General features: G+C 59.6%; 51 protein-coding genes and 1 tRNA gene (2 of these 52 running past the window's edge). 35 read left to right on the top strand and 17 right to left on the bottom strand.

Annotated features, from left to right (window positions below):
* The 3 genes from ACA047_RS23545 to ACA047_RS23535 form a co-directional block, all read left to right on the top strand.
* Window positions 1–1,960 carry the 3' portion of a Tc toxin subunit A gene (locus ACA047_RS23545; protein ID WP_497353452.1) on the top strand. It extends 1,613 nt beyond the left edge of the window, so only the last 1,960 of its 3,573 coding nucleotides appear in the window; its start codon lies beyond the left edge, outside the window; the stop codon is at window positions 1,958–1,960.
* 68 nt (window positions 1,961–2,028) lie between these two features.
* Window positions 2,029–6,102 (top strand): Tc toxin subunit A-related protein, encoded by a 4,074-nt coding sequence (locus ACA047_RS23540; RefSeq protein ID WP_497353450.1) that lies wholly within the window; start codon window positions 2,029–2,031, stop codon window positions 6,100–6,102.
* Window positions 6,103–6,106: 4 nt separating this feature from the next.
* Complete coding sequence (locus ACA047_RS23535; protein ID WP_497353448.1) at window positions 6,107–10,207, top strand: hypothetical protein; 4,101 nt, start codon at window positions 6,107–6,109, stop codon at window positions 10,205–10,207.
* Between the two features lie 11 nt (window positions 10,208–10,218).
* On the opposite strand, the gene ACA047_RS23530 is transcribed toward ACA047_RS23535, so the two are convergent.
* The 6 genes from ACA047_RS23530 to ACA047_RS23505 form a co-directional block, all read right to left on the bottom strand.
* Window positions 10,219–11,550 (bottom strand): DUF58 domain-containing protein, encoded by a 1,332-nt coding sequence (locus ACA047_RS23530; RefSeq protein ID WP_497353446.1) that lies wholly within the window; start codon window positions 11,548–11,550, stop codon window positions 10,219–10,221.
* A 112-nt stretch (window positions 11,551–11,662) separates the two neighbouring features.
* Complete coding sequence (locus ACA047_RS23525) at window positions 11,663–12,667, bottom strand: AAA family ATPase (RefSeq protein ID WP_497353444.1); 1,005 nt, start codon at window positions 12,665–12,667, stop codon at window positions 11,663–11,665.
* On the bottom strand, window positions 12,664–13,827 hold the full coding sequence (locus tag ACA047_RS23520; RefSeq protein ID WP_497353442.1) for a DUF4350 domain-containing protein: 1,164 nt from the start codon (window positions 13,825–13,827) through the stop codon (window positions 12,664–12,666). Before ACA047_RS23520 ends, ACA047_RS23525 begins: the two co-directional genes overlap by 4 nt.
* Window positions 13,824–15,362 carry a DUF4129 domain-containing protein gene (locus ACA047_RS23515; protein ID WP_497353440.1) on the bottom strand — a complete coding sequence of 513 codons (1,539 nt, stop codon included), beginning with the start codon at window positions 15,360–15,362 and terminating at the stop codon, window positions 13,824–13,826. Before ACA047_RS23515 ends, ACA047_RS23520 begins: the two co-directional genes overlap by 4 nt.
* Window positions 15,349–16,323 (bottom strand): stage II sporulation protein M, encoded by a 975-nt coding sequence (locus ACA047_RS23510; protein WP_497353438.1) that lies wholly within the window; start codon window positions 16,321–16,323, stop codon window positions 15,349–15,351. The genes ACA047_RS23515 and ACA047_RS23510 overlap by 14 nt, the downstream gene beginning before the upstream one ends.
* Window positions 16,320–17,045, bottom strand: a complete 726-nt coding sequence (locus ACA047_RS23505; RefSeq protein WP_497353436.1) for an RDD family protein — start codon at window positions 17,043–17,045, stop codon at window positions 16,320–16,322. Before ACA047_RS23505 ends, ACA047_RS23510 begins: the two co-directional genes overlap by 4 nt.
* A 189-nt stretch (window positions 17,046–17,234) precedes the next feature.
* On the opposite strand from ACA047_RS23505, the gene sbcB reads away from it, so the two are divergent.
* Entirely contained in the window at window positions 17,235–18,671 is a 1,437-nt protein-coding gene (gene sbcB, locus ACA047_RS23500; RefSeq protein WP_497353434.1) for an exodeoxyribonuclease I, read from the top strand.
* A gap of 81 nt (window positions 18,672–18,752) precedes the next feature.
* Here sbcB and mvaT read toward each other — a convergent pair whose 3' ends face one another.
* On the bottom strand, window positions 18,753–19,130 hold the full coding sequence (gene mvaT, locus ACA047_RS23495) for a histone-like nucleoid-structuring protein MvaT (RefSeq protein WP_497353432.1): 378 nt from the start codon (window positions 19,128–19,130) through the stop codon (window positions 18,753–18,755).
* A gap of 298 nt (window positions 19,131–19,428) precedes the next feature.
* Between mvaT and purU the strand changes: the two genes are divergently transcribed.
* Window positions 19,429–20,277, top strand: a complete 849-nt coding sequence (gene purU, locus ACA047_RS23490; RefSeq protein WP_497353430.1) for a formyltetrahydrofolate deformylase — start codon at window positions 19,429–19,431, stop codon at window positions 20,275–20,277.
* Between the two features lie 59 nt (window positions 20,278–20,336).
* Complete coding sequence (locus ACA047_RS23485; RefSeq protein WP_497353428.1) at window positions 20,337–20,528, top strand: hypothetical protein; 192 nt, start codon at window positions 20,337–20,339, stop codon at window positions 20,526–20,528.
* Window positions 20,529–20,532: 4 nt separating this feature from the next.
* Here the strand turns inward: ACA047_RS23485 and gpgF are convergent, their stop codons facing one another.
* The 3 genes from gpgF to gpgS are packed head-to-tail and all read right to left on the bottom strand — an operon-like array spanning window position 20,533 to window position 23,421.
* Complete coding sequence (gene gpgF, locus ACA047_RS23480) at window positions 20,533–21,528, bottom strand: glucosaminyl phosphatidylglycerol flippase (protein WP_497353426.1); 996 nt, start codon at window positions 21,526–21,528, stop codon at window positions 20,533–20,535.
* A complete protein-coding gene (gene gpgD, locus ACA047_RS23475; protein ID WP_497353424.1) occupies window positions 21,525–22,292 on the bottom strand; it encodes an N-acetylglucosaminyl phosphatidylglycerol deacetylase in 768 nt (255 codons plus the stop codon). The genes gpgF and gpgD overlap by 4 nt, the downstream gene beginning before the upstream one ends.
* A 16-nt stretch (window positions 22,293–22,308) precedes the next feature.
* Complete coding sequence (gene gpgS / locus ACA047_RS23470; protein ID WP_497353422.1) at window positions 22,309–23,421, bottom strand: N-acetylglucosaminyl phosphatidylglycerol synthase; 1,113 nt, start codon at window positions 23,419–23,421, stop codon at window positions 22,309–22,311.
* Between the two features lie 240 nt (window positions 23,422–23,661).
* Here gpgS and ACA047_RS23465 point away from each other — a divergent pair, with 240 nt between their 5' ends.
* A complete protein-coding gene (locus ACA047_RS23465; protein WP_497353420.1) occupies window positions 23,662–25,149 on the top strand; it encodes a helicase HerA-like domain-containing protein in 1,488 nt (495 codons plus the stop codon).
* Between the two features lie 134 nt (window positions 25,150–25,283).
* On the opposite strand, the gene ACA047_RS23460 is transcribed toward ACA047_RS23465, so the two are convergent.
* Complete coding sequence (locus ACA047_RS23460; protein WP_497353418.1) at window positions 25,284–25,739, bottom strand: DUF721 domain-containing protein; 456 nt, start codon at window positions 25,737–25,739, stop codon at window positions 25,284–25,286.
* Between the two features lie 307 nt (window positions 25,740–26,046).
* Between ACA047_RS23460 and secA the strand changes: the two genes are divergently transcribed.
* The 4 genes from secA (at window position 26,047) to ACA047_RS23440 (ending at window position 31,861) form a co-directional block, all read left to right on the top strand.
* Window positions 26,047–28,782, top strand: coding sequence for a preprotein translocase subunit SecA (secA, locus tag ACA047_RS23455; RefSeq protein ID WP_497353416.1), 2,736 nt, complete (start codon window positions 26,047–26,049; stop codon window positions 28,780–28,782).
* A 123-nt stretch (window positions 28,783–28,905) separates the two neighbouring features.
* Window positions 28,906–30,123 carry a bifunctional glutamate N-acetyltransferase/amino-acid acetyltransferase ArgJ gene (gene argJ / locus ACA047_RS23450; RefSeq protein ID WP_497353414.1) on the top strand — a complete coding sequence of 406 codons (1,218 nt, stop codon included), beginning with the start codon at window positions 28,906–28,908 and terminating at the stop codon, window positions 30,121–30,123.
* 164 nt (window positions 30,124–30,287) lie between these two features.
* A complete protein-coding gene (locus ACA047_RS23445; RefSeq protein ID WP_497353412.1) occupies window positions 30,288–30,920 on the top strand; it encodes a glutathione S-transferase family protein in 633 nt (210 codons plus the stop codon).
* On the top strand, window positions 30,917–31,861 hold the full coding sequence (locus ACA047_RS23440) for a Nudix family hydrolase (RefSeq protein WP_497353410.1): 945 nt from the start codon (window positions 30,917–30,919) through the stop codon (window positions 31,859–31,861). The genes ACA047_RS23445 and ACA047_RS23440 overlap by 4 nt, the downstream gene beginning before the upstream one ends.
* Before the next feature lie 134 nt (window positions 31,862–31,995).
* Here ACA047_RS23440 and ACA047_RS23435 read toward each other — a convergent pair whose 3' ends face one another.
* The 3 genes from ACA047_RS23435 to ACA047_RS23425 are packed head-to-tail and all read right to left on the bottom strand — an operon-like array spanning window position 31,996 to window position 35,580.
* On the bottom strand, window positions 31,996–32,577 hold the full coding sequence (locus tag ACA047_RS23435) for a cob(I)yrinic acid a,c-diamide adenosyltransferase (protein ID WP_497353408.1): 582 nt from the start codon (window positions 32,575–32,577) through the stop codon (window positions 31,996–31,998).
* Window positions 32,578–32,579: 2 nt separating this feature from the next.
* Window positions 32,580–34,616: a sensor histidine kinase gene (locus ACA047_RS23430; RefSeq protein WP_497353406.1), complete on the bottom strand. Its 2,037-nt coding sequence runs from the start codon at window positions 34,614–34,616 to the stop codon at window positions 32,580–32,582.
* A 46-nt stretch (window positions 34,617–34,662) separates the two neighbouring features.
* Window positions 34,663–35,580, bottom strand: a complete 918-nt coding sequence (locus tag ACA047_RS23425) for a putative 2-dehydropantoate 2-reductase (protein WP_497353404.1) — start codon at window positions 35,578–35,580, stop codon at window positions 34,663–34,665.
* A gap of 141 nt (window positions 35,581–35,721) precedes the next feature.
* Here ACA047_RS23425 and ACA047_RS23420 point away from each other — a divergent pair, with 141 nt between their 5' ends.
* A complete protein-coding gene (locus tag ACA047_RS23420) occupies window positions 35,722–36,207 on the top strand; it encodes a YajQ family cyclic di-GMP-binding protein (protein WP_497353402.1) in 486 nt (161 codons plus the stop codon).
* Between the two features lie 49 nt (window positions 36,208–36,256).
* Entirely contained in the window at window positions 36,257–37,099 is an 843-nt protein-coding gene (locus ACA047_RS23415) for a mechanosensitive ion channel family protein (RefSeq protein WP_497353400.1), read from the top strand.
* A 164-nt stretch (window positions 37,100–37,263) separates the two neighbouring features.
* Here the strand turns inward: ACA047_RS23415 and ACA047_RS23410 are convergent, their stop codons facing one another.
* Entirely contained in the window at window positions 37,264–38,532 is a 1,269-nt protein-coding gene (locus ACA047_RS23410) for an OprD family porin (protein WP_497353397.1), read from the bottom strand.
* Between the two features lie 887 nt (window positions 38,533–39,419).
* On the opposite strand from ACA047_RS23410, the gene ACA047_RS23405 reads away from it, so the two are divergent.
* Both ACA047_RS23405 and ACA047_RS23400 read left to right on the top strand, forming a co-directional pair.
* The gene (locus ACA047_RS23405; protein WP_497353395.1) at window positions 39,420–39,854 is read left to right on the top strand and encodes an HIT family protein; all 435 of its coding nucleotides are present in this window, start codon (window positions 39,420–39,422) and stop codon (window positions 39,852–39,854) included.
* Window positions 39,851–40,057, top strand: coding sequence for a SlyX family protein (locus tag ACA047_RS23400; protein ID WP_497353393.1), 207 nt, complete (start codon window positions 39,851–39,853; stop codon window positions 40,055–40,057). The genes ACA047_RS23405 and ACA047_RS23400 overlap by 4 nt, the downstream gene beginning before the upstream one ends.
* Before the next feature lie 70 nt (window positions 40,058–40,127).
* Here ACA047_RS23400 and ACA047_RS23395 read toward each other — a convergent pair whose 3' ends face one another.
* Window positions 40,128–40,733, bottom strand: a complete 606-nt coding sequence (locus tag ACA047_RS23395; protein WP_497353391.1) for a cold-shock protein — start codon at window positions 40,731–40,733, stop codon at window positions 40,128–40,130.
* 397 nt (window positions 40,734–41,130) lie between these two features.
* On the opposite strand from ACA047_RS23395, the gene ACA047_RS23390 reads away from it, so the two are divergent.
* The 18 genes from ACA047_RS23390 to ACA047_RS23305 all read left to right on the top strand — a co-directional run bounded on the left by ACA047_RS23390 (window position 41,131) and on the right by ACA047_RS23305 (window position 54,963).
* Window positions 41,131–41,604, top strand: coding sequence for a Dps family protein (locus ACA047_RS23390; RefSeq protein WP_497353389.1), 474 nt, complete (start codon window positions 41,131–41,133; stop codon window positions 41,602–41,604).
* A 277-nt stretch (window positions 41,605–41,881) separates the two neighbouring features.
* A complete protein-coding gene (locus ACA047_RS23385) occupies window positions 41,882–42,226 on the top strand; it encodes a ribbon-helix-helix domain-containing protein (RefSeq protein WP_497353387.1) in 345 nt (114 codons plus the stop codon).
* A 148-nt stretch (window positions 42,227–42,374) separates the two neighbouring features.
* Window positions 42,375–42,596 carry an FmdB family zinc ribbon protein gene (locus tag ACA047_RS23380; protein WP_497353385.1) on the top strand — a complete coding sequence of 74 codons (222 nt, stop codon included), beginning with the start codon at window positions 42,375–42,377 and terminating at the stop codon, window positions 42,594–42,596.
* Window positions 42,597–42,671: 75 nt separating this feature from the next.
* The gene (aspS, locus tag ACA047_RS23375) at window positions 42,672–44,447 is read left to right on the top strand and encodes an aspartate--tRNA ligase (protein ID WP_497353383.1); all 1,776 of its coding nucleotides are present in this window, start codon (window positions 42,672–42,674) and stop codon (window positions 44,445–44,447) included.
* Between the two features lie 121 nt (window positions 44,448–44,568).
* Entirely contained in the window at window positions 44,569–45,315 is a 747-nt protein-coding gene (locus ACA047_RS23370; protein ID WP_497353381.1) for a YebC/PmpR family DNA-binding transcriptional regulator, read from the top strand.
* A gap of 171 nt (window positions 45,316–45,486) precedes the next feature.
* The gene (gene ruvC / locus ACA047_RS23365; protein WP_025215229.1) at window positions 45,487–46,011 is read left to right on the top strand and encodes a crossover junction endodeoxyribonuclease RuvC; all 525 of its coding nucleotides are present in this window, start codon (window positions 45,487–45,489) and stop codon (window positions 46,009–46,011) included.
* 114 nt (window positions 46,012–46,125) lie between these two features.
* Window positions 46,126–46,734, top strand: coding sequence for a Holliday junction branch migration protein RuvA (ruvA, locus tag ACA047_RS23360; protein WP_497353379.1), 609 nt, complete (start codon window positions 46,126–46,128; stop codon window positions 46,732–46,734).
* On the top strand, window positions 46,735–47,796 hold the full coding sequence (ruvB, locus tag ACA047_RS23355) for a Holliday junction branch migration DNA helicase RuvB (protein ID WP_497353377.1): 1,062 nt from the start codon (window positions 46,735–46,737) through the stop codon (window positions 47,794–47,796).
* 127 nt (window positions 47,797–47,923) lie between these two features.
* Window positions 47,924–48,391 carry a tol-pal system-associated acyl-CoA thioesterase gene (gene ybgC, locus ACA047_RS23350; protein WP_497353375.1) on the top strand — a complete coding sequence of 156 codons (468 nt, stop codon included), beginning with the start codon at window positions 47,924–47,926 and terminating at the stop codon, window positions 48,389–48,391.
* Window positions 48,381–49,076, top strand: coding sequence for a protein TolQ (gene tolQ, locus ACA047_RS23345; protein WP_497353373.1), 696 nt, complete (start codon window positions 48,381–48,383; stop codon window positions 49,074–49,076). The genes ybgC and tolQ overlap by 11 nt, the downstream gene beginning before the upstream one ends.
* Before the next feature lie 23 nt (window positions 49,077–49,099).
* On the top strand, window positions 49,100–49,552 hold the full coding sequence (gene tolR, locus ACA047_RS23340; RefSeq protein ID WP_161798348.1) for a protein TolR: 453 nt from the start codon (window positions 49,100–49,102) through the stop codon (window positions 49,550–49,552).
* Complete coding sequence (tolA, locus tag ACA047_RS23335; protein ID WP_497353371.1) at window positions 49,552–50,631, top strand: cell envelope integrity protein TolA; 1,080 nt, start codon at window positions 49,552–49,554, stop codon at window positions 50,629–50,631. The genes tolR and tolA overlap by 1 nt, the downstream gene beginning before the upstream one ends.
* Entirely contained in the window at window positions 50,628–51,929 is a 1,302-nt protein-coding gene (gene tolB / locus ACA047_RS23330) for a Tol-Pal system beta propeller repeat protein TolB (RefSeq protein WP_497353369.1), read from the top strand. The genes tolA and tolB overlap by 4 nt, the downstream gene beginning before the upstream one ends.
* 52 nt (window positions 51,930–51,981) lie before the next feature.
* Window positions 51,982–52,479 carry a peptidoglycan-associated lipoprotein Pal gene (gene pal, locus ACA047_RS23325; RefSeq protein ID WP_003178634.1) on the top strand — a complete coding sequence of 166 codons (498 nt, stop codon included), beginning with the start codon at window positions 51,982–51,984 and terminating at the stop codon, window positions 52,477–52,479.
* A gap of 6 nt (window positions 52,480–52,485) precedes the next feature.
* Window positions 52,486–53,316 (top strand): tol-pal system protein YbgF, encoded by an 831-nt coding sequence (gene ybgF / locus ACA047_RS23320; protein WP_497353367.1) that lies wholly within the window; start codon window positions 52,486–52,488, stop codon window positions 53,314–53,316.
* Between the two features lie 166 nt (window positions 53,317–53,482).
* A complete protein-coding gene (gene queE, locus ACA047_RS23315) occupies window positions 53,483–54,130 on the top strand; it encodes a 7-carboxy-7-deazaguanine synthase QueE (protein ID WP_497353365.1) in 648 nt (215 codons plus the stop codon).
* Between the two features lie 19 nt (window positions 54,131–54,149).
* Window positions 54,150–54,824, top strand: a complete 675-nt coding sequence (gene queC, locus ACA047_RS23310; protein WP_497360508.1) for a 7-cyano-7-deazaguanine synthase QueC — start codon at window positions 54,150–54,152, stop codon at window positions 54,822–54,824.
* A 63-nt stretch (window positions 54,825–54,887) separates the two neighbouring features.
* Window positions 54,888–54,963: transfer RNA gene (locus ACA047_RS23305), tRNA-Lys, on the top strand.
* Between the two features lie 116 nt (window positions 54,964–55,079).
* On the opposite strand, the gene ACA047_RS23300 is transcribed toward ACA047_RS23305, so the two are convergent.
* A complete protein-coding gene (locus ACA047_RS23300) occupies window positions 55,080–56,015 on the bottom strand; it encodes a LysR family transcriptional regulator (RefSeq protein WP_497360506.1) in 936 nt (311 codons plus the stop codon).
* 170 nt (window positions 56,016–56,185) lie between these two features.
* Here ACA047_RS23300 and ACA047_RS23295 point away from each other — a divergent pair, with 170 nt between their 5' ends.
* Together ACA047_RS23295 and ACA047_RS23290 are read left to right on the top strand one after the other, a co-directional pair.
* Window positions 56,186–56,803: a thermostable hemolysin gene (locus tag ACA047_RS23295; RefSeq protein ID WP_497353363.1), complete on the top strand. Its 618-nt coding sequence runs from the start codon at window positions 56,186–56,188 to the stop codon at window positions 56,801–56,803.
* Window positions 56,800–57,671: the 5' portion of an AMP-binding protein gene (locus ACA047_RS23290; protein WP_497353361.1), read on the top strand. 694 nt of this gene lie beyond the right edge of the window; 872 of the gene's 1,566 nt are visible here — the first part of the coding sequence; its start codon is at window positions 56,800–56,802; the stop codon falls past the right edge of the window. The genes ACA047_RS23295 and ACA047_RS23290 overlap by 4 nt, the downstream gene beginning before the upstream one ends.

Here is a 57,671-nt window from a genome sequence, read left to right as displayed (position 1 = left end):
CGGTTTTACCACGACGCTCAAACGCAGTATCGCGGTGGTTTCAAGTTTTTACCGCATGGCCAGGCTGCCGCAGATACTGGGCATCGCACCGAATCTGGCGGTGCAAATACTTAATCTGTTGAGCAGTGACGCCTGGGTTGCTGCGTTAGTGGATAAGCCGCGTATCAATGCGGACACCAAGTCGGAGGCACCGGATGCCTTGTCGGAAATTCAGCGCCTGGAGGGGTGGGTTCGCTGGTGTACCAATAGCGGCCTGGACGCGACCTGGGCTTTGGAACACGCCAGTCCCGTTCCCGCGCCGTCTGAGCCCACGCAGGCGCAAACGCAACTTTTCGAACAGATTCACACGCAAATCGTGCCGGCCTTGTTTACCGAGACGGCGCTGCAGATGGCGGGTGTGTTGCAACTGTCCAACGACCGGCAGTGGACGAACCAGTTGCTTGAACTGGCCGATCAGGATGGGCTGGTGATTCATTGGGCCGAATCGCCCGAACAATCTTACGAGCAGCATGCCCGGTTAGTGGTTGAGCGCGTGGTATTGCAGGCAATCGGTCGGGACGATCCACAAACCGTCGAGACGATTGTGGCGGTACTGCTGAGCAGTCGCTCCGGTCAGTACAGTGTGGTTCGTGAAAGCCTGGCGGTGTATGGCGGATTGGCCGCCGATTTGGCGCACCCGGTACTGAGCTGGTTAGGTGCTACGGTATATGACGTGCTGCTACACGCGTTGGGGCGTGCAGCGGCGGATAGCCCGGCCGCCGGCCGCCGGCGAGAAGAGGAGCCGGGCGATCCTTTCCTGGGCATGCTCGGTGGTTTTACCCGCCGCAGTGAGGTGGTCAAGGAACTCAAGTTGAGCGTGGAGTTTCTGGTCCTTTACCTGAGCATCGGGGATGGCGTCGGGGAGGCTCCAGCCACTGGGCTCTTCCCGCCAACGGCGCTTTACTACTTGACGGTCTATAACCGTGCCGTCGCCCTCAGCCAGAAAGCCGAGTCGCAGTTACTGGGTTATCTGCAACGGGTCAATGGGCTGCCCGATGACCTGTCGGGTGATGGGTTGACGCTGGTGAAGGAGCACACCGCAAAATTGCTCGCCGAACTCTTTGACTGGAGTGCCGAGGAGGTGCGCTATTGCGCCGACCATGTCAATGCCGGGCAAGGTTACATCCGTAGCCTTGAGCACCTTGATTTGTTCACTCGTGTGCGTGAGCTCACCCTCCAGAGCCAATTGAATGCGCCTGTCATGCTGGCGCTCGGCGAGTTGAAGCCGCAGGCGGAGTTCCCTGTTTACGAAGCCGTCGCTGACCGAATCTCGGCTCTTCTGGCAGACCAAGGCCGGACTTCGCCCCTGTACGGCATCGGCGCCGCGGTTGATCAAGTTGTGGTCGGGATTGAGGTTGATGACGACAAGTTGATCGCCAACAGTGATGAGTCGGTGGAACTGATCGTTACGGTCGCGCGCGCGGGTGTGGCGCAGAAAAACGTCAACATTTACTGGTCATCGACGCTGTGCCGTGTTGAACCACAGAGGTCCACGACCGATACGGACGGTAAGGCCACTGTCAGGGTGCACGCCGGTACCTCGGTGGGGCGTGACGTGATCAGTTATCGACTGGATGTTCGCGAGGTACAGCCTGGGGTGATCATCACTTTGCTCAATGACCCCTCTACATTCGCGTTCTCTAAACTGGACAACGAGATTTACGTCCAGTCGGAAAGAATCGGCAATGACGTCACTTTGCGGATTCAACTACTCGATGAGTATGGCAACCCGGCCGTCCATGAGCGGGTGTACTGGGCGCTCTCGCCAGTTTTCGATCCGGTGCCCGCCACGAGCCTGACCAATGCCCAAGGGGTGGCAGAAATCACATTCACCAGTCCAGAAGCGGTGACGATCGCAGAGCCAGCAGTCTGGAAGGGTGAGGCAAGTCTTTTGTTTCGCACCATTAAATTCACCGACTGAAAACGACGCTTCACCGAGCGCCACGGTATTGGGTGGGCGCGCGCACCCCGGCAGGCAGGAGATAGGCAATGGCTACGCAAAACATCACCCGGGCGACAGCCCTGCGCCGCGACGCTTTGGTTGAATGTGCACTGGGTATCAAGGAAGTTGATGAGCACACGGAAGGGTTTCCGGAGCTCACAACAGCGGACGATCTATTGGAATGGCTGCGTACCGACCTCCAGGACAACCATCAGGTCAAGACGTCCTGGGTCGCCGAGGCGGTCAGCTGTTTTCAACAATACATACACGCGGTTTATCAAAAACTCGAACCTGGCTACACCGACCGGGAGTTCGACAGCAAGGATCTGGAAGACTGGGACATCGCCAGCCAATACCCGTTATGGGCCGCCAGCCAGTTGCTCAAGAGCATGCCCGAGGACTACATCACCCCGTATGCGCGTATCCGCAAGACCAGCCTGTTCAAGGCCCTTGAAAACAACCTCAACCAGACCCGGCTGACCGTCGATTCAGTGCAGCTGGGGGTTCAGCAGTACCTGCGCGCCTTTGAAGAGGTGTGCAATCTTGACGTCAAAAATGGCTACGTAGACGGACCTGATACAAGCAGTGCCGATTATTACCTGGTCGGACAGGAGCGGATCGCGCCCTATCGCTATTTCTGGCGCAAGGTCGATGTCCAGTTGGCCGCTGAGACTAAGATCATCAACCCGGCAGCCTGGAGTGAGTGGAAACCCGTCGATATTCCCACCGACGTGCAAGTGCTCGACAGCCGTCTGGTTTTTTGGGGCGGGCGCTTGTGCCTGGTTTGGGCTGAATGGCGCCAGGCGTTGTTCGATGGTGATGGTGGGCTGCAAAAGCCCTATGAGATCGAGTTGAAGGTGGCCTTTATCACGCTGAGTGGGCAATGGTCGCCGCCGATACGGTTGAATCTGTCGCAGTTCGACAAGGACGTAAGTGTTGGCTGCCGGCTGATAGCGGTGATGCTGCGTGATGACGTCGACCGGCTTTACCCTAAGGGGCGGTTGGGGGTGCACTTGACTAATGGCAATGCTGACGAGGCCCAACCCAACCCGGTGGAAATCTACGAAACCCGCGACGCGCTGTTTCGCAAAGTGGCCGATGAAAAGTTGATCTTGGATCACTTGGCGATGGTCTGGTTCGCGGACCCTGTGACCCTTCAGCAACGGGTTGTACCGGCAGAATTTTCCGAGTACGCCGAAGAGGTTACGACGTCAGGCCCTCTGGCTGAAAAATATACGCTCAAAGCCTATGTCACACAGGGCGCAGGCAAGCAGGTGCTGCATGTGCAAGCGCACTGTGGTCTGCTGATTCCCGGGCAGATTGATGGAGAAGAAACATTCAAGTTAGAGCTAACGAATTCTACAGTCGGCGACCCCGAAACCGTCGAGACGTTATCCAATAACGGAGGTTGGTCATTCCCGTGGGTGGAATTCACCCGCGACACCTTCGCCAATTGGGAAGGAACGTTCACCTTGGTCGGCCCGGTTTCCGGCGAAAAAACCTTCATATTGACAATGAAGGGCATTCCCGTTGATCCCAGCCTTCCAGTACTACACAAAACCAACGCGCTCGGCGCTCAGTTTCTGCACCTCAATAATAAACAACTGCAACTCCAGTACGTGCGCGTGAACACCCTGATCGGCGCGGAACTGGTTACGCGCGCCAACGTATCGATCGATGCGGTGCTCGATTGGGACACCCAGTTTCCCGATGAGCCGCCGCTGCCTGTCGGGGAGGAGCCAAACGGCCCGTTCGACGGGGCCAACGGGATTTTTTTCTGGGAGCTGTTTTTCCACTTGCCTCATCTGGTGGCGACGCGACTCAAGGATGAGGACCGTTTTGTCGAAGCCCAGCAGTGGCTCCATTTCATCTTCGATCCTCAGGCTCCCGCCGATAAAAGCCCTCGCGCGGCGGCCCCCAAACCGAGTTATTGGCGCTGCCGGCCGCTAAACAACGCCGAGGGGGATGTGGGTTACGAAGCCAGCAGCCCGACCGATCCGGATGCGATTGCCTACTCATCGCCCGGGCACTACCAGAAGCTGATTTTCCTCGACTATGTCGCCAACCTCGTTGCGTGGGGTGACTGGCTGTACCGGCAACTGACACGAGACAGCCTGGTCGCGGCCAAGCTCCAATATTTGCGCGCCAAGAGCCTCATGGGCGAGACACCGGATACGCGCACGCTCAATCGCTGGGAACCCGCCACGCTGAAGGCGCTGGTTGACGAGCTGGAGGACAGCGCTGCCCTCAAGGTGTTTGAAAAAAGGATTGAGGTGAACCCTGGACGGTTGCCGGTCAAGACCCGGTTTTTTGAAGATTTCGGTGTCCTCGGCACGAATAGGTTCCGGTTGCCGGTCAGCCAGCGGGTGTTGCAGTTATATGAGTTACCGGCACAACGGCTGTACAACCTGCGTAATAACCTGACGATCGACGGTAAGCCTATGTCGATCGAATTGTTCAGCACGATCAACCCTGCTGACCTGCTGAATAATCTGGCTGCCGGTGGCGCAGGGCCCGTTCGGCCCATGGGCGGGCCTTTGCGTGTGGCGGCGTTTCGTTGGCGCGTGTTGTTCGATGCGGCGCTGCGGGCGACGCAGTATTTGCAAGAGTGCGGCAACCAGGTGATGCGCTTGTTGGAACAACAGGACCGGGGTGAGCAGGAGCTGTTGCAGCAGCGTCACCTGACCGAGTTGAGCGCCTTCACTAAAGCCATGCAGGAAGAAAACCTGGCTCAGTCGCGGGCCAGCCTGGCGGCCCTGCGCAACAGTCGCGAGATGTCCGAGCAACGCCGTTCGCACTACGCGACGCTGCATGCGCAAAACATTTCCGCTGGCGAGTACAACGTTATGCAGGCCTTCGACAGCGCCAAAACGCTGTCGGCGCTCAGCACCGGATTCCAGATGGCGGGCGCTGTCATTGACGCTTTCCCCAACATATTCGGCCTGGCAAACGGCGGACATGCGCTTGGCAATATTCCCCGAGCCGTTGGCTTTGGATTCCAGATCGGGGCAGACCTGGAGCGCAGCAATGCCGAGAAGGATGCCACCTCGGAAAGTTATCGGCGGCGGCGTGAGGACTGGGGCTTGGCGCGCGATCAGGCGGCGGCGGAGCTGGTGATGATCGATGATTATATCCAAGCCCAGGAGCATGCGGTCGCCGCTGCCGAGGTTGGCCTGGCGCAGATCATCACCGCCAACGCCCAGACCCAGGCGCTTTATGATTTTCTGCTCACCCGCGCCACGCGCGTCGAGCTGTATCGCTGGTACCTGGGCCAATGCAAGACCTTGCACTATCAAGCCTACGATCAAGTCGTCAGTTTGTGCCTCAGTGCCCAGAGCGCGTTGCAGGTAGAAACGGCCGAGTTCGATCTTTCGCACATACGCACCGATGCCTGGCTGGATAATTATTACGGCTTGACCGCCGGGGATGCGCTGCGGCTGGATCTGCTGCGCATGGAAGCCGATTATCTGCTGCGCTATGAGCGACGCCTTGAGATGGTCAAGACCGTGTCGCTGCGACAGTTGTTCGACGACAGCACCGACCCGCAGGAGGGCTACGGCAGCTGGGCCGAGGCACGGGAGAACCTGATTGACAACGGCACATTGAATTTCAGGCTGTCCCAGCTGTTGTTCGACCGTGATTACCACAACCATTATTGCCGCCAGATCAGCGCCGTGGAGGTCACCCTGCCGACCCTGCTGGGCCCCTATGAGAACGTTTGTGCAACGCTGACGCAAATCGGCAGCGCCACGGCAATCAAGGCTTCGCTTCAGTCGCTGGACTATCTCTATGACAGCGACGCCACCCTTGCACCGGCCGATGTGCTGCTCAATGTCAGCAGTGGTGAGCAGAGGGCCATTTCCATTGGGCTGGACGACCTCGGCATGGCGGCGTTGAAACTCGAAGAGGGGTTGCGCAACACGTTCGAAAACACTGGCGCCGTGTCCCGTTGGGCGCTGTCCTTTCCTTGGCCTGAGCGTGAGCGCCAGGAGCAGCAGTTGGCGGCGTTGACCGACATCATTGTGAAGGTCCGGTACACCGCCAAGGTGGGAGGGCCTGCGTTTTCCAGAGAGGTCCAGACCTATGTAAACGGCGCCGACAAAAAACGCTCAAGGGGTTGAGAAGATGAACAGAGAGCCAGTTAACATCCGGACCAATGTTGTCCTTAACGGTCATTTCGACTTGGGCTATGCCAACTGGGACGACGCCGGTGCACCGGGGGGCAATATCGCTAAAAAAACCGGCCAATGGGGTGAGGAAACCATCGACTACATGTCCCTTTATAAGGGGTCCGGGATTGCTCAGAGAGTGGTTGCGCCCGCGCAGACGTTGGAGGGGGCAGAATATAGAGTGAGCTTCCTGTACGGCAACCTCCACGCCGACGATGGCGTTTTCATCCTGCGTCGGCTTGGAACCGAGGACAAGATTGAAATACCCCTGCCTTCCTTTGGCAACGCTGTGGCAGATTCTGAAACCAGGGGGCTGAGCCTGACACCGGAAACGGCACCGATCGAATTCGAGGTTCAGCCAGGTGATATTTTTGAATTTGAAATAACAAGCCCGAGTGCAGCGACAAGCACCAGGGATGTCATCGTTGCCCAGATCGATTTTCACCTTGAGCTGGCTCCGCTGGTTCTGGAGCACATCGTCAATGACGGTGAGGCCTTCACTGCGGTAGAAGAGCCTTGTCTTTACCTGTGTTATGGGGCGACCGGTGAGGACAGCCACCAGTTGTCCTTCAAACCCGTGCCGGACAGCCCCTGGGCCGAAACCGAGGTGTTGTTATGGAGTCAGAACAATCCGCTGGAGGCGGTGGTCATTTCGCCCAAATGGGATGAAAACCAGTTGATCGAACAAACGTGGCAAGTGGATTGTCCAGACATGAGCCCAGACGACACTCGACTGTTCAACCTGTCCCTCTATAGCAAGTACCACGCCGACCCTTATCCGATTAATGTTTCGCTGGGGCACCATCGGCTGGTCGTGGAGACCGTTCTGGAACCGGCTTGCCAGCCGGTGATTGAGTATGATCAGTCGGTCAAAATGAGCGTTAAGGTAAAGTCGTATTACCTCAACCATCCGGTGCGCGACTACGAGGTATGCTGGTGGCTGAATGGCGAGCTGCTACACCGTGAAAACACCGATGGGAGTGGCGTGGCCGAGTTCGAATTTACTCCCACCACCGCAGGCCTGCACGAGATAGAAGCCCGCGTAGAGAGCCCCTTCTATGCGTCGGGCAACGCGCTACAGACGTTGAGTGTCATGGCTCACACCACAGACCCTTTGAAAACGGTGCAAGTCCAATTTCCTGGTATGGAGCCCGCATCGTGGGGCGAAAAAACCGGCTTGCCCGATCGCGGTGCGGTGTATGACTTGACGGTGTTATTTGCCGAGGACAGCCCTTTGAGCGGTCTGAATGTCTGGTTGGCGTGGGACGGTAAAGATCCAGGTGAATTGGGGGTAACGGTCGAACCGGACTTCAAACAAACCGTTATGGTCGGGGATGCACCGTTGATCTGGGCACTGGATTGCGGTGATGACAAGGACGGCGAGTTCGGTTTGCGGTTGGCATGTGCCGAGTTGTTGAAGCCAACCGTGGTCAACGCCATGTCGCTGGCTCGCCATAACCTCGAGATCGGCGATGTACGTGAAGCCAACCGGGTGCCGGTGGTGGACGAGGACGATTATGTCTGGTGCATGGTGAAGGTACAGAGCCTGGGGCGTCAGCCGGTTGCTGGCGTACTGGTCGAATGGGACACCCCTCAAGGGCCACAGCGAACTTATTCCGGCGTGAACGGCTGGGCCAGCGTGATCGATCGGCCGAAGGAACATGGGGATTACGAGATTACAGCGCGGGTCAATCCGCGTGTAGGCGGGCAAGAGCTGGAACACACCTTTGCCATCAAGACACTGGCGACCAGTTCGTGGGGAGCGGCGAGTTTCATTCTCGATGATGAGGCGGTTGATCGGGTGGGGGCGGGTGTGGTGTGTCCGATGGGGCACGAGGGTGTGCTCCATCTCGAGGTTGAGCCCGGTAGCCCTTTGATCGGTGAGGAGGTTTTTCTGAGATGGCGCGAATCGATGAGTGCAGATTCCATTGTTATCGCCGATATGGAGATCCCCAAGCCCATTACCGACACAGGGGTGGAGTGGAACGTTCAAGCGTCAGGGACTCAAAGCGGTGTATTTGATTTGCAGGTGGTATCGACGGGTGGGGAAGAGGACCTCGACCTGGCGTTTCGGTTGCTGCCCGATGACCTGAGCGCAGAGGTCTCGTTGGTGTTCGATCAGATGCCTGAAACCTGGAACACCGGGGTTGATTTGTACCCCTGCATCGGCGCGCACCACGACCTGACCGTCCTGCCCATAAACGATCTCGGCGGTTTGCATGGGCTGTTGCTCGAAACCATCGTGACGTCGGATCTGCCGCCGGAGTGGGTCATTACCCCAGCCTTGACGGACCCTTCACCCATGACGGCCGGTGGTGTTCGCTATCGCTGTGACTTCACCGGCACGACCGAAGCCGCAGAGCGTCATTGGAGCGTCGAGCTCCTGGGCCTTGAAGCCGAGTTTGCGCAGCCACCGGCGTTTGGCCTGAAACTGGCCCACAACAAAGTGGTGATCGGCACCCCGTTCGAAGTCGCGACCGACCCGGTCTTGAGTAAAAACGAAAGCGCCCGGCTGGCCGTGCGGTATCGGTCGGTGTTCACTGGCGAGCCGGCCAACGAGGTGAGCGTGGCGTGGGGGGATGATGACGCGTCCCTGACCGGGTCGGACGGTATCGCCCAGCGCGATTTCCTGCCGACGGAAGCGGGAAGCCAGGACGTCCAGGCTTGGGTCATCAATCGCTATGACGGTACCCGGGTCGAGCACACGTTTGCCGTGAAGGCGTATGCAGAGTCTCCCTGGCTCGACCTTCATGTAAAAGGCAGTTTGGTAGCGGCACAGCGCTGGGGTGAGCAAACCTTCTTCCCTCGGCGAGACAACACGCTGGGCTTGACTCTCTCGGCGGTGGAGGGCAGTCCTTTACTCGGTCAAGAACTGACGCTGGGAGTCAGCGGCGGCGAAGAATTAAACTCGGGATTGTTATTCGGGCCGGTAGATCTGGGGGAGCGACGGTTGTTAACGGATGACGATCTGCCGGTCAATCTTCAGGCAGGGAATGAAACCAATGCAGCGTTCTATTTGCAGCTGTCGGCCTCGCGCCTGTTGGCGCGTTCACCGCTGAATGCTTTTTCGTTGGGCAACCAGGAGCCGGCGGTCGAGATGACCGCGACGAACCAAACACTTAAGGAGGTCAAGGTCGGCTGGGGCGAGACGTTGTCCTTTGAAGTGACCCTGACCAGTAGATTGTCCGGTCGACCTGCAAAAAACATACAGGTGCAATGGGAAGGCACCGACCAAGCAATAGAACTTGAGACCACTACCACTAACTTTTACGGCGTAACGCGCCTCAGTTTTATTGCGACGATTCCCGGGCCGGGCAAAGTGACTGCCAGCGTCGTAGGAGGCACCGAGGTCATGGACTTTGTTTATCACGTGCATGAGGCATGCGTGATTCAAGAGCTCAAGAGCAATTTGCTTGAGGGGGCGCCGGGAACCCAAGTCGTTGTCGACGTAACGGTGGTGAGCGCTTCTACCGGTGAGCCGGTTGAAGGGGTGCAGGTGCATTGGTTTTTCAAAGGGCTTGATTGGCAGCCGGTTGCCACCAATGCGTTGGGCAAGGCGCAGCTTAAGTTCGAGTTGCCGCCATGGATAGGCACTTTTGTATTGAGCGCATCCGTGCCGGGTGAATTTGGGAGGGAATCGGATCGGTTGGTGTTTACGATATTGGAAAGTGAAGAGACGTGGCCGGGGGAGTTTAAGTTTTGGTTAAACGGCAGCCCGATCGATGTGGCTTATCAGCCACTGGTACTTAATGATGGAGCGGACAACATTCTCGAGCTGAAAGTCAGAGAAGGTAGCCATCTGATCGGTACTGGTGTTGCTCTGGAAATGGACTATCAGAACGCAGTGAATCTGAAGTTGGTATTTAATCCCCCATTACTCGAACAGCAGTGGGTGTTGGGGGCTCCTTTAAGCTGGTCTATCCTCTCAACGACACAAGGGGCTTACGGTACTGCTGAGTGGTTTCATATTAAAAGCACGCGACTGCAACCACTGGTGAGGGTGCTTAAAGTGGGGCAATGGAGCGCTTCGACAGGTTCTCCATCGTCTCGGGAGTGAGGGCGGCAACCCTATAAATTCCCCGCCTTCTTCCACCCCAGATACAACGTCACCAGCTCGGCCCCCAACTCCCCGGGCCGAGCTTGCAATACCGCCACCCCATGGGCACTCAACCGTTCATGAAGCCCGGCCCGTGCATTCAAATAATCCACCGTCCCGCAATAAGCCAGTGCTTCAGGCAGGCTTTGCACCGGCGTCTGGCGTAGCCGGTCGAGCGCCTCTTCGCGCAGGCTCGCCACCAGCACCCGATGCTGATGGCCCAGGCGTTTGACGGCGGCCAGCAGTTCTTCATCGTCCTCATCCCGCAGGTTGGTCACCAGCACCACCAGGGCCCGGCGTTTTTGCCGGGCCAGTAGTTGGGTGACGGCGGCCTGGTAGTCAGCGGGGCGTTGGCTGCTGTCGAGGTCGTACACGGTGTTGAGCAATACGTTGAGCTGGCCCGCGCCTTTGACCGGCGTGAGGTAGCGCGGCTGTTCGCTGGCGAAGGTGCTCAGGCCCACGGCGTCGCCCTGGCGCAGCGCGGTGTAGCTGAGCAACAGGCAGGCATTGAGCGCGTGGTCGAAATGCGCCAGCTCGCCGTCCTGGCTGCGCATGCGCCGGCCGCAATCGAGCATGAAGATGATCTGCTGGTCGCGCTCGTCTTCGTACTCCCGGGCAATCGGTGTGCGGTGGCGGGCGGTGGCCTTCCAGTCGATCTGGCGAAGGCTGTCGCCTTCGCGAAATTCGCGCAGTTGATGGAATTCCTGGCCCTGGCCGCGCCGTTGGCGTTGGCGTATACCGAGTTGACTGAGCCAGTTGTCCACCGCCAGTAGCTGACCGTCGTAGAGCCTGGCGAAATCGGGGTAGACGCGGGTGTCGTCGACTGCGTCCAGCAGGCGTTTGTCGGCCCACAGGCCTAGCGGGCTCGGCAGGTTGATTTCGCAGTGCGCGAAGGTGAAGTGACCGCGCTTGAGCGGGCGCAGGCGATAACCGATCTGGCTGTGTTGGCCGGGCTGAAGTTCGACCGACAAGGGCAGGTGCTCGAAGCCCAGGCCATCGGGTACATGATCGAAGACCTCAACGCTCAACGGCTCGGCAAAATCATGGCCGATCTCCAGACGGACTTCGCCCCATCGACCGAGTGCCAGGCTCCCGGGCATCTGCCGTTGCACCCGGGGCGAGGGCAAGCGCTTGAGGCGCACGGCGTCGAGTATTGCCAGGGCCAGCAGCGCCAGCAGCAACCCCCAGTTGATCGACAGCAGCGCCGATGGAACCGCCATGCCCAACGCCCGCAACGCACCCAGCACGATACCGACGACCAGCAAAACCGCGAGCCAGAGCAACAGCAGGCGCGAGGGTTTCATCGGTGAATCCCTATGAAGAGGGTATTTTTGGTGAAACTGCATGCTGTGCCAATGGACTTCGCCACAAAAAGCGCTCTTGGCACAAAAGGTGTTTTAGGCACAGGACTTCTCATCACAACCGCGGCGCCGGCACTTGATCGAGCAATTGCCCCAGCACCTGATCCACCGAAAGCCCTTCGATGTCCAGCTCCGGTGCCAGCCTTACCCGATGGCGCAGCACGGCCAGGGCGCAGCCCTTGATGTCATCCGGGACCACGAACTCGCCCCCGCGCAACAACGCCCGTGCCCGGGCGCAACGCACCAGTGCAATCGAGGCGCGAGGCCCGGCGCCCAGGGTCAAGCCCGGCCAACTGCGGGTGGTACGGGCCAGGCGCACGGCGTAATCGAGCACCTGGTCGTCCATGGGCAGGTCGCTGGCGATGCGTTGCAGCGCTTGCACGTCCTTGGCCTGCAACACCGTGCGCAACGGCTGCACGTCGAGCATGTCGCCGCGGGTCGAGCGGCTGACCTGGCGCACCATGTTCAACTCCTGGTCGGCGTCGGGGTAGTCCATGCGCACCTTGAGCATGAAGCGGTCGAGCTCGGCTTCCGGCAGCGGGTAGGTGCCTTCCTGTTCAATCGGGTTCTGGGTCGCAAGCACCATGAACGGCTGGGCAATGGGTAACGCGCGACCTTCGAGGGTGACTTGGCGTTCCTGCATGGCCTCGAGCAGCGCGGCCTGGGTCTTGGCCGGTGCGCGGTTGATCTCGTCGGCCAGCAGCAGATGGGTAAACACCGGCCCCTTGCGCAGCTTGAATTGCTCGGTCTGCAAGTCGTACACCGCGTGCCCGGTGACGTCACTGGGCATCAGGTCGGGGGTGAACTGGATGCGGGCGAACTCGCCGCCGAAACAGCGGGCCAGGGCACGCACCAACAGGGTCTTGCCCAGCCCGGGAACCCCTTCGAGCAGCACGTGACCGCCGGCGATCAGTGCCGTGAGCACATCGTCGATCACGGCGGCCTGACCGACCACCGCCTTGTGCAATTCGGTGCGGATCGCCTGGGCCAGTTGACTGGCGCGCTGGCGCTGTTGGGCGGCATGGGCCTGGCCGGCGTCAGGTTCGTTCTGTTCAGTCATAAGGCATTCCTGAGGGTTTGCAAATGGGCGACCTGGCGACAGAACTCAGCGCTGGACATGCGCTGTTTCGGCCGGGGGCTTAGGGCCTGGCTGATGGCCCGTGTGGGCTGGCGGGTCAGACGGGCGAGTACCTGCCATTGTTCGGCGACGGCCAGTTGTTCGAAGCCGGGATGAAGATGGCGCGCCCGGCGCAACACGTCCTGTTGCAAGGCCTGCAACAGGTGCTGCTGGCTGTTGTGTCGCAGGTGGAAACCGGCGCTGGCCTGCAAGTGTTCCTCCAGCTGACGCCGCGCCTTGGGCGCCGGTTGTTGCAGCGGGCCATGACGCACCGCCGAACGCCAGAACCACAGGGCGATCAAGGCCAGCAGCGCCACCAACGCCTGGGGGAAATAGCGCAGCAGCAGGGTCAGCAGGTCATCGTGATCGGTGTTGAACAGCAGCGTGACGTTCGTGTCGGCGTTCAAATACCAGAGCAGCCAGGCGTTGTCGTACTGGTCGATGTGATCGTTCTTCCACAGCTCGGCGTCGGTTATCACCGTGATCGAGCCCAGGCCGAGGTTCAGTTGCATCATGTGGGTCGACAGTGCGCTGTTGGCCCAGGCCTGCGCCTGGTTCTGCGGGTCTTCGAGGTGGAAGTCGGTGTCGAAGCCGACATACGCGGGAGACTCTTCGTCCTCCAGATACAACTTGGTCAGCTCGGGGTAGCGATCCTTGATGAGGTCAGGGGCCGGCTCCTTGAGGTCCTTGCTGAGGAATTGGCGCAGGTGCACGCGGTCCAGCAGCAAGTCACCGCTGCTGCCGGTGTTGTTGTCCCACAAGGCCTCGGCCACAAACAACAGGCGCCCGCCGGCCCGGGTCCAGTTCATCAATTGGTCGACTTCCCGTGGCGTCATGTGGGTTCGTTCTCCCAGCAACAGCAGGCTGCGCTGATGAGGCTCAAGGGAGGGAAGAACATTCAGGCTGTTGGCGTGTTCGACATTGATGCCGTGCTGGCGCAGAAAATGCTCGGCTGCCAGGTAGGGGTTGGCCTGGGCTTCGGGGGAGGGGCCGTGCTCGATGGTTTCCTGATACGGCACGGCCTTCAGGTACAGGTAAACGGCCAATGCGCACACCAGCGCGGCAACCAGCGCCCCGGTCAGCAGCCCTGTGCGGCGGCTCATCGAGAGATTCCCGGACCGAATAGCCCGCGCCAGCCGTCGCACAGTTCCTGTTGCAGGTGAGTCGGTGGTGGGCGATGCCCGTAGGCGATGTTCTGCCAATGCAGGGTCAGGTTTTTGCTGAAGGCCAGCAGGCCCTCATGCTGAAGTTGTTCGACGCGCTGCAGCACCTGGCCTTCGGTGTCGGCCGGTTTCAAGGGGATATGGAAGTCATGATGCAACCGACTGAGCAGGGCCCGATACAGCAAGCCCAGGGCATCGCGAGGCTGGGTGAGCCACAACTGCTCGACGCTGGCGGCTACGTCGTCCGGCAGGCTCTCTTGGCGGATATCCAGGCCGAACATCCGGGCCGGTGTCGGTCGCTCCAGGGGGGGGCGTTTGGTCGGCCGGCGACTCACCAGGGCTTTGAGCCTTTCGCGATAGCGCCAGGCCAGCCAGGCAATCGCCCCCACCAGGCAGGACCAGAGCAATATCTGGATCAGCGCGGCAACGATGTCGAAGCGTTGGCCGCCCATCCATTGGAACAATGCCTTGAGCCAGTCCGGGGTTACGTCCGTCTCGGAGGATTCGGCGGGGTCTTCGCCGAAACGATAACGGGTGACGGTTTCAGGGTTCTTGAACGGCGGGGCTTCGAGGATCGCCTTGATGCTGTCCCGGGAGGCCTCGCTGGTGAGGGGTTGGTTGAGTAGCCTGGGGCTGTCGGGTGCAGTGCTGTCCTCGGCGGCCCATGCCTGTGGCGCCAGCGGCAGCAGCATCAGTGCCAGCAGCATCAGCGCAGGGGCTGCGCTGCTCAGGCGCTGACGCAGGCGCCGGAACACCAGCTCGATGTCCCAGGCCTCGAGGATCGTGCGCCGGTTCAGGTAGAGGCTGAAGCCGCAGGCGACATACACCGGTTCCCAGACAATCAGCAGCAGGGGATACAAGAAGTTGATCAGGTGTTCAAACCACAACCAGTCGTGCTCGGTCGCGGCGATCAGTTTTTGCCAGTCCCATTGCAGTTCGATTTGTTGCGGTACGAACAGATAAAACAGGGCCATCAGGCCGAACCACAAGGCGGTTTCCAGGTGCACGCCGATCACGGTCAGCCATTGCGCCGCGCCACGGTTGCGTTGCAGCAACACTCGCAGGCGCTGCTCCCGCGCCTCACCGGCGAGCCCCTCAAGTTGCACCACGGGCATCAGGAAGCTGCGGCTCAGGCTCAGCCGTCGCCAGGTCAGGCTGGCCAACAACTGGGGCTTGAGCAGCGCGGGCCACTGGCGCAAGGCCTGCTTCAACGTGGGTGTTTCGCCAAACAGTGCCTTGGACAAAATGTACAGCGGTAAACGGTCAAAGGCCGGTTTCAACCACCAGAACATCACCACCACCAGGGACGGCGAATCCCACAGCAGCAGGGACAGCAGCGCGTACACCGGCAGCGTGACGATGGCCCAGCTTGTCATCAGTAACCATCGATGCTGCTGGCTCATCAGCACGCCGAGGTCCATGGCTTCCCAGGTGGTGCGCGGGCGGATGGCTACGGTGGCGTCACTCAGGCGCATGGCGGACCCGTCCGGCAAACAGCAGGTAACTGGCCACCAGCAGCCATAACACTGCGCCGACCGTGTATTTGGTCGCGGGCGTCACGGCGCTGGAGGACCAGTAGGCCTCGATGAATGCGGCAATGAGCAGGAACAGCATCACGCCCCCGATCATCAGCACGCTTTTGCCCGCGGCGAGCCGCAAGGCCTCACCCCGGGTGAGGCGTCCCGGCGCGATCAATGCCCAGCCCAGTTGCAGGCCAGCGGCGCCGGCCAGGGTGATGGCGGTGAGCTCGAAGGCGCCATGGCCGATCACGAACGACCAGAACGTTCCTCCAGAACCGATCTGGGTCAGGTGCCCGGCCACCGCGCCAATGGTCAGGCCATTGAAAAACAGGAAGAACGCGCTCCCCAGGCCAAACATCAAGCCACTGGCAAACGTCTGAAAGGCAATGCCGATGTTGTGCATGATGTAATAGCCGAACATGGCCCAGTCCTCGCTGGCAGCCCGCTCGATGGAGCGCCCCAAGTGCCCGGCGGCCGGATCGTACATGCCGCGGATCTGGCTGACTTCTTCGGCGGTCAGCAAGCTGTAGACCAGCTCCGGAAACAGATAAACCAGCAGCCCGATACCGACCAGGCTGCCCAGGAACATCAGGCTGGCGACCAGCACGAACCGCCATTGCTCGCGGACCAGGCGGGGGAAACCGGCCAGAATAAACGCCGAAAGGCTGGCCGACGGCCGACTGCGGTCCCGGTAGAGTTGCTGGTGACCGCGCAGCGCCAGTTGTTGCAGTGTGTCGATCAGCAGGCTGCTGTAGCCCCGAGCCTGGGCCAGCGCCAGATGATGACAAAGCCGCCGGTACGCGGCAGGGAAGTCGTTGCTCTGGGGAACGTTGCGACTGCGCTCCAGTTGATCGAGCTGTCGGGACAGATCTTCCCATGCCCCTTGGTGACGGTTTTCAAACAGGCTTTGCTTCATGTTGGCCCCAACAGGCCGCGGGCGATGCCATTGAGTTCGGCCACGGCGTTGGGGGCCTGGACGTTCAGTGGCGCGGCCAGGATGGCAGCCAGTTCATTGACCCTCGCTTGGGAAAGTTCTGCCTGACGTTCGGCGAAACTCAGCACGGCGCGTTGCTCGTTCAGGCTCAGGGCAAAAGGTGGCCGTATCGGCTGGGCCAATGGTAAGGCAGGGCGTTTGACCGGCTGTTCGCGATACACCACCAGTGTGCCGGCCGCGAGGTCTCCCAGGCGTTTGAAGGCAGGATGTTGCAGGCAGCTGATCGCCCCGCAGGCATAGCCCAAGGGCAGCATGTCGACGAAGCGCAACAGGTTGCGGATCAATGAGGCGGACCAGCCGATGGGCCGGCCGTCGTCCTGCACCACGCGCAACCCCATCACCTGTTTGCCGGGGGAGCGCCCTTGGTTCAGCACCTCGAACAGCACCATGTACCACCAACTGACGACAAACAGCAGGATGGAACCCAGGCCGAAACCCAGCTCGCCGAAAAACGCCAGGATGAAGAAGAGAAGGCCCAGGACCAACCCCCGTATGCCCAGGTCGATGGTGAAGGCCAGTGCGCGAGGCATCAACCCCGCCGGACGCAGTGGCAGGTCGATGCCTTCGGGCGTTTCAACCTGATACCGCGTGTCCAGTGGCGGGGGCAGCGTCGCGTTCCTTTGCAGTGCCGGTGTCTCGAGCATGGGCAACCTGAGTGATGGGGCCGGTTCGAACGTTCTATCTCGGCTTCGATGCTAGCAGCCTTCGTGCGGGCAAACGATATAACTATGTATGTCATTTCATGGATCGCCTCATGATTGAATAGCAGGACCGCTGGCCGCAAGCGTGTTCCAAGGCCTAGACTTCGCCCGTCTTCAGTTCAGGAATAACCCGTGACTTCCATCTTCTGGTACGACTACGAAACCACCGGCATCAACCCGCGCTGCGACCGGCCCTTGCAGGTGGCGGGTATTCGTACCGATTTCGAGCTCAATGAAATCGACGAGCCGGTGAACCTGTATTGCCGGCCCAGCGATGACATCCTGCCCCATCCGGCAGCCTGTGCGATCACCGGCATCACCCCCACGCGCCTGGCCGAGCAAGGGTTGAGCGAAGCCGATTTCATGACCCGTGTCCACGGACAACTGGCCGCGCCCGGTACCTGTGGCGCCGGTTACAACACCCTGCGTTTCGACGATGAAATGACTCGCTACAGCCTTTATCGGAATTTTTTCGACCCGTACGCGCGGGAATGGCAGGGCGGCAATAGCCGCTGGGACCTGATCGACCTGGTACGCGCCGCCTATGCGCTACGCCCGCAAGGCATGGTCTGGCCGCAAGAGGACGGGCGCGTCACCCTCAAGCTCGAGCGCCTGACCGCCGCCAATGGCATCGACCATGGCCAGGCTCACGATGCGTTGTCAGACGTGCGCGCGACCATCGCCCTGGCCAGGCTGATTCGCCAGAAGCAGCCCCGGCTCTACGACTGGCTGTTTCAGTTGCGCAGCAAACAGAAGGTGATGGACCAGATTCGTCTGTTGCAGCCGATGGTGCATATTTCCGGGCGTTTTTCGGCGGCGCGAAACTTCATCGGCGTGGTCCTGCCGCTGGCCTGGCATCCGAAAAACCGCAACGCCCTGATTGTCTGCGACCTGCACCTGGACCCCCAGGGCTTGCTGGAGCACGATGCCGAAACCCTGCGTCAGCGCTTGTATACGCGCCGTGAAGAACTGCTCGAGGGTGAGTTGCCCGTGCCTCTCAAACTCATTCATATCAACAAGTGCCCGGTGGTCGCACCGCTGTCGGTGCTGCGGGCCGAGGACCAGCAACGGCTGCAGCTGGACATGGACGGCTACCGGCAGCGTGCGCAGCGGCTAACTGACTCACAGCAAGTTTGGCAGGATAAACTTCAGGTTATTTATGGCCGCGAGGATTTCACCGCCAGCGAGGACCCCGAGCAACAGTTATACGCAGGCTTCCTGGGTGACCGCGATCGACGTTTATGTGAACAAGTCCGTATGGCTGACCCGGCTCAATTGGCTCAAGAGCGCTGGCCTTTTGATGATGAGCGTTTGCCGGAATTATTGTTTCGATATCGCGCGCGTAACTTCCCGGATACGTTGAATCCCGAAGAACAGGGGCGTTGGAGACTTTTCTGCCAACAGCGTCTGTCCTCCCCGGAATGGGGCGCCCCTAATACCTTGAAAAGTTTTGATGAGACGATGGGAGAGTGGATGAGCCTTTCTACGCCATTGCAGCGGGAGGTACTCATAGAATGGCAGGGCTACAGCCAGCAATTGCGCAAACGTTTAAGCATCGAGCCACTATGAAGTGAAAGATGACAAGCATAAAAAAACGCCAGCAATCGCTGGCGTTTTTTTGTTCGCAAGAGCGAAGCGAACCGGTGAGGCTTAGCCCAGCAGGGTTGCCCAGCCTTCAACCACGTCACCGCCCCACTTGGCTTTCCACTCTTTCAGCGTCTTGTGGTTGCCACCTTTGGTTTCGATGACTTCGCCGTTGTGCGGGTTTTTGTATTGCTTAACTTTGCGAGCGCGTTTGGTGCCGGTAGTTTTCACAGCGCCACGCGGTGTTTTGCTCGACTTGGATTCTGGATCCAGCAGGGCAATGATGTCACGCAGGGACTTGGAGTATTCGCCCATCAGCGTGCGCAGTTTGCCTTCGAATTCAAGCTCGGTTTGCAGTTTGTCGTCTTGGGACAGATTCTTCAGGCGGGCTTGCAGTTCTTTGATTGCTTCTTCAGTGGCGCGGTATTCGTTGATCAAGGACATGGGGACTACCTTATGTAGGATGCGGGTGACAAGGAGACAGTGCGACAATAGTAATCAGACAGTTTCATCAAGTAAACATTTAACCCGTGTTTTATTTAATTAATTAGTATCGCGCCACAAAAATGGACGTTGCCGTTAAATAACGTGACGGAGTCCTCACATCTGTTCACAAATATAGCCACAGGCCAGCCTTTCGCGGCGCGGATTGTCACGGATGGGCGCGGCGTGTCATCAATACTGCAGTTTTGCTGCGCAATGGCTAGAATAGCCGCCTTTGCGAAGTTCTGGAGTTCCCCTAATGCGCACTTTTCGGCTGGTGATTGCTTGCCCGGACCGCGTCGGCATCGTTGCTAAAGTCAGTAACTTTCTGGCGTCCCATAATGGCTGGATCACTGAAGCAAGCCATCACTCGGACAATCACAGTGGCTGGTTCTTCATGCGTCACGAGATTCGTGCCGACTCGCTGCCCTTCGGTATCGAAGCCTTTCGTGAGGCGTTCGCGCCGATTGCCGACGAGTTCTCGATGGACTGGCGCATCACCGACACCGCGCAGAAAAAACGCGTGGTGCTGATGGCCAGCCGTGAGTCTCACTGCCTGGCCGACCTGCTGCACCGCTGGCACAGCGATGAGCTTGATTGCGACATCGCCTGCGTCATTTCCAACCATGACGACCTGCGCAGCATGGTGGAGTGGCACGGCATCCCGTACTACCACGTGCCAGTCAACCCGCAGGACAAACAGCCGGCGTTCGCTGAAGTTTCGCGGCTGGTCAAGCAGCACGACGCCGAAGTGGTGGTGCTGGCCCGTTACATGCAAATCCTGCCGCCGTCCTTGTGCCGCGAATACGCTCACAAGGTCATCAACATCCACCACAGCTTCCTGCCGTCGTTCGTCGGTGCCAAGCCGTACCACCAGGCCTCGATGCGCGGCGTGAAGCTGATTGGCGCCACCTGCCACTACGTGACCGAAGAGCTGGACGCCGGCCCGATCATCGAGCAGGACGTGGTGCGTGTCAGCCACAGCGACAGCATCGAAGACATGGTGCGTTTCGGCCGTGACGTGGAGAAAATGGTGCTGGCGCGGGGCTTGCGTTATCACCTTGAAGACCGGGTGCTGGTGCACGGCAACAAGACCGTGGTGTTCTGACTACACCGCAACGGGCCTGGGCGAGTGATCGCCAGGCCCTTTTTTTCATGAGGCTCGTCATGACCGATCCATTGGACAAAGCCACCTCAAGAGCACCGACAACCCTGGGCGAGGGCTGCCTGAGCCGCTACGATCCTGAAGCGTTGAGCCCCGAAGACGGCACGGAATTTCCCGATGCCGCTGAACTGTGGGAGCAACTGCAAAAACAACCGCATCTCGAGGATGGCCCCGCCCCCCTACAAAAGCGGTGATCTGTCAGGCCTGCCTGAGCTTCATCAGCTTCTTGATCAACGGTCTCCCGACCATCAGCAAAAACACCGGCCCGCCGGCCACCAGATAAAAGTAATAGGTCACTGCCCGCCAGATCAGAATCGCCGCCGCCGCGGTGGATTTGCCCACCATGGGTGCCAGCAGCGCCGCTGATGTCAACTCTGCCGCCCCGGCGCCGCCCGGCAGCAGGCTGAACTGACCTGCGCTCAGGGACAGCATCTGGATCAGGAAACTCCAGGCCCACTGCAAATCCGCTCCCAGTCCTCTGAGCGCCAGGTACAGCACGCTGTAACGCAGCGCCCAGTGGAGACACGTCAGGCCGAAGACCTGGAACAGTGTCTGCCGTGGCAATTTCAAGGTGTCGGTGAATGCCGCCAGAAAGTGCAGGATCTTGCGCGCCCAGCGTCGGCGGGTGACGGCTTTGACACGCAGATGCCCAAGCAACCGAGCGGCCAGCAGGATCAGCCTGCGGTGGTAGCGGGCCACCAGCACGCAGCCGAACAGTCCGCCAAACAATGAAACTGCGCTCAGCGTCAGCATCCATTCCATGCGCTGGCTTAGGTTCTGGAACAGCGCGTAAAACAGGATGCCGATCAAGGCGCAGAGGAAGAACAGCAGATCGCTCAGCTGATCCATGGCAAACACCGCACTGCCGTGGGCCGGACGCACGCCGTTGCGCGCCAGCAGCGCCATCAGTGTCAGTGGTCCGCCACTGCCGCCGGGTGTCGCGCACATGGCGAACTCGGTGGACATCACCACGCCCATGCTTTTCAGCCCGCTGATGCGCCCGCGGTGTTCGCCCAGCAGCAAACGCAGGCGCATGGAATTGATGCCCCAACAGAGCACAATCATGCCGAGCATGGTCAGCAGCAGCGACAAGGGAAAGCGCTGCACCCTTGACCACATTTCCCCGCCACCCAACAGCAACGGAATCAGCAACGCCGTGAGCAGGGCGACGGTCAGCAAGATAAGCCGTTTCATGCGGCGCTGCTGACCCGCAGGCCTTGGGTCGCCAGCCAACCAGCCTTGGTCATCGGCACGCGACCGTCATTGAGCAGACGCTCAAGGGTTCGCAGCCAATAGTCTCGGGAAAACCCGTGACGCATGTCCACCGGGTGCAGGCCCAGGCGAATGACCGGTGCCTGGCGCCAGCGTTGTTCACGTTGATCGCTGATGACTTTCGACAAACCACGGCGCCAGGCGCTGCGGGCGCTCCAGACCAGCCCCGGGGCGTCGATGGGGGTGAAGTCCGGCAAGCGATAAAGGTGCTGGGTATCGCTGGTGTAGCTCAAGGGCAATTGGCGCAGGGCCTGGCGCGTGCCTTCGCTCATCAGCCAGGCCGGGGCGACGAAACCTTTCAGCGGCCAGTGGTAGCGATGGAAGATTTCAATGCCGGCGCGCAGGCGGGCCAGGGCGGCCTGTTCGGACAGGCTGTAAAACTCGCCTTCATGGGTGTAGACCCGGCGCATGAACCAGTCCTTGGGGTGAAGGGCCGGCGGGCTGTCGTCACAATGGTAATAGCCGTGCAGCACCAGTTCGTCGCCGCGCTTGACCCGGCTGTCGAGCAGGCGCCGAAAGCCTGGATGAGCCTCCAGCGTATTGGTGCGGTGAAAGTCCGGCACGACCAACCAGGTCATCGGCACCTGGCCGAGGGCATCGACGGCTTCGACGAAGGGTTGGTAGTCAGGCCAGGTTTGCGGTGCCACGTCGTGCAGCACCAGTAATACGCTAGGCGAGTGATTCATCGATACGGCCCTCGCCTCAAGCATTGGCCAACAGCGGCATCTGTCCGCCGAGCACGGCGTAATAATGACTCAGCAAGCTGTTGACCACTGAGTCCCAGGCGTAGTGGTGCTCCACATGACGGCGTGCCAGCACACCGCGTCGCTGGCAACCTTCGGCAAAAAGCTGCCGCACGGCGTTGGCCATGGCCTGTGGATTGTTCGGGGTGCACAGCAAGCCGCAGTCTTCGTGGACGATTTCGGTGAAGGCGCCAGCCGCCACCGCCACCACCGGAATACCGCTGGCCATGGCCTCCAGGATCACCAGGCCGAAGGTCTCCTGGTCGCCGGCGTGCAACAAGGCGTCGGCGCTGGCCATCAGCCGTGCGACTTGTGGCGCCGGGCAGAACTCATCGACCACTGTGACGTTGTCCGGCACCAAGGCGGGCATCGACGAGCCCACCAGCAGCAGGTGGTAACGCTCGCCCAGGCGTTTCATGCACTTGAGCAGCACCGGCAGGTTTTTTTCCTTGGAACCGCGGCCGGCGAAAATCAGCAGGCGCGTGTCTTCGGCAATGCCCAGCTCGGCCCGCAACTCCGGGTCGCGAGCAGCGGGGTTGAAGGTTTGCAGGTCCACGCCCAGGGGTTGCACGTAGACGTTCTTGACGCCCAGCCCGGTCAGTTTGTCGGCCATGATCTGGCTCGGTGCCAGGACCCGGTCGAAGTTGCCGTACAACTTGCTGACATAGGCTTCGATGTTGGGCGTGAACCAATTGCCCATGCGGTTGCTCACCAGCAGCGGCAGGTCGGAGTGATAGAAGCCGATCACGGGCACGTCGAGCTGACGCCGGGCATCCAGGGCAGCCCACGCAGTGAGGTAGGGGTCGCCGACTTCGATCAGATCCGGCTGTAAATCACGCAGGACATTACGCCAGGGCGCCAGGCGCAGCGGAAAGCGATAGCCCTTGCCGAACGGCAGCGCAGGGGCCGGAACTTTGTAGATCCCGTCGTGCTCGCTCAAATGCGCGCCGGGGATCAGCAGGCTGTGGCGAATTCCGGGCCGATTGCCCAGGCGCCGGTGCTTGGCATCCAGATAAGTGCGCACGCCTCCGCTGGCGGGGGCGTAGAACATGGTTATGTCCGCTATATGCACGATGAACGTCCCTCCGGTCTGTGTTCTCCATTGTTGACCTTTATGAAGAATAGATGTTCGGTTGGGGTTGTGGGGCTTGGCGACAAGGCATAAAGACAATGTGGCGAGGGAGCAAGCTCCCTCGCCACAGGTGCGCATCAAACGCGGTTTTATTTCCAGCGCCAGGGTCTTAATGTTCCAGGCGTGCTTTTATATATGCGTGCAAAATGGCGTCATATCGCAAACACCACGGGTGACCAAATGCCTGACTCATCGCAACTCTTTATCGGGGCCGACCTTACCGGCCAGCCCATCGGCCAGGCCATGCGCCTGGCGAACCGTCATGGTCTGGTGGCGGGCGCCACCGGTACCGGCAAGACCGTCACCTTGCAGCGCCTGGCCGAAGCGTTCAGCGACGCCGGCGTGGCGGTGTTCGCAGCGGATATCAAGGGTGATCTGTGCGGCCTCGGTGCCGCCGGCAACCCACAAGGCAAGGTCGCCGAGCGCATCGCCGGCATGCCCTGGCTCAACCACAAGCCCCAGGCTTATCCGGTGACCTTGTGGGATATCCACGGTCAATCCGGTCATCCGCTGCGCACCACCCTGAGTGAAATGGGGCCATTGTTGATCGGCAGCCTGCTTGAGCTGACGGACAGCCAGCAATCGGCGCTCTACGCTGCGTTCAAGGTCGCTGACCGCGAAGGCCTGTTGCTGCTGGACCTCAAAGACCTGAAAGCGCTGCTCAATCACCTCAGGGACAACCCCGAATTGCTGGGGGATGACGCGGCCCTGATGACCACCGGCTCCAGTCAGGCCTTGTTGCGGCGCCTGTCCACCCTGGAACAGCAGGGCGCGGACGCATTGTTCGGCGAACCGGCCTTGCAGCTTGAAGACATCCTGCAACCGGCCAGCGATGGCCGAGGCCGCATTCATTTGCTGGACGCCAGCCGTCTGGTCCATGAAGCGCCTAAGGTCTACGCGACGTTCCTGCTGTGGCTGCTGGCCGAGTTGTTCGAGCAATTACCCGAGCGCGGCGATGCGGATAAACCGCTGCTGGCGTTGTTCTTCGATGAGGCGCATCTGCTCTTTGCCGGTACGCCCAAGGCCTTGCAGGAACGCCTGGAACAAGTGGTGCGGTTGATTCGCTCCAAGGGTGTCGGGGTGTATTTCGTGACCCAGTCGCCGGGGGACTTGCCGGATGACGTGCTGGCGCAGTTGGGGTTGCGCGTCCAGCATGGCTTGCGGGCCTTTACCGCCAAGGAGCAGAAGTCCCTAAGGGCGGTGGCCGACGGTTTCCGACCGAACCCGCAATTCGATGCCCTGGCAGTGCTCACTGAACTGGGCATCGGTGAAGCCCTGGTGGGCACTTTGCAGGAGAAAGGCACGCCGGAAATGGTCCAGCGTGTGCTGGTGGCGCCACCGCAGTCGCGCATCGGGCCGCTGAGCGAGGCCGAGCGCGCCGGGCTCATCGCCAGTTCGCCGCTGCAGGGGCGCTATGACAAACCCATTGATCGCGAATCGGCCTATGAAGTGCTGATGGGGCGCAAGGGACTGGAGCCCCAGGCCGAAGCAGCGCCGGGTAAGCCGACGGCCGAAGAACCGAGCTTCACCGAAAAGGCCGGGGAGTTTCTCGGCACCGCGGCTGGCCAGGCATTGAAATCGGCGATGCGCCAGGCGGCCAATCAATTGGGTCGGCAACTGGTGCGCGGGTTGATGGGCTCATTGTTGGGTGGCAGCAAGCGCCGGTAGTTATAGGGGACTTATCCAACAGGGATGTTGGCTGATCTACCGCATCGCGAGCAGGCTCGCTCCCACATTGGATCTATGGTGCACACAAAATGTGTGCCCGCTGAAGATTCCCTAATGAAATGGCAATATAAATTTCAGTCCTTGGGCCTGGCATGCGCCGCCAACCGCTCCAGCGCCGCGCGCAGGTTGGGGTCGCTGATGCCATCCGCTGTGGCCTGGATGGTCGCGGCGGCATCGGTGGACAGGTCCAGCGTGTGCCCTTTGGCGCCGACCTGCACCGTGGGCGGTTGTACCTTGAACAGAATCCGCGTCAGGCTGGCAAACTCTTCGAACGCCTGCAATTGACGCAGCAAACGCTTTTGCTGGTAACGCAAGCGCGTGGCCCAGTGGCCATCGGTGACGATCAGCAGCAAACTGCCTTCACGCCAGGACGCCACGTGGCAATGTTCGCGGGCGGCAGGTTGCAACTGGCTGTCGAGCAGGCGCTGCAGGTGGCCCAGGCGTTTGGCGTGGCCGAAGATGGCTTTCAGCGGTTTGGCTTCGCGCAGCAGAACGGCGGGAGCCTTGGCTGGAAGAGGGCGAAAGGCCATGAACGAATACCGCAAGTGACAGAGGCGCCATGGTAGCAGAAAGCGCCGGGCACGCCTCGACCCTTCGCCCAAGGGCGTTTTACCTACGCAACCAATGAGTAACTTCTGTGCTTTGTGGGTTGAAGTTCGCGCAAAAGCCCTTATTTTATGCAAGCCCCGTCACAGCGCTGTGCCAGCATCGTGGAATAACGCCACTTTCCTCTCCATCGTTTCCGGGTAGAATGCTCGTTCGCATGCGGCCATGAGGGCTGCACGGGCGACTCACGGGGCCGCCCTCCATCCCTTTAGTGTGGAAGATCCTGCCGATATGTTTGCGCCTTTGTTAAAGAAACTTTTTGGAAGCAAGAACGAGCGTGAAATCAAACGCATGCTCAAGACGGTACAGACTGTCAATGCCTTCGAAGAGCAAATGGTGGCCCTTTCGGACGATCAGTTACGCGCCAAGACTGCCGAATTCAAGGACCGCGTCGCCAAGGGGGAAACCCTCGACCAGCTCCTGCCTGAAGCCTTTGCGGTTGCCCGCGAAGCCGGCAAGCGGATCATGGGCATGCGCCACTTCGACGTTCAGTTGATCGGCGGCATGACCTTGCACGAAGGCAAAATCGCCGAAATGCGCACCGGTGAGGGCAAGACCCTCGTGGCCACCCTGGGCGTTTACCTCAACGCATTGTCCGGCAAGGGCGTGCACGTGGTGACGGTCAACGACTACCTGGCCCGCCGCGACGCCAACTGGATGCGCCCACTCTACGAATTCCTCGGCCTGACCGTCGGCGTCGTCACGCCGTTCCAGCCACCGGAAGAGAAGCGCATCGCCTACGCCGCCGACATTACCTACGGCACCAACAACGAATTCGGTTTCGACTACCTGCGCGACAACATGGCGTTCAGCATGGAAGAAAAATTCCAGCGTGAACTCAATTTTGCCGTAATCGACGAAGTCGACTCCATCCTCATCGACGAAGCCCGTACCCCGCTGATCATTTCCGGTCAGGCCGAGGACAGCTCCAAGCTGTACATCGAGATCAACAAGCTGATCCCGCAGCTCACGTTGCACGTCGAGGAAGTCGAAGGCGAAGTGACCCAACCTGGGCACTACACCGTTGACGAGAAGACCCGTCAGGTCGAACTCAACGAAGCCGGTCACCAGTTCATCGAAGAGATGCTGACCCGCGTCGGCTTGCTGGCCGAAGGCGAGAGCCTGTACTCGGCCCATAACCTGGGCCTGCTGACCCACGTCTATGCGGGCCTGCGTGCCCACATGCTGTTCCATCGCAACGTCGAATACATCGTGCAGGACGGCCAGGTCGTGCTGGTGGACGAACACACCGGCCGTACCATGCCGGGTCGTCGTCTGTCCGAAGGCCTGCACCAGGCCATCGAAGCCAAGGAAGGCCTGAACATCCAGGCCGAGAGCCAGACCCTGGCCTCGACCACCTTCCAGAACTACTTCCGCCTGTACAGCAAGCTGTCCGGCATGACCGGTACCGCCGACACCGAAGCGTTCGAATTCCACCAGATCTACGGCCTGCAAGTGGTGGTGATCCCGCCGAACAAGCCGCTGGCGCGTAAAGACTACAACGACCTGGTGTTCCTGACCGCCGAAGAGAAGTATGCGGCGATCATCAATGACATCAAGGAAGGCATGGCCCAGGGCCGTCCGATCCTGGTGGGTACCGCCACCATCGAAACCTCCGAGCACATGTCCACATTGCTCAACAAGGAAGGTATCGAACACAAGGTCCTCAACGCCAAGTTCCACGAGAAAGAAGCCGAGATCATCGCCCAGGCCGGTCGCCCGGGTGCGCTGACCATCGCCACCAACATGGCCGGCCGTGGTACCGACATCCTGCTGGGCGGCAACTGGGAAGTGGAAGTCGCTTCCCTGGAAAACCCGACCCCCGAGCAGATCGCGCAGATCAAGGCCGACTGGCAGAAACGTCATCAGCAGGTGCTCGAGTCCGGTGGTTTGCAGGTGATCGCATCCGAGCGTCACGAATCGCGCCGTATCGACAACCAGCTGCGTGGCCGTGCCGGTCGCCAGGGCGATGCCGGTTCCAGCCGCTTCTACCTGTCCCTGGAAGACAGCCTGATGCGTATCTTCGCCTCTGACCGGGTGAAGAACTTCATGAAGGCCCTGGGCATGCAGCCGGGCGAAGCGATCGAGCACCGTATGGTGACCAACGCCATCGAGAAGGCCCAGCGCAAGGTCGAAGGCCGCAACTTCGATATCCGTAAGCAACTGCTCGAGTTCGACGACGTCAACAACGAACAGCGTAAAGTGATCTATCACATGCGTAACAGTTTGTTGGCCGCCGACAACATTGGCGAAACCATCGCCGATTTCCGCCTGGATGTACTCAACGCCACCGTCAGCGCCCACATTGCGCCGCAATCGCTGCCGGAGCAGTGGGACATCGCTGGCCTGGAAGCGGCCTTGCGGAGCGACTTCGGCGTGTCCTTGCCGATCCAGCAATGGCTTGACGAAGACGATCACCTGTACGAAGAAACCCTGCGCGAGAAGCTGCTGACCGAACTGATCGCCGCGTACAACGAGAAAGAAGACCAGGCAGGCGCCGAAGCGCTGCGCTCCTTCGAGAAACAGATCGTGCTGCGGGTTCTGGACGACTTGTGGAAAGACCACCTTTCGACCATGGACCACCTGCGTCACGGTATCCATTTGCGCGGTTACGCCCAGAAGAACCCGAAGCAGGAGTACAAGCGCGAGTCCTACACGCTGTTCTCCGAGTTGCTGGATTCGATCAAGCGCGACTCGATCCGTGTGCTGTCGCACGTTCAGGTTCGCCGCGAAGACCCGGTCGAAGAAGAAGCCCGCCTGCGTCAGGAAGCCGAAGCCTTGGCCGCGCGCATGCAGTTCGAACACGCCGAAGCACCCGGCCTGGAAGTTGTAGCCCAAGAGGGCGTCGATGTGGATGTCGCCCTGGCGACCGCGCCGGTGCGTAACGAACAGAAGCTGGGCCGTAACGAACTGTGCTATTGCGGTTCGGGCAAGAAGTACAAGCATTGCCACGGGCAGATTCAGTAACCCCGTTTCAAACGCTGAAACGACCCGCGCCGCGACCGGCTTTCAGCCGTCGCGGCGTTTTGCCATTTGATCCACCGTCCCGATGACGGCGGTGCCGATATACATCTATTAAGGAGCCCATTCATGGCTGTTGGTCTTGGTCCGTTGCCAACGTTGCACCCGGTTGCCGGTTTTGAACTCGGTATCGCCTCGGCGGGCATCAAGCGCCCTGGGCGCAAGGATGTCGTGGTCATGCGTTGTGCCGAAGGCTCGACGGTTGCCGGCGTGTTCACCCTCAACGCCTTTTGTGCCGCTCCGGTCATCCTGGCCAAGCAACGTGTCCAGGGGCCAGTGCGCTACTTGCTGACCAACACCGGTAACGCCAACGCTGGCACCGGCACGCCAGGCCTGGCTGCTGCCGAGCGCACCTGCGCCAAGTTGGCCGAGCTGACCGGCGTTGATGCCAACCAGGTGCTGCCGTACTCCACCGGCGTGATTGGCGAGCCGCTGCCAGTCGAGAAGATCGAAGGCGCGCTGCAGGCCGCTCTCGATGATCTGTCGGAAAACAACTGGGCTGCCGCCGCCACCGGCATCATGACCACCGACACCCTGCCCAAGGGCGCGAGCCGCCAGTTCCAGCACGACGGCGTGACCGTCACGGTTACTGGCATCAGCAAAGGTGCCGGCATGATCCGCCCGAACATGGCGACCATGCTCGGCTACATCGCCACCGACGCCAAGGTTTCCCGCCAGGTGTTGCAAGACCTGATGCTCGATGGCGCCAACAAGTCGTTCAACCGCATCACCATCGACGGCGACACTTCCACCAACGACTGCTGCATGCTGATCGCTACTGGCAAGGCCAACCTGCCGCCAATCACTGAAGCCAGCGGTCCGTTGTTCGCGGCCCTGAAGCAGGCCGTGTTTGAAGTGTGCATGGAAGTGGCCCAGGCCATCGTCCGTGACGGCGAAGGCGCGACCAAGTTCGTGACCGTGCAGGTCAACGGCGGTGGCAATCATCAGGAATGCCTGGACGTCGGCTACACCGTGGCGCACTCGCCGCTGATCAAGACCGCGCTGTTCGCCTCCGACCCGAACTGGGGCCGGATCCTCGCCGCCGTCGGCCGTGCCGGCGTGCCGGACCTGGACGTGAGCAAGATCGACGTGTTCCTTGGCGAAGTCTGCATCGCCAGTGAAGGCGCCCGCGCTGCTACTTACACCGAAGCCCAGGGGGCAGCGGTGATGCAACAGGAAGAAATCACCATTCGTATCGAACTGGGCCGTGGTGATTGCAGCGAAACCATCTGGACGACTGACCTGTCCCACGAGTACGTCAAGATCAACGCTGAGTATCGGACTTAAACCGAGTCGTCCCATTCGCGAGCAAGCCCGCTCCCACAATGGATTTGCTGGGTGACATAAAAAAGTGTTCACACCTCAAATCTCCTGTGGGAGCGGGCTTGCTCGCGAAGGCGGCCTGACAGACTCCACAGTTTCTGATTGACCCACAAGAAAGGAATCCAGACATGAGCCTGCACCTGATCATCGGCGACAAAGATCTATCTTCCTGGTCCCTGCGCGGCGCTCTGGCCCTGGCGTTGACCGGCGCGAAGTACACCGAAGAGCTGGTCAGGCTCGACCAGCCCGACACCCGCGAGAAACTGCTCAAGTACTCGGCCACGGCCAAGGTCCCGTTGCTCAAGACCGAATTTGGCGTGATCGCCGACTCCCTGGCGATTGCCGAATACCTGGCCGAACAGTTTCCCGGCGCCGGTCTCTGGCCCAAGGATGTGGCTGCCCGGGCCCAGGCGCGTTCGGCCTGCGCACAAATGCACAGTGGCTTCTTTGCCATCCGCAGTAACATGCCGTTTGACCTGCTTCGCGATGCGCCGCTGTCGCCCATGCCGCCTGACGTCCAGGCGGAAATCCAGCGGATGCTCGCGCTGTGGGCCGAATGCCGTGCCGCTGCCACCGAAGCCGGCCCTTACCTGTTTGGCGCCTTGAGCCTGGCCGACGTGTTTTTCGCGCCTGTTGCCGTGCGTTTGCGCACCTTTGCGGTGGAACTGCCCGAGGTCGATGCGGCCTATGTCGAAACCATCTATCAATGGCCGGCGTTCAAGGCGTGGCAACAGGCCGGTCTGGAGGAAACAGCGCGGTGAAACGAGTACACGTAGCGGCAGCGGTCATTCGCGACGCCGCCGGTAAAATCCTGATCGCCCGACGCGCCGACACTCAGCACCAAGGTGGTTTGTGGGAGTTTCCCGGCGGCAAGGTCGAGGCAGATGAATCCGTCGAAGCGGCCTTGGCCCGTGAACTTCATGAGGAGTTGGGCATTGTGGTAGGCGCCGCCCGGCCACTGATCAAGGTGTGCCACGATTACCCGGACAAACAGGTGTTGCTGGATGTCTGGGAAGTCTCGGCGTTCAGCGGCGAGCCCCACGGTGCCGAAGGGCAACCGCTGGCTTGGGTAACGGCTCGCGATCTGACGAACTATGAATTTCCGGCGGCCAACCAGCCGATCGTCGCGGCGGCCCGTTTGCCGGGCGAATACCTGATCACCCCTGAAGGCCTCGAAACGCCGGCCCTGCTGCGAGGCATGCAGAAGGCCATCGCCGGTGGGGTCAAACTGGTTCAATTGCGCGCTCCCAATGGTTACGACCCGCAATACCGCGATCTGGCGGTGGATGCGGCGGGGCTGTGTGCTGGCAAGGCCCAACTGATGCTCAAGGGGCCATTCGAGTGGCTGGGCGATTTCCCCTCCGCCGGCTGGCACATCACTGCTGCGCAACTGCGCAAGCATGCGGCGGCAGGGCGACCGTTCTCCAAAGACCGCTGGTTGGCAGCTTCCTGCCATAACGCCGAGGAATTATCCCTGGCGCAGCAGATGGATGTGGACTTCGTGACGCTCTCGCCCGTGCAACCGACCCAGACCCATCCCGAGGCCCAACCGTTGGGTTGGCAAGAGGCTTCGCGGTTGATCGAGGGCTTCAACAGGCCGGTTTATCTGTTGGGTGGGGTGGGGCCTGGCGAACGGCAAAAAGCCTGGGAGGCCGGGGCGCAGGGTGTGGCGGGTATTCGGGCGTTTTGGCCTGGGGCTTGATTCTGGGGTGTGGCTGCTGGCCTCTTCGCGAGCAGGCTCGCTCCCACATGGGATTTGTGGTGTGAACACTGTCTATGTCCCCCAACAGAACCTCTGTGGGAGCGAGCCTGCTCGCGATGAGGGCCTGACAGGCATCAACCCCCAGGCTTGGCAGCCGCCACCCACAGCACCTCCGCCACCCCTTGCCGCCGGGCGATGACCCGCGCTGCCACGAACAGCAGGTCCGATAACCGATTGATATAGGCCAACCCTGGCCCGGCCAACGGCTCCACTGCGTTCAACTGTTGGCAACGGCGCTCGGCGCTGCGGGCCAGGCTGCGGCAGACATGGGCCTGGGCAATCAATGTCGAGCCGCCGGGCAGGATGAAGTTCTCCAGCGGCCCCAGTTCCTCGTTCCACACATCAATCGCCGCTTCCAGGCGCTCGACTTCCGCCGTTGTCAGTGCCTGATAGGCCGGCATCGCCAGTTCACCGCCCAGGTCGAAAAGCCGATGCTGACAAGGTACCAGCACCTCGATGACCTCTCCGAGCGCCGGGTATTGGCCTGTTTCAGCGGCTAGACCGGCCAGCAACAACCCCAACTGGCTGTTCAGCGTATCCACTTCGCCGATGGCCTCGACCCGTGGGTGGTCCTTGGCTACGCGGCGACCGTCACCCAACCCGGTTTCACCTTTGTCGCCGGTGCGGGTGTAAATCTTCGACAGGCGAAAACCCATGCTCAGCGCTCCAGTTGCTTATTTTCCTGCGGGACCATCGAAGTGCCCGCCAGAGGCAGGCGCAAGGTAAAGCAGGTGCCTTGGCCCGGCGCCGACTGCACTTCCATCTGGCCCTTGTGGTTATTGGTGACGATGAAATACGACACCGACAGCCCAAGCCCCGTGCCCTGACCGATTTCCTTGGTGGTGAAAAACGGTTCGAAGGTGCGCTTGCGCACGTTCTCGCTCATGCCGATGCCGTTGTCCTCGACCTGGATTTCCGCCCACGGCGGATTCAACCGCGTGCGCAGGATAATGCGGCCCGGCTCGCTGTCGTCCTGGCGTTGGTGGATCGCCTGGGCGGCGTTTTTCAGCAGGTTGAGCAGCACCTGCTCCAGCTCGTTGGCTGTGCCGGGCACTGGGCCCAGGTTCGGGTCGAACTGACGGATGATCGCTTGGCCCTTGAAGTCGAAACCGATCGCCAGGTCGAAGTCATTGCCGGCGATTTCCACCGCCTGGTCGATCAGCGCCGGCAGGTCGCAGGGCGCCATCTGCCGTGTGCTGAGACGGCTGAAACTGAGCATGTGGGTGACGATTTTCGCCGCCCGGGCGCCGGCCTGCTGGATGCCATCGAGCAACTGTGGGATTTCCCGGCCCTGGAGGTAACGATTGACCACCTGCAGTTCGATACCCAGTTGTTCGGCTTGTTCGAGGTTCTTGGGCAGTTCCGGCGACAGGCGCCGGCGGATGTTTTGCACGTTGTGCAGGATCGCCCCCAACGGGTTGTTGATCTCATGGGCCATGCCCGCCGCGAGGCCGCCGACCGAGAGCATTTTTTCCGATTGCACCATCATTTCTTCCAGTGACAGGCGCTGGGTGATGTCATCGATCCGGATCACCACGCCGCGCCCGGCACCGCCCATCAGCGGGTAGAAGGTGAGGGCGTAATGTCGAGCCTCATCGTCCTTGGTCCAGGTGACGCGTTCGATCTTGGCCACCGTGTGCTGCTCGACCGTCTGTTTGAGCTGCGGCAGGTACGGCTTGAGTGGCTCGAAAGCGAGGAAGATTGGCTGGTTCAATGCCTCGTCCAGCCGCGTACCGGACAGGGCGCTGGCCTCCTGATTCCACTGGGTGACGTAGAGCTGCTCGTCGAGGGCGATCAGGGCCGACGGCATGGAGTCGATGATGCTGTTGAGGTAGTTCTGGAACCCGGTGAGCTTTTTCTCGATCTTGCTGCGCACCTGGACTTCCAGTTCCAGCTTGCGGTTGGTGTGGCGGGTTTCTTCCGCCAGGCCTTGGGCCTGGTCGTAGGCGGCCTGGGAATCGTCCCGCGCGCGCTTGAGTTGCTGCTCCCGGGCTTCGATGCGCGACAGCATGGTATTGAATGCCTCCGCCAGGCTGCCGATCTCATCATGGTTGCCGCGTGCGGCGCGCAGGGCGTAATTCTCCTCGCGGGTGACCTGGCGCGACAGCTCTTCGAGCTGATGTATCGGCTGGGTGATCAGGCGCTTGATTTGTTGGGCAATGACCAGCCACAGCAATACGCTGAAAATCAGGATGCCAAGGCTGGCGGTCAGGGTACCGGTGTAGAACGCCGTCGGCAGTTCGCTGCTGGCCACCAGTAACAGGTGGCCCGGCTCGGTGCCTGGGCGGGGGAGGGTGATGACCTGGTTGCTACGGAATTCACCCGCCTGCCAGGCCTGCATGTTGCGAAAGTGGTCCGGTAACTTGAGCTTTTCGCTCTGTTGCAGTTGTGCCAGGCGTTCGCCCTGGCCGTCATACAGCGCCGCGGCCCGCAGCGGTGAGTAGCTGTTGAGTTCGTCGAGCAGGCGCTTGGCCGTTTGTGGCGATTGCACTGCGTCGGAGATCAGGCTCGGGTTTGCCACCAGCCGGCCGATGGTCTGCAGGGCCTGGGGCGCCATGCTTTCCTGGGAAATGTAATAGGCGGCGCTGATAAAGGTCAGGTTGGCCACCAACAGGACAGTGGTCAACAACACCAACAGGGCGGCCAGCAGTTTCTGGCCGACCGGGAGGTTTTCAAGGCGCTGGCGCAATGGCATCAGAGTCGTCGCTAAAAAGGAACACGAGGGCCAGCGTAGCCGCTGCTCAGTCGCTGGGCAATCCGAGGTTGTTCAAGTGGGCAATCAGTCGCTGGCGCAGCTGTTCCAGGTGCGGCACTGTCAGCTCATGCCGCTGGGCGACCTTGCAGGCGTGGCCGAGCAGGTAGCCGATTTCGGTGCGGCGCCGATTGGCGACGTCCTGGTACATGGACGAGTAATTGGCGGCGGTGGCCTGGATCACCCGTTCGACTTCCGGCTGCAAGTCTTCGGCAGCCGCGGGTTGGCCGCAGCGTTCGAGCAGATCCGTGAGCTCCGCGCACAGGGTTGCCACTTCGCAGTGATGCTCCTGCAAGCCGCCATTTTTGCAGTGATGCAGCACGGTCAGCGGATTGATCGCACAGTTGAGCGCCAGTTTGCGCCACAGCCGGGTGAGGATGTCGGCGCTCCATTCGTGGGGGATGCCGGCGGCGGCCAGGTCATCCAGCCAGAACGGCGCCACCGGGTGGGCGGGGTCGCCCAGCCAGGTGTAGCCATGGCCGGCGAACACCACGCGCCAGTCACCGTCGCGAAACGCGCCTTCGGTGCTGGAGGCGCTGATGCAGCGGGCATGAGGAACACGATTCGCCACCGCGTCCTGGCTGCCGAGGCCATTCTGCAACAGGATCAGTTCCGTTTCGGCACTCAAACGATGGGCCACCGAGGCCACGGCCGCCTCTGCGTCATAAGCCTTGCAGGCCAGCAGCAGGCGCTTGATGGGCTCGGCGCTGTCCGCCGTTTCGCTTGGCACCGGGTAGCACTGCGGTTGACCTTGCTCCACCAGCGTCAAGCCACCGGCTGCCCGATAAGCCTGTAACCGGGCTTCGTTGCGCAGTACCAGGCGCACCGGCAGGCCGGCCCGAGCCAGGCGCACCGCCCACAACGTGCCAAGACTACCGGCCCCCAGGACATGCCAGGTGGTGGACATCAGTTTTTTACTCGGTTTGGCGCAGGCATCTGAGGGCTCGCAGTATCGGCAGGAAAAGACCCGTTATAATGGGCCCGATTTTAACCACAAGCCAAGCGCGCGCCTTGTCACTGGCGCGCCTTTTTATTTGGAGAACACTACATGCCGTCATTCGACGTGGTATCCGAACTGGACAAACACGAAGTCACCAACGCGGTTGAAAACGCCGTCAAGGAACTCGACCGTCGTTATGACCTCAAGGGCAAGGGCAGCTTCGAGTTCAAGGAAAAGGATTTGACCGTCAACCTGACCGCCGAGGCCGATTTCCAACTTGAGGCGATGATCGAGATCCTCAAGCTGGCGCTGGTCAAGCGCAAGATCGACGTGCAGTGCCTTGAGGTCAAGGACGCCTATGCCTCGGGCAAGTTGATGAAGCAGGAAGCCGTGCTCAAGGAAGGCATCGACAAGGAGCTGGCGAAGAAGATCGTCGCTCACATCAAAGATGCCAAGCTCAAGGTGCAAGCCGCCATTCAGGGCGAGCAGGTACGCGTCACCGGCAAGAAGCGTGACGACTTGCAGGAAGCCATCGCGGCACTGCGAGTCAAGGACTTTGGCATGCCGCTGCAATTCAATAACTTTCGCGACTGACACCGGGTTGTTCGCCCCGTACATGTAACGGGACATAGAGGAGAAATAGATGGACTTGAACACTGAAGTGGACAACCTGGTCAAGGCTTCCCAGGCCTGGATTCCGATGATCATGGAATACGGTAGCCGGGTGCTGCTGGCGATTATCACCCTGGGCATCGGCTGGTGGCTGATCAACAAGGTGACGCAAAAACTGGGCGCACTGCTAGCCCTGCGTAACGCTGACCTGGCGCTACAGGGGTTTATCAGTACCCTGGCGAATATCATTCTGAAGATATTGCTGATCGTCAGCGTCGCGTCGATGATCGGCGTGGAAACCACCTCATTCGTCGCCGCCATCGGCGCGGCAGGCCTGGCGATTGGCCTGGCCTTGCAGGGCAGCCTGGCGAACTTCGCCGGTGGCGTGCTGATCTTGCTGTTCCGCCCGTTCCGCATCGGTGACTGGATCGAAGCCCAGGGTGTAGCCGGTACGGTCGACAGCATCCAGATCTTCCACACCGTGATCCGCACCGGTGACAACAAAACCGTCATCGTGCCCAACGGTAACCTGTCCAACGGCATCATCACCAACACCAATCGCCAGCCGACCCGCAAAGTGGTGTTCGACGTCGGCGTGGATTACCAGGCCGACCTGCAAAAGGCTCGGGAAGTGTTGCTGGAGCTGGCCAAGGATGAACGCGTGCTGGCCGATCCGGCGCCTGAAGCGGTGATTTCCACCCTGGGCGACAGCTCGATCACGGTGTCGTTGCGTGTATGGGTCAAGACGGCGGATTACTGGAACATGATGTTCATGTTCAATGAACAATCCCGAGACCGTTTGAAGACGGCGGGTATTGATATCCCGTTTCCACAGCGGGTTATTCGGGTGGTTCAGGAAGAGGCGCCGCGATAACGCTGCGGATATAACCTGGCATTGGGGTCAGGCTATATTTAGTTAGCTTGCTATTTAAGAAGTTGTGTTCAAGCTGACATGTCACGGATACAAAAAAACCGCTCACCTGAATCAGGTGAGCGGTTTTTGTTTATTGCGGGTGTCGCTATCGAATTACCGCTGAATTACAAGATGCTCAGTGGGTATTCGACGATCAGGCGGAAGTCGTTGTTGTCGCCGCCAGAGTAAGCAGTGTTCGAACGATAAATGGCGCTACGCAGGCGGAAAGACAAGTCTTTCGCCGGACCGCTTTGCATAACGTATTTGGATTCGAAGTCCCACTCGTGCTCTTTGCCTTCAACATCAGCAGAGGTCGTGATGTTGTCGCCAGTGACATAACGAGTCATGAAGCTCAGGCCAGGAACGCCGTAAGTTTTCATGTTCAGGTCGTAGCGAGCCTGCCAGGAGCGCTCGTCTTGACCGTTGAAGTCGGAGTACTGAATGGAGTTGGCAAGGAAAATAGTACCGTTGCCGTCTACACCGTAGTAGTAACCGCTGTCACCGCTGGAGCGCTGGTGAGCCACGGTGAACTTGTGAGCACCCAGGCTATAGGCAGCTGCCAGGGACCAGATTTTGTTGTCTACGTCGCCAGCCAGTTCTTGACCTTGGCTGGAGGTACGGTAGCCGTTGAAGTCGAAGTTCAGGGACTGATCTTCGTTGATCGGCAAGGTGTAGTTGGCGTTGATGTACTGCTTCTTGAAGTAGTCATCAACATCGGAAGCCGCTACGCCAGCGACGAAATTGTCGGTGAACTGGTAGGTTGCGCCGGCAATGTTGGCGGATGTCAGGCCAGGGCCACCGCCGTTGATGCTATCGCGGCCCATGCCGGTCTGCGAGCTCAGTGCGGTGAAACGACCAGCACTCAGTTCCAGGCCCTTGATTTCCTTACTGGTGATCAAGGTACCGGTGGCGCTTTCCGGGATCAGACGGCTGTCGTCAGTGGAGAAGACAGGGCTGGCAACGAATTGGTTACCGTATTTCAGGACGGTGTCGGACAGACGGAATTTAACCGCGCCACCTGCTCTCGACTGGGTATCTTCAGGACGACCGTCGCTGTCGGTACCGAACAGACCGTTACCGGTACGGCCACGACCGCTGTCGAGCTTGATGGAGCCCAATGCAAAGGCGTCAACGCCTACGCCAACGGTGCCTTGAGTGAAGCCCGACTCGTAGATGGCGCGCAAGCCAAGACCGGTTTCTTCACGATAGCTTTGGTCTTTGCTGACAGCGTTTTCGTTTTTGAAGTCACGGTTCATGTACAGCATACGGGTCAGAACATTCAGGCTCTGATCTTCAAAAAAGCCCTTGGCATCATCCTGGGAGGACGCCATTGCGAACTGCGAGGTACTGGCCGAAACAGCCAGTGCGATCATGCTCCACTTCATCACGCGCATCGTGATTTGCTCCTTTGGTTTTTAGAAGAGTACTGCCGTCCCACCTGTTTTATTATCTGGGCGGCTCTTTCTTTTTTGTGTCGGCGCAACTTATATCATGCCGACATTCAATGGCGATACTTGCCCATTCAACCTTTCAGCTTCTTTACGACCATGTCGCCAATGGCTCGATCCATGTCGCAATTCTGCTGTTGCGATGCAATCGGATTCACAACTTGAATGTTGTTTTTTTCTCCGGCATCGGTGTAAAGAGTCCGTCATTACCGCGCTTGAAGCTCCTGAGGGCAGCCTTGCCACTTTATTCGTGGGTCTACGGACGCTCGCTTCCGGCGATGCCCTGTAGACGATGCAGGGATGCTTGCAACAAGCATGCACAAACCCCCATTTCGTTTACATTTTTTTCACATTCCTGCTGTCGACGTGGTGAAACCTCATGAAACCGGGCACCAAAGGCCTTGTTTTAAATAGGGTTGACTGCCGTGGGGCTCTCGTGTTTGGAGCCCGTAAACGCCGCAAGACAACCAAAAACGTTACCGGTTCACCCTATGCAGTGAGTAAATCGCGGATGCTTTGTGCACTGAGCGTAGACGACCTGTGCTGTTTTGGTGCAGAAATTCTTCAGGCTGTACGAAAATCTTACAGGTTCAGTGCTTTACGTTACCCCAAAGGTGGTCGTCTCAGCCCCACGCGATCTTTACTGCGCTGTGTTGGTGCGACGATGCACTGGTTAATGCCAGCGGTCAGCTCGAAAAACAGGTGTCGGGCCAGGCCCGGACGGTACGAAGTGAACGATCCGACATTCACGGGTATGCTGCGGGTCTGTGCCCGATGCAGGCCTGCGGGCCGCTGGGCCGGGCAGAATCGATAACGAGCGAGGAGTACGCGCGGTGTTTGCTTTAGATCCAAGACTGCAACAAGACACATTGCCCATCGGCGATTTCCCGCTGTGCCGGTTGCTCTTGTCCAACGACTCGAATTATCCGTGGTTCATCCTCGTACCGAGGCGGGAAAATATCAGTGAATTGTTTCAATTAGATGACGAAGATCAACAGCAGCTATGGAAGGAAACCACGGCGCTGGCCGAAACCCTCAAGGACTCGTTCGACGCCGACAAGATGAACGTTGCAACCTTGGGTAACGTCGTCAGTCAATTGCACATGCATGTCATCGTGCGCAGGCGCGATGATGCCGCCTGGCCGGCACCGGTCTGGGGCAAGCATCCGGCCCGGCCTTATAATGCCGAGCAGGTGACGGCCATTTGCGAACGGTTGCGAGTGGCCCTGACCGATGATTTCAAGTTTCTGGAGGGCATGAAACCATGAACCTTGAAGAACGAGTAACCGATCTGGAAAGCCGCCTGGCGTTTCAGGATGACACCATCCAGGCATTGAATGACGTGCTAGTGGGGCAGCAGCGAGTCGTCGAGCGTTTGCAGCTGCAGATGGCGGCGCTGCTCAAGCGTCAGGAAGAAATGGTCGGGCAATTTGAATCCTTTGAAGAAGACGCGCCGCCGCCTCATTACTGACCCGACCCAAACGCCAGGCAATAAAAAACCGCGAGCAGCCAGGCTGCATCGCGGTTTTTTTATGCCTGGATCAGCGGCGCGGCAGCGCGGCGATCACGTCTTCGGCCTGCAGGCCCTTGTCGCGGTTCATCACGGAGAATTCCACGCGCTGGCCTTCCACCAGAACGCGGTGGCCCTCGCCACGGATGGCCCGGAAATGCACAAAAATGTCATCGCCGGAGTCACGCGAGATAAAACCGAACCCCTTGGAAGTGTTGAACCACTTCACGGTGCCGGTATCGCGGTTGGACATGTCGTAGTTTTGCGATGCGGCGGCCGGCGACGACTTTTTGTAGAAACTGACGGCCAGGTGCAGTGCCACAGCGAGCAGTGCCGCGGCCAGGCTGAGCAGGATGGCCGGTTGACCAGCGATTTCCGGCATGGGCGCCAGCAGGGCCAGGGTTTGCAGGGCAACGGCCAGCACCAGCAGGGCGCTGACAATGTTTTGCAGTTGATGACGTGGACCTTTGTTCCAGTAAGGGATAACAGGTGCGAGGGTCAGGTTGAGCAGGCCGAAAAAGGCCAGGTACAGCGCATCGGGATGCTGCAGGTAAGGTGTGGCTTCGGAACCCAGGCTAGGGATGAAGGACAGCAGCAGGGCAGCTGCGCCCATTAGCAAGTGGACGATTTTCAACATTTTGATTGGCTCACGGTTAAGACAGATCACAAGGAAGAGCTGGTCGGGGACGGTTCGCTTCAGAACAATAAGAGGCGTTGAGCACGTACCCGAATCAGCCTATGCGCCACGCCCGGGAAAGTAAGCGTAGCGACACACTGCCTATTTAACAGCAAAGCCCTGGCCTTCTCAAACTCGTTACGGACGCATGCCACGCTGTTCGTCGGCCAGAAAAGCCAGGCAGGCGCTTGAATGTGCCTGGCAAAGGGCGTTGAATTTTCTCCGCCCACCGGAACCGCTCGGCATCGCGGCTTGTCGGTTCAGGAGGGCAGGCGATTTGTCGCATGCTGTTGGTGGTAACACCCGCTAGAGTGGAGTGGCCGCTGTCGAATTCATCACCGTCAGGAGATCAACCAACATGGCAATTGATATCGGTATCAGCGAAGAGGATCGCAAGTCCATCGTCGACGGGCTTTCGCACCTGCTGTCGGACACTTATGTGTTGTATCTCAAGACTCACAATTTCCACTGGAACGTCACGGGGCCGATGTTTAGGACCCTGCATCTGATGTTCGAGGAGCAATACAACGAACTGGCGCTGGCGGTGGATCTGATTGCCGAGCGAATTCGCGCGCTTGGCTTCCCCGCACCTGGCGCTTACTCGGTGTATGCGCGCTTGTCTTCTATTAAAGAAGAGGAGGGTGTGCCTGGCGCCGAAGACATGATCCGGCAATTGGTCGCCGGCCAGGAGGCGGTAACGCGTACGGCCCGTAGCATCTTTCCTTTATTGGACAAGGTCAGTGACGAGCCCACCGCCGATCTGCTGACCCAGCGCATGCAGGTCCACGAAAAAACCGCCTGGATGTTGCGCTCGCTGCTGGAAGACCGGTAAGCCTCAGGCAGGCGATGATGTGGCCGTTGGCATCATTGCCTGCCCGCCGTGATTTTTGGCTTTCCTTTGTATCAGGCTTTTCGATCAGTCTCCCGCCTCTGTATGGGGATGACCCCTCGCGTGTAGGACGGCGTAATTCGTCGCCTGCCTGCTGTTGGCTTGTCCTACGTTGATGGTCATAAAGTCATCTGGATCTGACGATCCGGTTGAGCTTCCATAGACCGACAGATTGGTTGTTCTGACTGAGAGGTTCGTATGGCAAAGGAGTGTCAACGGTATGATTCAAGGAAAAGAATCCAGGGAGGGTGTGCATGGGCGTTTTCAGCCCATACACATCGACCCGTTCGTCAGTGGGTTCGATATGCAGCTGGCCCGCCCCTTGTCCCGATCCATCCGCCTGAACGGGTTCGCCACCTGTTTGCGGCTGGAGCAAGTCTATTGGGACATCCTCGGCAACATGGCCCAGCTCAACAGCTGTTCCATCAGTACCTTGCTGTCCCATGTGGACAGAGAGGTGCATCTGCGTCATGGCGGGGTGCGCAATTTCAGCGGGTTGGTGCGCGTGGTCTGCGTGGTGCACAGTTTGAAGGAAACCGGTGCGCAGGTCGTGGACCCTCATTGATGGGACACAGTCCTTGTCGATGACTGAACCTGTCCGGTAGCGGCCTGTGCCGTCTTACGGCTGCACAGGCCGCATTTAATGGATATAATCCCGCTCTTTGCCGCAAAGCCCGCCTTTGCGCGAGTAACCTGATCGCCGAGACAACCCCATGCCGATGTACGACTATCAATGTGCTTCCTGTGGTCATCAGATGGAAGCCATTCAAAAGATCAGCGCTGCACCGCTGGTCGACTGCCCTGCCTGCCAGGCGCCGGAACTGAAAAAGATGCTGTCCATGCCTGGTTTCCGCCTCGGTGGCACCGGCTGGTATGAAACCGACTTCAAGACCGGCACCAAGAAGAACCTGGCCGGTGGCGACAAAGCTGATTGAGTTGAACACGCGTGAGTTCTTGCACGGGCAGGGCCTCCAACCGAATTTCGAATTACGAGAAGTGAAACCACTACCATGATGCGCAGCCATTATTGCGGCCAACTGAACGAAAGCCTGGAAGGTCAGGAAGTTACTCTTTGCGGATGGGTCCATCGTCGCCGTGACCATGGCGGGGTGATTTTCCTCGATATCCGTGATCGTGAAGGCCTGGCCCAGGTGGTGTTCGATCCGGACCGCGCTGAAACCTTCGCCGCCGCCGACCGCGTGCGCAGCGAATACGTCGTCAAGATCACCGGCAAGGTGCGCCTGCGCCCGGCCGGCGCCGGCAACGCCAACATGACGTCTGGCATGATCGAAGTGCTGGGCTACGAGCTGGAAGTGCTCAACGAATCGGAAACCCCGCCGTTCCCACTCAATGAATACTCCGACGTGGGCGAAGAAACCCGCCTGCGCTATCGCTTCATCGACCTGCGTCGCCCGGAAATGGCCGAGAAGCTGCGTCTGCGTTCGCGCATGACCACCAGCATCCGTCATTACCTGGACGAGAACGGCTTCCTCGACGTCGAGACGCCGATCCTGACCCGCGCCACGCCGGAAGGCGCCCGCGACTACCTGGTGCCGAGCCGTACCCACCCCGGCAGCTTCTTCGCCTTGCCGCAATCGCCACAGCTGTTCAAGCAATTGCTGATGGTGGCCGGGTTCGATCGCTACTACCAGATCGCCAAGTGCTTTCGCGATGAAGACCTGCGTGCCGACCGTCAGCCTGAGTTCACTCAGATCGACATCGAGACCAGCTTCCTCGACGAAAAAGACATCATGGGCCTGACCGAAGGCATGATCCGTAACCTGTTCAAGGAAGTGTTGGGCCTGGAGTTCGGCGAGTTCCCGCACATGACCTTCGAAGAGGCCATGCGCCGCTACGGTTCCGACAAGCCGGACCTGCGTAACCCGCTGGAACTGGTGGACGTGGCCGACCAGCTCAAGGAAGTCGATTTCAAGGTGTTCAGCGGCCCGGCCAACGACCCGAAGTGTCGTATCGCGGCCCTGCGTGTTCCAGGCGGGGCAAGCATGCCGCGCAAGCAGATCGACGACTACACCAAGTTCGTCGGTATCTACGGTGCCAAGGGCCTGGCGTACATCAAGGTCAACGAGCGCGCCGCGGGTGTTGACGGCCTGCAATCGCCGATCGTGAAGAACATCCCGGAAGCTAACCTCAATGTGATCCTCGATCGCGTGGGCGCGGTTGACGGCGACATCGTGTTTTTCGGCGCCGACAAGGCCAAGATCGTCAGCGAAGCCCTGGGCGCACTGCGCATCAAGCTGGGTCACGACCTGAAGCTGCTGACCTGCGAGTGGGCACCGATGTGGGTCGTTGACTTCCCGATGTTCGAAGAAAACGACGACGGCAGCTTCTCCGCGCTGCACCATCCGTTCACCGCTCCGAAGTGCTCGCCGCAAGAGTTGGAGGCCAACCCGGCCACCGCTCTGTCGCGCGCTTACGACATGGTCCTGAACGGCACCGAGCTGGGTGGCGGTTCGATCCGTATCCATCGCAAGGAAATGCAACAGGCGGTGTTCCGCCTGCTGGGCATCAGCGAAGCCGAGCAGGAAGAGAAGTTCGGCTTCCTGCTGGACGCCCTGAAATACGGTGCGCCGCCCCACGGTGGCCTGGCCTTCGGTCTGGACCGTCTGGTGATGCTGATGACCGGCGCCCAGTCGATCCGTGAAGTGATCGCATTCCCGAAAACCCAGAGCGCGGCTGATGTCATGACTCAGGCTCCGGGTGTGGTGGATGCCAAGGCGCTGCGTGAGTTGCACATCCGTCTGCGTGAACAGCCAAAGGCTGAGTAAGGCTGGCACCTGAGAGGGCGCATCTTCGGATGCGCCTTTTCATTGGAGTCGATATTTCTGGTTGCCGGCGGCTGCGCGAGCGCAGGGCGGGCAATGTTCCAAAGAGAAACCGGAGCGAGTTATGGCAGGTCATTCCAAGTGGGCGAACATCAAGCACCGCAAAGAACGTCAGGATGCCAAGAGAGGCAAGATCTTTACCAAGTGGATCCGTGAGCTGACGGTCGCGGCTCGCCAGGGTGGCGGCGATCCGGGCTCCAACCCGCGCTTGCGCCTGGCCCTGGACAAGGCGCTGGGTGCCAACATGAGTCGCGACATCATCGACCGGGCCATCGCCCGTGGCGCGGGTGCGACCGAGGCTGACAACGTTGAAGAGCTGACCTACGAAGGTTACGGCCCGGGCGGCGTGGCGGTGATGGTCGAATGCATGACCGACAACCGCAACCGTACCGCCGCCGCCGTACGTCACGCCTTCAGCAAATGTGGGGGCAACCTGGGCACCGACGGTTCGGTGGCTTACTTGTTCGAGCGCAAGGGGCAAATCAGCTTCGCGCCAGGCATCGATGAGGATGCGCTGACCGAGGCAGCCCTGGAAGCCGACGCCGATGACGTGGTCAGTCATGAAGACGGCTCGTTCGACGTGTTCACCTCGTTCGTCAGCTTCTATGCTGTGCGCAATGCGCTGGAGGCTGCCGGCTTCAAGCCGGCCGACGCGGAAATCGTCATGCAGCCGACCACCAGTGCCGAACTGGACCTGGAAGGTGCCGAGAAGGTGCTCAAGCTGATCGACATGCTTGAAGACCTGGACGACGTGCAGAACGTCTACTCCAACGCCGACATTCCAGAGTCGGTCGCCGAACAACTAGGCTGACAGTGCTGTTGGTACAACGGTCTTGTTCAAATAGGCGTAGGTGCTTTATGTGGGAGCGAGCCTGTTCGCGATAGCGCTGGTCCAGCTTGCAAATAGGTTGCAGTGAGATCGCCATCGCGAGCAGGCTCGCTCCCACAGGTTCAAACAATTCCCCTTCAAACCGCAGGCGCTATGACTTTAATCCTTGGTATCGACCCCGGTTCGCGCATCACCGGCTACGGCGTGGTTCGCGATACCGGGCGCGGCTGCGTGTACGTTGCTTCTGGCTGCATCCGCACCGGTGCGGGTGAGCTGCACGAGCGCTTGCAGATTGTTTATCGCGGCGTGCGCGAAGTCATCCAGACCTACGGCCCGGTCACCATGGGCATCGAAAAGGTCTTCATGGCGCGCAACGCCGACTCTGCCCTGAAGCTGGGGCAGGCCCGGGGCGCGGCGATTGTCGCCGGTGCCGAGGAAAGCCTGGAAATTGCCGAATACACCGCAACCCAGGTCAAGCAGGCGGTCGTTGGAACGGGCGCGGCAAACAAGGAGCAGGTGCAAATGATGGTGATGCATCTGCTGAAACTGGTCAGCAAGCCGCAGATCGACGCCTCCGATGCCCTGGCTATTGCCATTTGCCATGCCCATACCCGTTCCAGCCTGTTGCCTCACGGCCTTGGAGCCGCACGCAGTCGTGGCGGGCGCCTGCGTCTCTGATAGCATCAGCGCAATCATTCATGAGCCTGAGCATTTTGTGCCTGTGTTGTCGGCCTTCATGCTCCGGCTGTTACTCGCCAGCCAGCGGCTGGCCAACGCCCAAGGATCTGAAACGTGATTGGACGCTTGCGCGGCACCCTGGCTGAAAAACAGCCGCCGCACCTGATTCTGGATGTAAATGGGCTGGGCTATGAGTTGGAAGTGCCCATGACTACGCTGTATCGCTTGCCGTCGGTCGGTGAACCGCTGACGCTGCACACCCATTTGGTCGTGCGTGAGGATGCGCAGTTACTCTATGGCTTCGTCGGCAAGCGCGAGCGGGATTTTTTCCGCGAGTTGATCCGTCTCAATGGCGTCGGCCCGAAGCTGGCCCTGGCCTTGATGTCGAGCCTGGAAGTCGACGAACTGGTGCGCTGCGTGCAGTCCCAGGACACCTCGGCGTTGACCAAGGTGCCGGGTGTGGGCAAGAAAACCGCCGAGCGTCTGTTGGTTGAGCTCAAGGACCGCTTCAAGGCCTGGGAAGTGGTGCCGGCCATGTTCGCGTTGGTGCCTAACCAGCCGGATGCGCCTGCGCCTGCGGTCAGCGCCGAAAACGATGCGGTCACCGCGCTGATTTCCCTGGGCTACAAGCCGCAGGAAGCCAGCAAGGCGATTTCCGCCATCAAGGAAAAAGGCTTGAGCACTGAAGATATGATTCGTCGCGCCCTGAAGGGAATGATTTAAGTGATTGAAGCCGATCGTCTGATTGCCGCCACGGGCGCGCCCCGTGACCGCGAAGAAGTCCAGGACCGCGCGATTCGCCCCGTCAGCTTGGCCGATTACATCGGTCAACCGACCGTGCGCGAGCAGATGGAGCTGTTCATCCAAGCGGCCCGTGGGCGCAGCGAGTCGTTGGATCACACGTTGATCTTCGGCCCGCCGGGCTTGGGCAAGACCACCTTGGCCAACATCATTGCCCAGGAAATGGGCGTGTCGATCAAGAGTACGTCCGGGCCGGTCCTCGAACGACCGGGCGACCTGGCGGCACTGCTGACCAACCTTGAGCCCCATGACGTGCTGTTCATCGACGAAATCCATCGGCTGTCGCCGATTGTCGAGGAAGTGCTGTACCCGGCCATGGAAGATTTCCAGCTCGACATCATGATCGGCGAAGGACCGGCGGCGCGTTCCATCAAGCTGGATTTACCGCCCTTCACCCTGGTGGGCGCCACCACCCGCGCCGGCATGCTGACCAACCCGCTGCGCGACCGTTTCGGTATCGTCCAGCGCCTGGAGTTCTACAACAATGCTGACCTTGCGACGATTGTCAGTCGCTCGGCGGGCATCCTCGGGTTGCCGCTGGACCCGGATGGCGCTTATGAGATCGCCCGTCGGGCCCGGGGTACGCCACGGATCGCCAACCGACTGCTGCGCCGAGTCCGGGATTTTGCCGAAGTCCGGGCCAAGGGGCACATTACTAAACCGATTGCCGACCTGGCATTGAACCTGCTGGACATCGACGAACGTGGTTTCGACCACCAGGATCGACGTCTACTGTTGACCATGATCGAGAAGTTCGACGGTGGCCCGGTGGGCGTGGACAGCCTGGCAGCAGCCATCAGCGAAGAGCGTCACACCATTGAAGATGTGCTGGAGCCGTACCTGATTCAGCAGGGCTACATCATGCGCACCCCCCGCGGGCGTGTGGTGACGCGCCATGCTTATCTGCATTTTGGCTTAAACATCCCGACACGAATGGGTGAGATGCCGGTGGTAGACGAATTCCTCGATGCCGTGGACGATTGAACGAGCTCTGTTCGCCGACTTTTTTCCGCTTCGTGCTGTCCCAGACGACGCGCGGAGCGTCAATGCGTTCGAGAATGAAAAAACAGTTGCCTGGCCGATTGGCAACCTGAGGAGTAAGCACTAGAGTATGCGCGCGCAAAACGGGCTGGAGTCGTTCGCACATCGTTGTCGCGTTTATTACGAGGACACCGATGCCGGCGGCATCGTTTACTACGTCAATTACCTCAAGTTTATGGAACGGGCTCGAACCGAACGGCTGCGGGAACTGGGTTTTGCCCAATCCGCACTGGTAGGGGAGGACCTGTTATTCGTCGTGCATTCCAGCGAAGCGCGCTACCACGCGCCGGCGCGACTGGACGACGAACTGTTGGTAAGTGCCGATGTCATCGAATTGAACCGTGTCAGCCTGCGCTTCAAGCAGCAGGTCAGGCGGGCTACGGATAACGTGCTGCTCTGCGAAGGGCAGTTTTTGGTGGCCTGTGTGCGCACCCATAGTTTGAAACCCCGGGCCATTCCCGAAGCTCTACGTGCGGCCTTTGCCGGCGTGAGCGGCGCGGGTACACACTCAGAGCAGGAGATAAAGCGTGGAAGCTAACGTCGTCGACCATTCCTCCATGTGGAGCCTGGTCAGTAATGCCAGCGTCGTGGTGCAACTGGTAATGCTGGTCCTGGTAGCCGCATCGGTGACCTCATGGATCATGATTTTTCAGCGCAGCAACATGCTGCGCGCCGGTCGCCGTGCCCTGGAGAGCTTCGAAGAGCGCTTCTGGTCCGGTATCGACCTGTCCAAACTCTACCGCCAGGCCGGTAGCAATCCGGATCCGGATTCGGGCGTCGAGCAGATCTTTCGCGCCGGTTTCAAGGAATTTTCCCGTCTGCGTCAGCAGCCAGGCGTGGACCCGGAAGCGGTGATGGAAGGCGTGGCCCGTGCCATGCGCGTGGCCATTTCCCGCGAGGAAGAAAAACTTGAACAAGGCCTGTCGTTTCTGGCCACCGTTGGTTCGGTCAGCCCGTACATCGGCTTGTTCGGTACGGTGTGGGGGATCATGAACTCCTTCCGTGGTTTGGCCTCTGCCCAGCAAGCGACCCTGGCCACCGTGGCCCCGGGTATCGCCGAGGCACTGGTCGCCACCGCCATCGGCCTGTTCGCGGCCATCCCGGCCGTTATCGCTTACAACCGCTTCGCTGCCCGCAGCGAAACGCTGACCAGCCGTTACTACACCTTCGCCGATGAGTTCCAGGCGATCCTGCACCGCAAAGTGCACACCAGCGAAGAATAAGCAGGTATTTCCCAATGGCTTTAATCGCTCGAGCCCGAAAAAAGCGCAAGCCGGTTGCCGAGATGAACGTGGTGCCCTACATCGACGTGATGTTAGTGCTGCTGGTCATCTTCATGGTGACCGCGCCGATGCTCAATCAGGGCGTGAAGGTCGATCTGCCCAAGGTTTCCAGCGAAGCCTTGCCGCAGGACAACAACACTCAGGTCCTGACCATTTCGATCAAGGCTGACAAGACCTACTACTGGAACCTTGGCAGCGAAGTCGACACCGAGAAACAGCAGGACCGGGCCATGACCTTGCCGCAGATGACCGATGCGGTGACCAAGATCATCCGTGTCGGCAACGATGCCGGCAAGCGCACCCAGGTCTTCATTCGCGGCGACAAGACCGTCGACTATGGTGCCGTGATGGGCGCCATGGGCGGTCTGCAGAAAGCCGGGGTCGGTAATGTTGGCTTAATTACTGAGGCGCCCTGATGCAGCAACAGCGAGAGCCGTCCGCCTCGGAAAGCTACTTCTGGCCTAGTGTCCTGGCAATCGGCCTGCATGTGCTGGTGTTCGGCATGCTGTTCGTCAGTTTTGCCATGACCCCGGAGCTGCCGCCGGCCAAGCCGATCGTGCAGGCGACCCTGTACCAACTCAAGTCGAAAAGTCAGGCCACCACGCAGACTAACCAGAAGCTTGCCGGTGAGGCGAAGAAATCTGCTGCGCGCCAGACCGAAGTCGAACAGATGGAGCAGAAAAAGGTCGAGCAGGAAGCGGTGAGAGCTGCGGAACAAAAGAAAGAGGAAGCTGCTCAAAAGGCCGAAGAAGCGAAGAAGGCCGACGAGGCGAAGAAATCGGACGAGGCGAAAAAGGCTGACGAAGCCAAGAAAGCCGACGAAGCGAAGAAAACCGCCGAGGCCAAAAAGGCCGAAGAGAAACAATTGGCTGATATAGCCAAGAAGAAATCCGAAGAAGAAGCCAAGAAAGCTGCTGAAGAAGAGGCCAAGAAAGCGGCCGCTGAAGAAGCGAAGAAAAAGATCGTCGAGGACGCCAAGAAGAAAGCGGCCGAAGACGCCAAGAAGAAAACTGAAGCTGAAGAGGCGAAAAAGAAAGTCGCCGAAGACGCGAAGAAGAAAGCCGCCGCCGACGCTGCCAAGAAAAAGTCTCAGGATGCAGCGCGTAAATCCGCTGAAGAGAAAAAGGCCCAGGCCCTGGCAGATTTGCTTTCTGACACGCCGGAGCGCCAGCAGGCGTTGGCTGATGAGCAGGGCGATGAAGTCGCCGGTAGCTTCGATGATTTGATTCGCGCCCGAGCGGCAGAAGGCTGGGCTCGTCCACCTTCGGCGCGCAAAGGCATGACGGTAGTATTGCAAATCGGCATGTTGCCCGATGGTACGGTTACCTCGGTCAGCGTGGCCAAGTCCAGCGGTGACGGTCCGTTCGATGCTTCGGCGGTCGCAGCGGTCAAGAACATTGGACGTTTGACGGAAATGCAAGGAATGAAGCCGAGCGATTTTGCTCCCTATCGTTCATTCAAGATGACATTCACACCTGAGGATCTAGCCTTGTGAGAAACCTTCTTCGAGGAATGCTTGTCGTTATCTGCTGCCTGGCAGGGATAGCAGTAGCAGAGGAAAAGAACATTCTGGTCACCAGCGGCAGCGACCGGGCTACTCCGATCGCCGTCGTACCGTTCGGTTGGCAGGGCGGCAGCGTCCTGCCAGACGACATGGCAGAAATCATCGGCAACGACCTGCGCAACTCGGGTTACTACGCGCCGATTCCGAAGCAGAACATGATCAGCCTGCCGACCCAGGCCAGCGAAGTCATCTACCGCGACTGGAAGGCCTTGGGCGCCCAGTACATCATGGTCGGCAGCATCGCTCCGGCCGGCGGTCGCCTGCAGGTGCAGTACGCCCTGTTCAACGTCGCCACCGAACAGCAAGTGCTGACCGGCAGCGTGTCGGGCAGCATTGATCAACTGCGCGACATGGCGCACTACATCTCTGACCAGTCGTTCGAGAAACTTACCGGCATCAAGGGCGCGTTCTCTACCCGCATGCTCTACGTGACGGCCGAACGCTTCTCCGAGAAAAACACCCGCTATACCCTGCAGCGTTCCGACTATGACGGCGCCCGCGCAGTGACCTTGCTGCAATCGCGCGAGCCGATCCTGTCGCCGCGTTTCGCCCCCGATGGCAAGCGTATCGCCTATGTATCGTTCGAGCAGAAGCGTCCACGGATCTTCATGCAGAACATCGATACCGGTCGTCGCGAGCAGATCACCAACTTCGAAGGCCTGAACGGTGCGCCAGCCTGGTCGCCGGACGGTTCGCGCCTGGCGTTCGTGCTGTCCAAGGACGGTAACCCGGACATCTACGTGATGAACCTGGCTTCGCGTTCGATTTCCCGCGTGACCAACGGTCCTGGCATCAATACCGAGCCGTTCTGGGGCAAGGATGGCTCGACCATCTACTTCACCTCCGACCGTGGCGGCAAGCCGCAGATCTACAAGACCAGTGCGGGTGGTGGCGGTGCCGAACGCGTGACGTTCATCGGTAACTACAACGCCAACCCTAAACTGTCGGCGGACGAAAAGACCCTGGTAATGATCCATCGCCAGGAAGGTTTCACCAACTTCAAGGTGGCGGCCCAGGATTTGCAGCGCGGTAGCGTAAAAATCCTCACTGATAGCACTCTGGACGAGTCACCTACTGTTGCGCCCAACGGCACCATGGTAATCTACGCCACCCGCCAGCAGGGCCGGGGAGTCTTGATGCTCGTATCCATTAATGGACGCGTGAGGCTCCCGCTTCCTACCGCTCAAGGCGAAGTCAGAGAACCGTCCTGGTCCCCTTACCTGAACTGACGCGGCGCTATACGTTTTACTTAACACACTGGGGTTCATTAGGAGTTTCACGATGGAAATGCTGAAGTTTGGTAAATTTGCTGCGCTGGCTCTGGCCATGGCTGTAGCTGTAGGTTGCTCGTCCAAAGGCGGCGACAACGCCGGTGAAGGCGCTGTTGATCCAAACGCTGGTTACGGCGCTAACACTGGTGCAGTTGATGGCTCCCTGAGCGAAGAAGCTGCTCTGCGCGCAATCACCACCTTCTACTTCGAATACGACAGCTCGGACCTGAAGCCAGAAGCCATGCGCGCTCTGGACGTTCACGCCAAAGACCTGAAAGCAAACGGCGCTCGCGTTGTTCTGGAAGGCAACACCGACGAACGTGGTACTCGTGAGTACAACATGGCACTGGGCGAGCGTCGTGCGAAAGCCGTTCAACGCTACCTGGTACTGCAAGGTGTTTCCCCAGCTCAGCTGGAACTGGTTTCCTACGGCGAAGAGCGTCCAGTTGCTACCGGCAACGACGAGCAGTCCTGGGCTCAAAACCGTCGCGTCGAACTGCGTAAGTAATTCGTCATGCGAACGTGCCGTCGTGCTGTAACTGTTCTGGCTCTCAGCCTCGCGCCGCTTGCGGCGTGGGCTGCGGTTCCTGTGGTCGATAACGATTCCGGCTATAACAATAGCGGGAGTAGCTATCCGCCTGCAGGTTACGGTACGAACGGCGCCTATGCCGGGGGAGGGGTTTCGGCCCCTGTCTCGGCACAGGGCGAGCTGTTCAACCAACTGCAGCAAATGCAGGATCAGCTTTCGCGTCAGCAAGGCGTGATCGAAGTTCTGCAAAATGATATTGCGCGCATGAAGCAAGAAAACCTGGAGCGATACCAGGATCTTGATCGGCGCATAGGAACCGGCGGTGCACCTGCCGCGACTCCTGAGAATTCTCCAGCCGGTGGCGATTTGAACGCCCCCGGTGCAGCCGCAGGCGCGGGGGCAGCCGCTCCAGCACCTGCCGCCGGTGGCGAACCGGCTGATCCAGCGAAGGAAAAGCTCTATTACGATGCTGCCTTCGACCTGATCAAGGCCAAGGATTTCGACAAGGCCAGCCAGGCCTTTGCCGCTTTCCTGCGCAAATACCCCAACAGTCAGTACGCGGGCAACGCTCAATACTGGTTGGGCGAAGTGAACCTGGCCAAGGGCGACCTGCAAGGCGCCGGACAGGCGTTTGCCAAGGTGTCTCAGCTGTATCCCAAGCACGCCAAGGTGCCGGATTCGCTGTACAAGCTCGCTGACGTGGAGCGTCGCCTCGGTCACACCGATAAGGTCAAAGGCATTTTGCAGCAGGTGGTGGCCCAATACCCGGGTACATCTGCCGCTCAACTGGCTCAGCGTGATCTGCAGCGCATGTAAACCGGTTTGACCTGCATTGAAGAAACCCGCGCCTGTCGCGGGTTTTTTCGTTAGAATTCACGCCCTTTTTATGAAATACGCTTTTTGGGATCTGCGCGTTGGCGGGGTTCCTTGAAGTGCCTGACGGAGGCGGACAGCCTGTTTAGCTGTTACGCCCGTGGCGACTATGCAAGACACATTGAGAATCACCGAAGTTTTTTACTCGTTGCAGGGTGAAACACGAACGGCCGGGCTGCCCACAGTATTTGTGCGCCTCACCGGTTGTCCGTTGCGTTGCCAATACTGCGACAGTGCCTACGCCTTCAGCGGCGGCACCTTGCGAACCCTTGACGATATCCTTGAGCAAGTGGCCGGCTATCGCCCGCGCTATGTCTGCGTCACGGGTGGCGAGCCCTTGGCGCAACCCAACGCCATCCCCTTGCTCAAGCAGTTGTGTGATGCCGGCTATGAGGTCTCGCTGGAAACCAGCGGCGCCCTGGACATCTCGGCCGTCGACCCGCGCGTCAGCCGCGTCGTGGACCTGAAAACCCCAGGTTCGAAGGAAGTGCATCGCAACCGTTATGAGAACATTGAGTTGTTGACGCCCAACGATCAGGTCAAATTCGTTATCTGTTCGCGGGACGACTATGACTGGGCTGTGTCCAAACTGATCCAGTACGGGCTAGACCAGCGGGCCGGCGAGGTGCTGTTGTCACCGAGCCACCACGATTTGAACGCCCGGGATCTGGCGGACTGGGTGGTGGCGGACAATCTGCCGGTGCGCCTGCAATTGCAGCTGCATAAATATCTTTGGAACGACGAGCCGGGGCGCTGATATGACTGAACAATCGAACATTGTGCAAAAACGTGCGGTCATCCTGCTGTCCGGTGGCCTGGACTCGGCGACTGTCGTGGCCATGGCCCGTGCCGAGGGCTACCGCTGCTACACCATGAGTTTCGATTACGGCCAGCGCCATCGCGCTGAACTGCAGGCCGCCGAGCGGGTTGCCCAGGACTTGGGTGTGGTAGAGCACAAAGTGATCGGCATGAACCTCAACGGCATTGGCGGCTCGGCCCTGACCGACAGTTCCATAGACGTACCCGAAGCACCGAGCGAAGGCATCCCGGTGACTTATGTGCCGGCGCGTAACACCGTGTTCCTGTCCTTGGCGCTGGGTTGGGCCGAAGTATTGGGCGCTCGCGACATTTTCATTGGCGTCAATGCCGTGGATTATTCCGGCTATCCAGACTGCCGCCCAGAGTTCGTCGAAGCCTTCGAGCGCATGGCCAACCTGGCGACCAAGGCCGGTGTGCAAGGGCAGGGCTTCCGCATCCAGGCGCCGCTGCAGAATCTCAGCAAGGCCGACATCGTCAAGGCCGGTGTGAAGCTTGGGGTGAACTACGGGCTTACCGTTTCCTGCTATCAGGCCGATGATCAGGGCCGTGCTTGTGGCAAGTGCGACAGCTGCCGCCTGCGTGCAGAAGGCTTCGCAGCGGCTGGCGTGAGCGATCCAACCCCTTATTTTTGATTTATTTCAAATTAGGTGTTGAATAGTCCTTAGAAATCAGTATTATACGCGCCACCACACAGCGGGTCGTTAGCTCAGTTGGTAGAGCAGTTGGCTTTTAACCAATTGGTCGTAGGTTCGAATCCCACACGACCCACCATTTTTAGCAGTTTTAAAAGTCTGGAAGGCCCACGAAAGTGAGGATTTCCGGATTTTTTTTTGCCTGATAAAAAGTCTCAAGGAGCCGCCCGACGATTCGAGTGGCTCCCTGGCTGATTAAAATAGGCCGGCCTCGGCGCATACTTTTATGATCTGTTCGCGAAACCAGATGTTGGCGCTGTCCTGGCCCGGTTTTTCGCTCCACATCATATCCAGCGTGAAGTTCGGTAAACCCGCCGGTGGTCTGCGATGGCTGAACCGGGCTTCGTCACAGGTCAACGCCTGAATACGCCGAGGCAGGGTCAGGATGAAATCGGTCCCGCTGATCATATTAAGCGCCGCCACGTAGCTGTTGGCCCGGGCGACAATCTGTCGGTTATAGCCTTGCCGGGCAAGCCAGCCATCTATCATGTTGGTGTCGGACGTCCAGGGCGTTGGAAAAACATGCTGGCACGCGACAAACGTCTCCAGGCTGAACTCCTCTTGCTCCAGTGCGAAGTCTTTGTCGACCACGCAGACCAATTCATCCTCCAGCAATACGTGTGATCGTAAAACTTTTGCGTCGCGATGAAAGTCGGGGCCGAAACAAATAACCAGATCGAAGCGGCCGTCCAATAGTTCATCGACTGGAATGTCTTTGTGGAACTTTTGGATGTTGATAATGACTGGGAAACGGCTACCGATAAAGCGCTTTACCAGCGTTGGGAGGATAATAAGTTCAAAGTATTCAGGTGCGCAGATATTGAATGTTATTTCTTTCTGGGTCGGGTCGAATGCTTGAATGCCTGAATGGCATATATTAATTGTTTTGAGGATTTTAACTAAGTGGTTGTACATGGCGGTGGCTTTGTTCGTGGGCTGCATGCCACTACGGGTATTGATGAACAACTCGTCTTCGAAGCTTGTGCGGAGTTTTTTCAGGCAATAGCTCACGGTTGACTGGCTGACACAGAGGCTCTCGGACACCTCGGTAACGCTGCTCTGCTCGTACACCGCGACGAACACCATCAGGTCCTGCATGTCCAGCTTTCTAAGCAAATTACTATTGAGCATAAGATCCTTCTCGTCGTAATCCATCCGGTAGCATCCTTTGCTTTTATGACAAAGGTATTTATTTATATATTAGCGGAAGCAATTTAGTTTTTAAATGGCTTGTGGGAATTTTCTTAAATATGCTCGCCTCGCTTTTCATGGAATGCCTGCACAAGGGCGGAGGAGACGAAATGCAAATACGTGTCGCGGAAACTAAGACACCGTTATGGGTGCAAGCCACTGAAGTAGTAACGGAGAAATTTCGCAGTTCTTATTCGGCGTCGGTTGAACCGAATCCACAATACTTTGCGGTCACTCAGGATTCGACAGATCGTATTCTTGCCTGCGCCGGTATTACGTTTGCGGACCACCGCACACTTTTTTCCGAGCAATACCTGGCGCAACCGATTGACGAGATTTTGTCCCAGCGCTTGGGGAAAACAATCGATCGCTCGAACATTGTCGAGATCGGCAACCTGGTCTCCCATCACCTGACGGCCGGAATGATTCTGGTTAACATGATTCCTTTATTGTCCTGGTGCATGGGCGGGCATTACCTACTGTGCACGGTTACACCCCGCGTTCGGCAAATGATGGAAAGTTGCCAGATCGATTTCGAGCCGCTGCTGACTGCAGATCCCATGCGCCTGACCGACGATGGTGGCAAGAATTGGGGGACCTACTACTCCAAGTTGCCGGTGACCGGTTTCATCCGGGTGGACCCGCAGCGCTCGCGTTTCGCAGCCATGACCCTCAATACCTCATTCACTCAACTGCCCAGCGATTCTCTGGCGAGGGCGCAGCCATGAGCGACGGGTTCATCAATCAATTGCAACAAGCGTTGCAGGCCAATCGCCAAGCCGTCTGTGCGGTGGACTGGTCGGCATCGGGCAACGAGCCTATGGAATTGACCTACGGCGAGCTGGAACATCGGTCGCTTAATCTGGCGGCTGAATTGCAGCGGCGTTTCCCCAGCAGGGCCGATGGCGATCATGTGGTGCTGGGGATTGCGACGCGTAACAGCAGTGACTGGTTGGTGGCCGACCTGGCGTGCCTGTTCGCCGGGATTACCGCGTTGCCGTTGCCACTGGCGTTCAGCCAATCCCAGGCCGAACACTTGGCCGAGCGTTGCGACGGGTTTTTGGTGGATGCCGCTGGGCAGCGAACGTTGGCGCAGCGCTGGAAGCTGAATTTCCCCGACAGTCGCCTGCGACGCATCAGCGAACCGGTGATCGAGCAGCCTTTGCTGCAAACGCCGGAGGGTGACGGTGACTGGATCTGTAAAATCATTCACACCTCGGGCACCACTAGCCGGCCAAAAGGTGTGCGCCTGAGTATCCAGGCGGTCGGTGCGGTGCTGGCATCGCTGCGCCAACGCATGCCAGCCGATGCTCATCGTCGTTACCTGTCGCTGGTACCCTTGAGTTTGCTGCTCGAACAGGTGACCGCTGCGTACCTGCCGTTGCTGGCTGGCGGGACCGTGCATTTTCTGCCGTCGGGCGAAGCGTTGCTCGGCGAGCCGGGGGCGTCACCGCAGCGCCTGGTCGATTGGATCTTGCAAGTCCAGCCAACGGCCCTGACGGTGCCTCCGGTCATGGTCAATCGCTTCCTGGGGCAATTGAGCGAAGGGGGGGAGCAGGGCGAGCGGCTGGCGCGCTACCTGAAATCGGGCGCGCA

It is taken from the genome of Pseudomonas sp. LBUM1664 (genome assembly GCF_059695895.1).
Note: the sequence above shows the minus strand (reverse complement) of the source record. Positions and strands in the feature narration are given on the sequence as shown.

What these genes read in the sequence shown, in the direction of transcription:
- gpgD (WP_497353424.1), bottom strand. Translation starts at nt 22,292, where the DNA reads ATGAATCACTCGCCTAGCGTATTACTGGTGCTGCACGACGTGGCACCG.
- ACA047_RS23295 (WP_497353363.1), top strand. Translation starts at nt 56,186, where the DNA reads ATGCAAATACGTGTCGCGGAAACTAAGACACCGTTATGGGTGCAAGCC.
- ACA047_RS23300 (WP_497360506.1), bottom strand. Translation starts at nt 56,015, where the DNA reads ATGCTCAATAGTAATTTGCTTAGAAAGCTGGACATGCAGGACCTGATG.
- ACA047_RS23520 (WP_497353442.1), bottom strand. Translation starts at nt 13,827, where the DNA reads ATGAGCCGCCGCACAGGGCTGCTGACCGGGGCGCTGGTTGCCGCGCTG.
- ACA047_RS23540 (WP_497353450.1), top strand. Translation starts at nt 2,029, where the DNA reads ATGGCTACGCAAAACATCACCCGGGCGACAGCCCTGCGCCGCGACGCT.
- ACA047_RS23525 (WP_497353444.1), bottom strand. Translation starts at nt 12,667, where the DNA reads ATGACTGAACAGAACGAACCTGACGCCGGCCAGGCCCATGCCGCCCAA.
- ACA047_RS23395 (WP_497353391.1), bottom strand. Translation starts at nt 40,733, where the DNA reads ATGTTGAAAATCGTCCACTTGCTAATGGGCGCAGCTGCCCTGCTGCTG.
- ACA047_RS23485 (WP_497353428.1), top strand. Translation starts at nt 20,337, where the DNA reads ATGACCGATCCATTGGACAAAGCCACCTCAAGAGCACCGACAACCCTG.
- ybgF (WP_497353367.1), top strand. Translation starts at nt 52,486, where the DNA reads ATGCGAACGTGCCGTCGTGCTGTAACTGTTCTGGCTCTCAGCCTCGCG.
- ACA047_RS23445 (WP_497353412.1), top strand. Translation starts at nt 30,288, where the DNA reads ATGAGCCTGCACCTGATCATCGGCGACAAAGATCTATCTTCCTGGTCC.
- ACA047_RS23460 (WP_497353418.1), bottom strand. Translation starts at nt 25,739, where the DNA reads ATGGCCTTTCGCCCTCTTCCAGCCAAGGCTCCCGCCGTTCTGCTGCGC.
- ACA047_RS23510 (WP_497353438.1), bottom strand. Translation starts at nt 16,323, where the DNA reads ATGAAGCAAAGCCTGTTTGAAAACCGTCACCAAGGGGCATGGGAAGAT.
- aspS (WP_497353383.1), top strand. Translation starts at nt 42,672, where the DNA reads ATGATGCGCAGCCATTATTGCGGCCAACTGAACGAAAGCCTGGAAGGT.
- mvaT (WP_497353432.1), bottom strand. Translation starts at nt 19,130, where the DNA reads ATGTCCTTGATCAACGAATACCGCGCCACTGAAGAAGCAATCAAAGAA.
- ACA047_RS23425 (WP_497353404.1), bottom strand. Translation starts at nt 35,580, where the DNA reads ATGTCCACCACCTGGCATGTCCTGGGGGCCGGTAGTCTTGGCACGTTG.
- ACA047_RS23530 (WP_497353446.1), bottom strand. Translation starts at nt 11,550, where the DNA reads ATGAAACCCTCGCGCCTGCTGTTGCTCTGGCTCGCGGTTTTGCTGGTC.
- ACA047_RS23535 (WP_497353448.1), top strand. Translation starts at nt 6,107, where the DNA reads ATGAACAGAGAGCCAGTTAACATCCGGACCAATGTTGTCCTTAACGGT.
- secA (WP_497353416.1), top strand. Translation starts at nt 26,047, where the DNA reads ATGTTTGCGCCTTTGTTAAAGAAACTTTTTGGAAGCAAGAACGAGCGT.
- ACA047_RS23430 (WP_497353406.1), bottom strand. Translation starts at nt 34,616, where the DNA reads ATGCCATTGCGCCAGCGCCTTGAAAACCTCCCGGTCGGCCAGAAACTG.
- ACA047_RS23410 (WP_497353397.1), bottom strand. Translation starts at nt 38,532, where the DNA reads ATGCGCGTGATGAAGTGGAGCATGATCGCACTGGCTGTTTCGGCCAGT.
- ACA047_RS23420 (WP_497353402.1), top strand. Translation starts at nt 35,722, where the DNA reads ATGCCGTCATTCGACGTGGTATCCGAACTGGACAAACACGAAGTCACC.
- argJ (WP_497353414.1), top strand. Translation starts at nt 28,906, where the DNA reads ATGGCTGTTGGTCTTGGTCCGTTGCCAACGTTGCACCCGGTTGCCGGT.
- ACA047_RS23515 (WP_497353440.1), bottom strand. Translation starts at nt 15,362, where the DNA reads ATGCGCCTGAGTGACGCCACCGTAGCCATCCGCCCGCGCACCACCTGG.
- ACA047_RS23400 (WP_497353393.1), top strand. Translation starts at nt 39,851, where the DNA reads ATGAACCTTGAAGAACGAGTAACCGATCTGGAAAGCCGCCTGGCGTTT.
- tolA (WP_497353371.1), top strand. Translation starts at nt 49,552, where the DNA reads ATGCAGCAACAGCGAGAGCCGTCCGCCTCGGAAAGCTACTTCTGGCCT.
- ruvC (WP_025215229.1), top strand. Translation starts at nt 45,487, where the DNA reads ATGACTTTAATCCTTGGTATCGACCCCGGTTCGCGCATCACCGGCTAC.
- ACA047_RS23370 (WP_497353381.1), top strand. Translation starts at nt 44,569, where the DNA reads ATGGCAGGTCATTCCAAGTGGGCGAACATCAAGCACCGCAAAGAACGT.
- pal (WP_003178634.1), top strand. Translation starts at nt 51,982, where the DNA reads ATGGAAATGCTGAAGTTTGGTAAATTTGCTGCGCTGGCTCTGGCCATG.
- gpgF (WP_497353426.1), bottom strand. Translation starts at nt 21,528, where the DNA reads ATGAAACGGCTTATCTTGCTGACCGTCGCCCTGCTCACGGCGTTGCTG.
- ACA047_RS23385 (WP_497353387.1), top strand. Translation starts at nt 41,882, where the DNA reads ATGATTCAAGGAAAAGAATCCAGGGAGGGTGTGCATGGGCGTTTTCAG.
- ybgC (WP_497353375.1), top strand. Translation starts at nt 47,924, where the DNA reads ATGCGCGCGCAAAACGGGCTGGAGTCGTTCGCACATCGTTGTCGCGTT.
- purU (WP_497353430.1), top strand. Translation starts at nt 19,429, where the DNA reads ATGCGCACTTTTCGGCTGGTGATTGCTTGCCCGGACCGCGTCGGCATC.
- queE (WP_497353365.1), top strand. Translation starts at nt 53,483, where the DNA reads ATGCAAGACACATTGAGAATCACCGAAGTTTTTTACTCGTTGCAGGGT.
- ACA047_RS23465 (WP_497353420.1), top strand. Translation starts at nt 23,662, where the DNA reads ATGCCTGACTCATCGCAACTCTTTATCGGGGCCGACCTTACCGGCCAG.
- ACA047_RS23435 (WP_497353408.1), bottom strand. Translation starts at nt 32,577, where the DNA reads ATGGGTTTTCGCCTGTCGAAGATTTACACCCGCACCGGCGACAAAGGT.
- ACA047_RS23415 (WP_497353400.1), top strand. Translation starts at nt 36,257, where the DNA reads ATGGACTTGAACACTGAAGTGGACAACCTGGTCAAGGCTTCCCAGGCC.
- ACA047_RS23380 (WP_497353385.1), top strand. Translation starts at nt 42,375, where the DNA reads ATGCCGATGTACGACTATCAATGTGCTTCCTGTGGTCATCAGATGGAA.
- ACA047_RS23390 (WP_497353389.1), top strand. Translation starts at nt 41,131, where the DNA reads ATGGCAATTGATATCGGTATCAGCGAAGAGGATCGCAAGTCCATCGTC.
- ACA047_RS23505 (WP_497353436.1), bottom strand. Translation starts at nt 17,045, where the DNA reads ATGCTCGAGACACCGGCACTGCAAAGGAACGCGACGCTGCCCCCGCCA.